Origin of the sequence: Burkholderia sp. AU4i (assembly GCF_000466765.1) — a bacterium.
In the GTDB taxonomy this organism is placed as follows: domain Bacteria; phylum Pseudomonadota; class Gammaproteobacteria; order Burkholderiales; family Burkholderiaceae; genus Burkholderia; species Burkholderia cepacia.
In genome coordinates this window covers 1-49,010 of the sequence record NZ_ASSI01000190.1, presented here as the reverse complement: position 1 = coordinate 49,010, position 49,010 = coordinate 1, and the positions used below count along the sequence as shown (strand labels likewise).

Sequence of the window (49,010 nt, the reverse complement as noted above, 5' to 3'; positions counted from 1 at the left end):
CTGCGAGGAACTTCGTGTTTCCCGGCAGCGCTGCGTTTTCAGCAGCAGAGAAGCGAGATTATGAACCGTGTTTCGCAGTTCGTCAACAACTTTTTACACTACATCGTTGCGACTGCGGGGTTCAACTTTCTTCACCAGCCGCGCGCCCGACACTGCAGCACACCACCAGCTTCGCTTCCCTCTCCCGCGCCGTGTTTCCGTTAGCGCGAAAGAGGCGTGATTCTAAGCACCCTCTTCGAACTGCGCAAGGGGTTTGACGCAACTTTTTTACAAAGGCTGCGATCCGGCCGATCTGCCATGCCTCGGCACGAGACCGCTTATGGTGCAAAGAACGGACTAGAATGTGAGGTTCTTCGCCTCTTTCTATATACGTCTTTAATATGCGCCAGCGAATCGCCAAACGCCTCCCCCCCGATGCCGACAAACTGGTCGGTCTGTCGCTTGCGCTCTTCGCGTCGGGCAGCCGCATCGAGGATCGCTTCTGGGAAGCGAAGCTCGACGCGCTGCTCGCCAAGATTGTCCGCAACGGCAACCAGACCACGCTCGACGCAGCGCTCGACCATCTTCAGCAGAATCATCCCGACGCCTATGGCGCGCTCGCCGACATGGCCGAGACGCACAGCGAGTCGATGGTGATCGAGCACGACGGCCAACCGTTCGACGCGCTGCTGGTCGCCGTCCCGGTTCTCGCGTGGACGCGCTACATGATTCCGTCCGGCCCGCTGAAGGGTGACGTTGCCGACGCGCTGCGAACGCACTTGCAGGCTCACGTCCTTGCGAACGGCACCCTCGTCGGCCTTGCACCGTTCCTTTACAGCATTGACCAGTTGCCGCGGCACCACGTCGAGACCTACCGGCTGGCCCAGCAGCTCGCTCATGCAGCGATCACCCAGCACACCCCCAAGCTCAGCTTCGGCGACCTGCCTGAAACTTCGCCGATCCTGGCCGACCCGCGCTTCCTGCTCGCCGTCGTCGCCGCGCCCGCCGGCGCGCCGCTGTTCCGATGGCAGGAAGAGGAAAACGGCAGCCGGATCGAGCGTGGCCAGTGCCTCGAGCAATGGACGGCCCAGGGCGGCCCGAACCTGTCGATCGCCCTGCCCGGCTGCGAGTTCGAATGCCTGCTTCCGGACGCGTACTATTCGGCTTGCCGGGATGCGGACGAGCGGGTGCGTCCGCACACGGTGCGAACCGCCATTCGTTATCTTTTCGACACACTTGGTGCGGCACCGCAAGAGCTTCGCGCGGTGGTCGCCGGCTTCGGAGAACGCCGTATCGACGAGTATCGTGTCGGCTTCACGCGGCGTGCCAGCAACGACGTAATCTACGGCGTCGTATGGCCGCTCTACGGTCGTGAAAACGGCGACGTGTCGATCGACAGCGCGACGCTCGAAGGCGAAGCGCCGATCGAAGGACCGCTCGAGGAAATCGTGAGCCTGCTGAAGGAATGCGGTGTAACCGACGTCCGGCGGCACGCAGGCCGCTTCGAACCCGAATACTGCGACGACTGCGGCGTACCGCTTTACGCAGACCCGCTCGGCGAAATCGTCCACGCGGAAATGCCGGAAGACGCATCACCCGCCCAACCGCACTTTCACTGACCCACACAGCAGTACCCTGACGGCCTGCCCGTCCGAAGCCGCTCACGGTTCCCGCCGGAGCGGCTTTTTTCTTGTCCGCCATCCCTCCGTCCGAAATTTCATACTTTTCCTAAGCCTTTCAGCCAAGCAGACATCGTGTAAGGTCTTTGTCATCATCAGACCCAAGGCATGCCAGACGGCAGATCAATGGCTCACATTACGGAGGTTGAATATGCGGTTCCTGATGCTCAATTCAGACGCCGAGCGGCGTGACGGACTGAAGGCCCTGTTGCGACAGATCGACCGTCACGCCAGCATCAACGATGCGCCCGACAGTTTTCAGGCGCGCAGGCTGCTGCGCAACCAGCGTTTCGACCTCGTCGCGATCGACTGGCTCGACGTCGGCCGACTCAGCGAGCTTCAGGCGCTCTGCAGCGCGTGCTCGCCGACACCCGTCGCCGTCCTGGTCGACGAAACATCGCCGGAAGCCATCCAGCGCTTCTTCAACTATGGTGTCGCCGGCGTGATCCCGCATTCCACGCGGCCGCACCTGATCGTGCGTGCGCTCGAGATCGTCCTGCTGGGCGGGCATTACATCCCGCCGATCGCGCTCCGTCTGCTGCCTTCCGCTGCTGCGGCGCGCTACGATGCCCATTTCCAGACACTCGCCGGGTCGCTTCCCCGCCGGCCGCCGAGCGGCCTCTTGTCGCCACGCCAAGCTCAGATCATGCGCTTCGTCCACATGGGCAGCACCAACAAGATGATCGCCCGTACGCTCGGCATCAGCGAAGGCACCGTCAAGATCCACCTCGCCAGCATCTTCCAGCAACTCGGTGCCGCCAATCGCGCCGCCGCGGTCGCGATCTACAACGGCTGGCTGTCGCCCCACCTCGAGGTGCTGCTGGCGAATCGCAACCGCACGCGCAAGCCGCCTATCGGCCAACAGGGCCCGGTTCCGCTGCGTACGCAACGGAAGGACCGCCCGTACCCGGTGCCTGCCTCGATCGACAGCACACAGGACCTGCCGATCGCCGCCGAACCGCCGGCGCGGTTTCGGCGCGAACGCTAGCCAGACAGTCTCGATATTGCGACGGTCGGCGTGTGTGGATTCCCACCTTTGATGCTCAACGAGTAATATGGACGAATGGGTTTTCTCTTCACACCGCTTCCGCTCTGGGTTGGCATCGGTGGCTGGATCGCCGCCGTGGCCCTGCTCGCGCTCGCGATCTGGAATCGCCCCTTCGTGCGCCTGCAGGACGCCACGCTCCAGCACGTGTGGCTCGCGCTCGTCACCGCCATTACGGTTCTCTGGGCCTCGAATGCGTGGCTCGAAGACGGCATCGTCATGCATCTGCTTGGCGCGACGCTGCTCGTCACACTGTTCGACTGGACACTCGCATTGATCGCGATGGGCGCCGTCACGGCGGTTGCCGCGATCATTTTCGACGCGCCCTGGCAGGGCATTGGCCTGACCTATCTGATCTACGGCGCGCTGCCGGTCGCCGTGTCGGCATTGCTGCAGCGCGCCGCACTCGCATGGTTGCCGCACAATCTCGCATCGTTCATCACCGGCCAGGGATTCCTGTCGCCGGCCATCGCAATCGTTGCAGTCGCTGCTGCCGCGGCCGGGGTCCAGCTCGCGCTGGCGGACGGCGTGCCTGTCGTGATTCCGGCCGGCTACCTGCTGAACACGGCGCTTCTCGCACTCGGCGAAGCGTGGTTCACCGGCATGGCAACGGCGCTCATCGCGGTCTATCGTCCCGCGTGGGTCACGACCTTCGACGTCCGGCGCTATCGCCTCGGCGGCCCGCGCGCCTGAATCGCCCTCCGGCGGCGACACCGCAATCACCCGCCGGCAGGGCCTCGCGCGGTGCGGCAGAATGCGACATCTACTGCCGCACAACTTTTTTACGCTAAGATTGAACTCCGGTTCTTCATCGGGCATCTATACGTGCCCGATGTCTCATTCGCTCCTCACCAATAACCAGATGGACAGCTCTCCTGCGTCGCTCCGGATTTTCCGGGCGCTCGGCAAGCTGGCAGCCTGTATTGCGGGCCTGTCGCTTGCGCTTCCGACACCGGCATTCGCCGACCTGCTCGACCAGCGCTCCGAACTGATCAACAAATTCGTCAACGAAATGCATGCCGATCCGCTCGCCGCCGATTGTGCGGCGCACGGCAGCTTCATCGCCAGCACGTCGTCGGCGTTCGACCGCGTCGACTTCGCACCGAACACATTCGACAGCGGCAACGCGACAATCACGCCATGGAACGACTCGTTCGACCAGGGCAAGCAGCGCGTGAAGGTCGACAATATCGTCACTGTCGACGGACTCGGCATCCACAGCGACGGCAGCGACCCGACGCCGCTGAAGTTCCGATGCGGCTATGTCGGTCAGCAAATGCTCGCGTTCAGCTGGAACGACCCGGTTCCGCCGCTGAAGCCGCGCGTCGAGCGCTCCACGTCCTCGACGAAGAAGTTCAAGGGCAAGTCGCACCGAGGCAAGGTCAAGGCGAAAGCATCGGGCCGCACCGGCAGCAAGAAGGCCGCCGCAACGAAAAAGTCGAGCGGACAGAAGAAGGTCGTGAAGAAGAGCGCGAAGAAGTCCTGATTCGACGAAGCAACCTCGACAGAAGCAAAAAAGCCGGAGCATCCTGAGATGCCCCGGCTTTTTTCATACGGCAACGCTGCGCTTACGCGAACGTGTCGACGTGCACCAGGATCGCGGCCAGCATCGCCGCGCCAAGCGCCGCGCTTCGCTCGCCGTTCCAGCCGACTCGCTCGTCGGGCAGGTTCGCGTTGTCCTTGAACGGCATCTCGAGCGTCAGCGACAGGCAGCCGAACTGGTGGCCGATGTACTTCGACGCGAGCTTGAGCGCGTCCTCCTTGTACTTGCTCGCCGCATAGCCATGCTCAGTCTGGAAGTCGGGGCTCGCAACCTTGAACGCTTCGATGAACGCAGTCTGCTCCTTGCCCTGCTGCTCGGTAAAGCTCGGCAGCATTTCCGACCCGGCAACGAACACGTACGGCAGATCCTCGTCGCCATGAATGTCGAAGAACATGTCGCAGCCGATCGCATGGATCGCATCGCGCACGGCCAGCACCTCGGGACTGCGCTCGGCATCGGGCGCCATCCACTCGCGGTTCAGGTTCGCGCCCGCCGCATTGGTGCGCAGGTTGCCATGCACGCTGCCGTCCGGATTCATGTTCGGGACGATGTGGAACGTCACGCGATCGTAGAGCTTGCGCGCGACCGGATCGCCGGCCCAGTCGCCCCATCCGGCCAGCCGCTTGACGAGACCTTCGACGAACCACTCGGCCATCGACTCGCCGGGATGCTGGCGCGCGATGATCCACACCTTCTTTTTCGGTGCGCCGTCGGTCTCCGGCGTACCGAGCGTCAGCAGCGACATCGGACGACCTTCGACCGTGCGACCGAGTTCGACGACGCTCGCCTGCGGCAACTGCTGGACCGCACCGAGAAATGCCGCATGACGCTCTTCCGAGTACGGTTCGAAATACGCGTAGTAGATGCTGTCGAATTCCGGCGTATGGTCGATGGTCATCGTCTTGCCGTCGAACGTCGTCGGCACGCGGAACCAGTCGACCCGGTCATAGCTCGCCACCGCGCTGTAATTGCGCCAGCCCGACGGATACGCGCATTCAGCCGCATTCTCGAACGTCATCACACAGCGCTCGCCGCGCGCGCCCGTCAAGCGGTAGTAAAACCATTGCGCGAATTCCGAGCGGTTGTCGCCACGCACGCGCAACCGAATCGCATCGGGGCTGTCGCACGACACGACGTCGATTGCGCCTGCGTCGAAATTGCTGGTGATCGAAAGGGCCATCTGTCTCTCCTTTGTCGACCGGAGTTGGCGCTTTGGCGCTTACACCGGTTCCATGTAAAGCTGGCGACCGGAACACGCGGTGTAGCGCTTGCCCGGCCTCATGCATGCGCCGGCCGTCTCGTGAACGGCCGGCAGGGTCACTCGCCGACTCGCCGGCGATATACGTAAGTCGAATCGTTCGACGCAGCCGCATCGAACGCATAGCCTTCCGTCGCGAATTCCTTCAGCGCCTTCGGGTCGGCAATCCGGTTCTCGACGATAAAACGCGCCATCAGGCCGCGCGCACGCTTCGCATGGAAGCTGATGATCTTGTAGCGGCCGCCCTTCCAGTCCTCGAACACCGGCGTGACGACGGGCGCGGCCAGCAGTTTCGGCTTGACCGACTTGAAGTATTCGGTCGATGCGCAGTTGACGAGCACGCGCGCCGCGCCGCTGCGCGTTTCGAGCTGCTCGTTCAGCGCCCGCGTGATACGGTCGCCCCAGAACGCGTACAGATCCTTGCCGCGCGCGTTCGCGAAACGCGTACCCATCTCGAGACGGTACGGCTGCAGCAGATCGAGGGGACGCAGCAGCCCGTAGAGCCCCGACAGCACGCGCACGTGCTGCTGCGCATAGTCGAGATCGGCGGACGACAGCGATTTGGCGTCGAATCCTTCATATACGTCGCCGTTGAATGCGAGCACGGCCTGCTTCGCGTTGGCCGGCGTAAAGGTCGGCGACCAGTCCGCGTAGCGCTGGAAATTCAGGCGTGCAAGCGGATCGGAGATATCCATCAGCGTCGCGATGTCCTGCGGCGAAAGCTTGCGCAGGCCGTCGATCAGCTCGGACGCGTCGTCGACGAATGCAGGCTTCGTGTAAGACTGGACGTGCGCGGGCGTATCGTAGTCGAGGGATTTGGCGGGAGAGAGAACGATTATCATAGAGGCTCGCTGGCACGCCGTGCCTTGCGGTCAGACGAAAACCACCGATTGTAACGAATGACCCGCTCTCCCGCCCCGCATGCCGCACATCGCGTCGTGCTCGACTCGAACGTCTGGATCGACATCCTCGTATTCGACGACCCCGCTACGCGCCCGATCCGCGCCGCGCTCGAACGCGGCACGCTTGCCGCCGTGATCGACGGCCGCTGCCTGACCGAACTCGAGTACGTGCTCGATTATCCGCAGTTCCAGGCGCGCGCCGTCGACAAGGCGGCCGCGCTCGCAACCGTCGCCCGCCTGGCGAGCCTCGTCGAGCCGCCGGCCGTCGACGCCGACGCGCCGCCGCTGCCGAAGTGCAAGGACCGCGACGACCAGAAGTTTCTTGAACTCGCCCGCGCCGCCCAGGCCGATTGGCTCGTGTCGAAAGACCGCGCGCTGCTGAAGCTCGCGAAGCGCACCGCGCGCGATTTCGGCTTCCGGATCGCGCAACCCGCCCCCTTTGCCGAGGCCTGCGCGCTCGACGCCACGCCGGCTTGACGCACGCAACACCACCCGATTTCGACCGTCTCGATGAACGCTCCTTCAGACATGCCAACGACTCCCGTTTTCCCTTCGCGCCTGCCGAACGTCGGCACGACGATCTTCACGGTCATGAGCGCGCTTGCAGCAGAAAAAGGCGCCGTGAACCTCGGCCAGGGCTTTCCGGATTTCGACTGCGATCCGCGCATCGTCGATGCAGTTGCCGCCGCGATGCGCAACGGGCACAACCAGTATCCGCCGATGGCCGGTGTCGCGCCGCTGCGCGAGGCAATCGCAGACAAGATCGCGCAGGTCTACGGCCGGCGTTACGATCCGGCGACCGAAATCACCGTCACGGCCGGCGCGACGCAGGCACTGCTCACCGCGATCCTGTGCACGGTGCATCCGGGTGATGAGGTGATCGTCGTCGAACCGACCTACGACAGCTACCTGCCGTCGATCGAACTCGCGGGCGGCACACCCGTGTTCGTCACGCTGGAGGCGCCCGACTACGCGATTCCGTTCGACCGCCTGGCGGCCGCCATCACGCCGAACACGCGCATGATCCTGATCAACACGCCGCATAACCCGACGGGTACCGTGTGGCGCGAGGCGGACATGCGCAAGCTCGAAGAGATCGTGCGTGGCACCAACGTGCTGATCCTGTCCGACGAGGTCTACGAGCACATGGTCTATGACGGCGCGCGCCATGAGAGCGTCGCGCGTTATCCGGAACTCGCCGCGCGCAGCTTCATCGTGTCGAGCTTCGGCAAGACCTATCACGTGACGGGCTGGAAGGTCGGTTATGTCGCAGCCCCTGCCGCGCTGACCGCAGAATTCCGCAAGGTCCACCAGTTCAACGTGTTCACGGTGAACACACCGATGCAGGTCGGGCTCGCCGACTACCTGCGCGACCCGGCACCGTACCTGACGCTTGCCGACTTCTACCAGAAGAAGCGCGACTTCTTCCGTGCCGGCCTCGAGCGCACGCGCTTCAAGCTGCTGCCCTGCACGGGTACGTACTTCCAGTGCGTCGATTATTCGGCGATCAGCGACCTGCCGGAAGCGGAATTCTCGAAGTGGCTCACGTCGGAGATCGGCGTGGCCGCCATTCCTGTGTCGGCGTTCTATCACGAGCCGCACGAATCGGGCGTCGTCCGCTTCTGCTTCGCGAAGCAGGAAAGCACGCTCGCATCCGCGCTCGAACGGCTCGCCCGCCTGTAAGTCCTGCACGGGCGGCCCGAGGCCACCCTGCAGGAACCGCGTTTACGAACGCGCGACGCTCGTCGCCTCGATATACGCTTTGCGCTCGGCTGCCACGCGCTGCGCGGCCGGACGCTCGCCGACGATCTTCGCGTGCGCCTTCCAGTCGATACCCGCGTCGAGCAGGAAATCGCGTCCGAAAATGGCCTTCGTCGCCATCCCGATGACCGGCAGATGGACCCATGCGGCGATGTCGGCGAGGCCGAACGACTCGCCGAGCGCATACGGCGAAAACTGCGTCATCTGTTTGAACGCATCGATCGCGCGCGGCAGGCGCTTCTCGACGTGCGCCTTCGTCCCGTCGCTGACCTTGCCGCCGAAAAAAGCTTCCGTATAGACTTCGCGCGCCATCCATTCGAGATACAGCTCGAGCGTCTCGACCAGTTCGCGCACCTTCGCAGCCGCGAACGGGCTCGCCGGGAAAATGCCTTTCTCGGGATAACGCGCCGCCAGGTATTCGATGATCACCTGCGACTCGAACAATGCGCCTTCTTCGGTCTTCAGGAACGGAATCTTGCCGAGCGGCGAATCGGCGAGCCGGGCCGGATCGCTGATCGGCAAACCGCACACCGACTCCTCGAACGGAATGTCGTGCTCGAGCAGGACGAACTTCACCTTGTTGTAATAGTTGGACAACGGAATACCGCACAGCTGTAGCATCGGAGTCTCCTTCGTTGCTGGAACGCGGCCGCAACGGTGCCGGCCGCAGCGAGATTCATCGCGCCGAAAAGCACGTTCGTGCTAGTCTAAAGCAAGTATTGCGTTCGTCACGACAACATTACATCCGCTGCGGCATCGGTCGCATCCGCGTGCGCGGCGCGCACGGCGCCGCAGCCCCGCCATCCGATGGAGACACGCTCGCATGAGTGCTGAACTGCTGGCCTCGCGCCCGCCCGAGAGCGACTCGACGCTCGTCCTCACGCTATCCAATCCCGGCGCACGCAATGCGCTGCATCCCGACATGTACGCAGCCGGCATCGAGGCGCTCGCCACCGCAGAGCGCGATCCCGGGATTCGCGCTGTCGTGCTGACCGGTGCCGATCGCTTCTTCTGCGCGGGCGGCAACCTGAACCGGCTGCTCGACAACCGTTCGAAGGATCCGTCCTACCAGGCCGACAGCATCGATCAGCTCGCCGCATGGGTAACGGCGATCCACGCTTCGACGAAGCCGGTGATCGCGGCGGTCGAAGGCGCGGCGGCCGGCGCGGGCTTTTCGCTCGCGCTCGCGTGCGACCTGATCGTCGCCGCGCACGATGCGAAATTCGTGATGTCATACGCGCGTGTCGGCCTGACACCCGACGGGGGCGGTTCGTGGTTCATCGCCCGCGCACTGCCGCGCGCGCTCGCGGCCGAAATCCTGTTCGAAGGCAAACCCGTCGCGGCCGAACGTCTGCACGCGCTCGGCGTCGTCAACCGGCTCGCCGTGCCGGGCGCGGCGTTGACCGACGCGCTGGCATGGGCCGATGCACTCGCCGGCATCTCGCCGAACGCGCTCACGCGCATCAAGTCGCTGCTCGACGACGCGACGACGCAACCGCTCGACGCGCACCTCGGCACCGAACGCGATCATTTCGTCGCGTCGCTGCATCATGCGGACGGGCTCGAGGGAATCACCGCATTTCTCGAGAAGCGCCCGCCCCGCTACAAGCGCTGAGCCGCCACGCCTGCGTTCCGCCTGCCTGACCGCATCCACCAGGAAACGCCGCGCGCGATGGCGGCGGCGAGCGCTCGCACGCCCGCGCACACGTATCGGCACGCGTGTTTGCGTCGCCAGCAGCGCGCATCGATCCATGCTCTAATGACCGCCTGTCGCGGCGCTGCCAGCGCCGTTTTCGCGCACGCAACAAAGGAGTTCACGATGATCGACGTCTATAGCTGGGCGACCCCGAACGGCCACAAGGTGCACATCATGCTCGAGGAAACGGGCCTCGCCTATCGTGTCCATCCGGTCGATATCGGCGCAGGCGACCAGTTCAAGCCGGAATTCCTGAAGATCAGCCCGAACAACAAGATCCCCGCGATCGTCGATCCGGACGGCCCCGACGGCAAGCCGATCTCGCTGTTCGAATCGGGCGCGATCCTGATCTACCTCGCAGAGAAGACCGGCAAGTTCCTGCCGACCGATCCGGCCGCACGCTATGCCACGCTCGAATGGCTGATGTTCCAGATGGGCGGCGTCGGGCCGATGCTCGGGCAGGCGCACCACTTCCGCCTGTATGCGCCGGAGAAGATCGAGTATGCGGTCAACCGCTACACGAACGAAGCGAAACGCCTGTACAACGTGATGGACAAGCGACTCGGCGAATCCGAGTATCTCGCGGGCGACACGTACACGATCGCGGACATTGCGACGTTCCCGTGGACGCGCTCATGGCAGAACCAGGGCATCGTGCTCGACGAATTGCCGAACGTGAAGCGCTGGTACGACACGATCGCCGCGCGACCGGCCGTGCAGCGCGGTGTCGAAGTGCTCGCGTCGATGCGCAAGGCGCTGCAGGACGACAAGGCACGCGAGGTGCTGTTCGGCGCAACGCAATACGCGAAGCACTGACACGCAAGTGACGGGCGGAGCGGCATCCACGCATGCCGCTCCCCGCTTCAGAAGTAATGCAGCGTGATGAATTCCGCCGCGCAAACCGGCTGCGGCGCATCGGGACGCTCGACCTGCATCGTCACCGACCACGTCACCTGCACGCCGTTCCGCGCGGCCTCGGCGGTTTCCTTTACCGCAAACAGCGCACGCACGCGCGCGCCGACCGGCACCGGCTTCAGGAACCGCACGCGGTTCAGTCCGTAGTTCACGCCCATCTTCTGCTCGAAACGCATCGCGTCGGTCATCAACGCCGGAATCAGCGACAGCGTCAGGAACCCGTGGGCGATCGGCCCGCCGAACGGCGACTCGCGTTGCGCGCGCTCGGGATCGACGTGAATCCATTGATGATCGCCGGTCGCGTCGGCAAACCCGTCGACGCGCTTCTGATCGATCACGATCCAGCCGCTCGCGAGCGGCTCCGCGCCGACGCGTGCCTGCAGCGCCTGCGCCGACGCGATCAGCGGCAAGGTCATTTCCGTCATGCCTGCACGCCTCCCGGATGGCGCAGCCCGAAGATCACTTTCGTGTGCACGGTAATCACCGTCTCGCCGGCCTCGTTCACGCCGACCCATTCCGTCGACACGATGCCGCGGTCGGGCTTGCTCTCGGACACACGCTTGTCGTGGACCTTCTGGTACATCGTGATCGTATCGCCCGCACGCACCGGCTTGAGCCAGCGGATCGAGTCGATGCCCGGCGAGCCCATGCTGGTCGAGTCCCGGCCGAGCTTCTTGACGAGCAGGCTCATGAACACCGAACACGTATGCCAGCCGCTCGCGACAAGCCCGCCGAAATGCGATGCCTTCCCGGCTTCTTCGTCGAGATGGAACGGCTGCGGATCGTAGCGTTGCGCGAACGTCTTGATGTCGTCGGGTTCGAACGTGTAACGGCCCACTTCGGTGGTGCTACCGACCACCAGGTCTTCGTAACTGATGCCCACTAGATGTCTCCTTGTCTGGCGCGCTCGCGCGTCGCCGTCATGCCGCGTCGGCCTGCGCGAAATCGGGCAGTGCCGCGATGCGCGCAAGATGGTGATCGGTGTCGCCGAGCGTCGTCTCGATGATCGTCAGCCGCTTGAACAGGTGCGCAGCGGCGACCTCGTTGGTCACGCCCATGCCGCCGTGCAGTTGAACGGCCTGCTGGCCGACGAAACGCGCGGCGGCGCCGACACGCGCTTTCGCGGCCGACACCGCCTTGCGCCGCGCGTCCGCATCGCCGCTCGCGTAGCGTACGGCTGCCAGATAGGTCAGCGAACGTGCCTGCTCGGCATGGATCAGCATGTCGACCATCCGGTGCTGCAGTGCCTGGAAACGCGCGATCGGCATGCCGAACTGTTCGCGCGTCTTCGTGTATTCGACCGTGGCGCGGTTCAGTTCGTCGAGCGCTCCGACCGCCTCCGCGCACAGCAGGAACGTCGCGTAATCGGCAACCCGCTCGAGGGCGGCGGCGTCGCGTGCACCGCCCGTCAGCAGTCGCGCCGGCGTTTCATTGAAACCGATCGTCGCGGCACGCTGGCCGTCGATCGTCCGGTAGTCGGCCACCTTCGCATTCGCGGCATCCCGTTCGACGACGAACAGGCCGATGCCACCGCCGTCGACGCGCGCAGGCACGATCCACGCATGCGCCTGCGCGCCGTGCTGAACGACCGACTTCGTGCCCGTCAGGCGGTACGTGCCGCCCTGCTCGCGCGCATGCGTATCGAGTTCGAACAGGTCGTAGCGCGCATGCGGCTCGTGGAAAGCAACCGCAACACGTTTCTGCCCCTGCGCGACCGCCTCCAGCAACGCGGCATCCTCACCGGCACCGGAGCCGGCGATGCGCAAGGCCTCGACGCCCACCGCCGTTGCCCAGTACGGCTCGATCACGAGCGCGCGGCCGAGTTCCTGCATCACGACCAGCATGTCGACCGGGCCGCCGCCGAAGCCGCCCTGTGCGTCCGGCACGGGCAGCGCGGTCAACCCCAGTTCGGCGAACGCGCTCCATTGCGTGTCCGACACGCCCGCGTCGCTGCGCACGATGGCCTGGCGCGCTTCGAAGCCGTATTGCTCGCCGAGATAACGGCGCAGCGCGTCGGCGAACTGCTGCTGCTCATCGGTAAAGCTGAAATCCATGGTTGTCTCCGTTCCCTGATCACAGCCCCAGAATCATCTGCGCGATGATGTTCTTCTGGATCTCGTTCGAACCGCCGTAGATCGACGTCTTCCGGTAGTTGAAGTAGTACGCGGCTAGCGGCGCCGCGTCGTCGTCGCCGGCGATGCTGTGCTCGCGCTGGCCGTCGAGGAACGGAACGTCGAACGGTGCGGCGAGCGGGCCGATCGCTTCGACCATCAACTCGGTGAGCGCCTGCTGCACTTCCGTGCCCTTGATCTTCAGCATGGACGCCTCGGGGCCCGGCCCCTTCCCGCTCGTCTCGCGGCTGACGACCCGCAGCACCGTCACCTCGAGCGCCATCAGCTCGACCTCGAGCGCCGCGACCTTGGCGGCGAACACGGGATCGGCAAGCAACGGCTTGCCGTTCTTGCGCTGGTGCGACGCCACGCGCTTCAGGAACGCGAGCTCGCGCTTCGACGCGCCGACGCGCGCGATGCCGGTGCGCTCATGGCCAAGCAGGTATTTCGCGTAGGTCCAGCCGCGATTCTCGTCGCCGACGAGATTCTCGACCGGCACCTTCACGTCCTCGAAGAACACCTCGTTGACCTCGTGGTCCTCGTCGAGCATGACGATCGGCCGCACCGTGATGCCGGGCGTCTTCATGTCGATCAGCAGGAACGAGATGCCCTCCTGCTTCTTCGCGGCCGGATCGGTGCGCACGAGGCAGAACATCATGTCGGCGTACTGGCCGAGCGTCGTCCAGGTCTTCTGACCATTGACGACATAGTGATCGCCCTGGCGCTCGGCGCGCGTGCGCAACGAGGCGAGGTCGGATCCCGAACCCGGCTCCGAATAGCCCTGGCACCACCAGTCCGAGCCGTCGAGAATCCGCGGCAGATAATGACGCTTCTGCGCTTCGCTGCCGTATTTCATCAACACCGGCGCGACCATCGATACGCCGAACGGCAGCACGGTCGGCGCACCGATCCGCGCGCACTCCTCATCCCAGATGTGCCGTTGCGTCGCGTTCCAGCCCGGCCCGCCGAATTCAACCGGCCAGGCGGGCGCGGACCAGCCGCGCTGGCCGAGAATCCGGTGCCAGCTCGCGAAATCCTCGCGGTCGAGTCGTTTGTGATCGAGTACTTTGGCGCGCAGTGCGTGAGGCAGGTTGGCCTCGAGCCAGGCGCGGACGTCGACGCGGAACGCGTCGTCGGCGGGGGAATAATCCAGATCCATGCGCAGTGTCTCCTGTCGACCGGAGTTTGCGCTTCAGCGCTTACTCAGGTCCCATGCAAGGCTGACCGCAACCGTCCAGCCCGGCAAGGACCCACTGCATACGTCATTGCAGCGGTTCTTTCAGCGCGGCAGGAATCGGCAGCGGCATCACGTCGATGCCTTCTTCGGCCAAGGATTGCGCATCTTCGGGCGTCGTGACGCCGCGAATGCTGCGTGCCGGCGCCTCGTTGTAATGGATGCGCCGCGCTTCCTCGGCGAAGCGCTCGCCCACATTCTCGGTTTTCTCCAGCACCTCGCGCAGTGCACGCATCACCTGCGCCTGCATTGCGCGCGGATCGGCCGGCCGTGCCTGCGTCGCACCCGACAGATTCAGGCGCGGCGCCGACGGCAGACGGTTGACCTCGGTCGTTCCGCACACCGGGCATTCGACCAGCTTGCGGGACAACTGCGCTTCGAATTCATCGGCGGAAGCGAACCAGCCTTCGAACCGATGACCGTGCGGGCACTGCAAATCGAGGACCTTCATGCTGAATCAGGGCGTGTGGCGAGTGTAGCGCAAAAAGCGGTTTTGTGAACGATCGTGCTAATTACCGATCGCGCGACGTGGAGGCGTCGCGTCACCGGATTGTAACGCGGCGCCCCACCCGCCGCTGACGCCGCACTCAGGGCGTCAGGACCGGCCCGAGCGGCCACGTACCGGACAGCACCTTGTCGAGCCACATCGTACCGATGATCGTCTTCACGTCGGAAATCTGGCCCGTGCGCACCCATTCCTGCAGATCGGCCTGCGTCGCGGTGAAGGTCTCGAGGAACTCGCCCTCATCGAGCTTGCGCTCGCCGGCCGTCAGCCCGCGCGCCAGGTACAGGTCGATGAATTCGGTCGAGTAGGAAATGATCGGATGAATGCGGGCCAGGAACACGTACTCGCGTGCCGTGTAACCCGTTTCCTCGCGCAGTTCGCGCACCGCGCAGGCGAGCGCGCCTTCGTTCGGGTCGAGCTTGCCGGCCGGGAATTCGGCCATCACCTTGCCGATCGGGTAGCGAAACTGGTTTTCCATCAGCACGCGGCCGTCGTCGAACAGCGGGATCACCATCACCGCGCCCGGATGCTGGACGTATTCGCGCGTGGCCTTCTTGCCATCCGGCAGGCGGACGATATCGCGCTTGAGCTTGAGGAACGCGCCGTCGAAAATCGCCTCGCTCTCGAGGCAGGTTTCGGTCAGTGCGGCGTCGTGATTGGGTAGTTCGGCCATCGGCGGCTCCGGGAATGAGCGCGACGGCCGAAGCCGTCAGCGTCGTTTGACGAGATACTGGAACGTGAAGCCGGGAAACGCGAACACGACGAAAAGACTGAACGTGATCGCGTAGAACTGCCAGCCCTGTTCGAAGCGGTTGCCGGCGCGCGACTCGAGCCAGAAGCCGAGCGCGCCGACGATGAAGTACAGCACGATCAGCTCGCCGATCCGCACCCACCCGCCCTTCTTCGTCGCGCCGAACGGCACGACGGCGAAGAGGCGTTGGTTCAGGAACGGCAGGTTGGCGCAGACGAACGCCAACAGCACGATAAACCAGCCGGCTGCCGACATTACAGCGGCAGCGTGTGGCGAATTGCCTGCAGGCAGGCCGTCAGCAGCGGGCTCGGGATCAGGCCGAGCACGACGACCGCCAGGCCGTTCAGCACGAGGATCGTGCGCTTGCAGAAATCGCCCGTGATCGGCGTTGCATCCTGCGGTGCATCGAAGTACATCAGCTTCACGATGCGCAGGTAGTAGAACGCGCCGAACAGCGACGTGATCACGGCCAGCACGGCCAGCCACGTGAGGCCCGCGTTGACGGTCGCCTCGAGCACGGCGAGCTTCGCATAGAAGCCGACGGTCGGCGGGATGCCTGCCAGCGAGAACATCATGACCATCATCACGAACGCGAACACCGGGCTGCGCTTGTTCAGGCCCTTGAAGTCGTCGATCGTGTCGGCTTCGAAATCGCGGCGGGCGAGCAGCATCACCACGCCGAACGAGCCGAGCGTCGTGATCAGGTAGACGATCGCGTAGAACATCGCCGAGCTGTATGCATTCGCCGGCGCCGACGCGTCGCCCTTCACGATGCCCGCGAGCAGGCCGAGCAGCACGAAGCCCATGTTCGAGATCGCCGAGTACGCGAGCATCCGCTTGATGTTGCGCTGGACGATACCGGTGATGTTGCCGACGATCAGCGACAGCGCGGCGAGGATCACGAGCGCGGTCTGCCAGTTCTGCGCGAGCGGCAGCAGGCCCATCACCAGGAAGCGCAGGCCCCACGCGAACGCGGCAACCTTCGGGCCGCCGCCGACGAACAGCGTCATCGCGGTCGGTGCGCCCTGGTAGACATCCGGGACCCACATGTGGAACGGCACGGCGCCGAGCTTGAACGCGATACCGGCGACGATGAAGACCACGCCGAACATCAGCACGGCTGCGTCGGTGTTGCCGCCGACCGCCTTGTACACCTCGCCCAGCTCGAGCGAGCCGGTCGCGCCGTACAGCATCGAGATGCCGTACAGCACGAAGCCCGACGCGAGCGCGCCCAGCACGTAGTACTTCATCGCGGCTTCGCTCGACTGCGCGGCGTCGCGGCGCAGTGCGATGACTGCGTACAGCGACAGCGACATCAGTTCGAGACCGAGGTACAGCGTCAGGAAGTTGTTGCCCGACACCATGACCAGCTGGCCGAGCAGCGAGAACATGCCGAGCAGGAACACGTCGCCGCGGAACATGTCGCGATCCTCGAGGTACTTGCGCGAATAAACGAGCGAGACCGCGAAACCGAACGACACGACGGCCTTCATCGTGCTCGCGAACGAGTCGACGACGACCATCTTCGAGAAGAAGTAGTACTGCTGCGGGTCGAGTGCCTGCACCGCGAACCACACGCCGGCGACGACCGACGAAACAACCGCGATCAGGTAAGTCAGGCGGCGGCCGGAAGCACCGGTAAAGGTGTCGTTCAGCCATGCGACGACGATGGCGGCCATCACCAGCGCGTCAGGCAACAGGACATTCATAGGAGCGTTCATGATCTTGATTTCCTCCGCTCGCGATTACTGCGCCAGCGGCAGCTTGGACTGCGCGACATGGGAGAGGAGGTTTTCCACGGAAACGTGCATCACGTCGGTGAAAGGCTTCGGATACAGGCCCATCAGCAGCGTGAACGCGGCGAGCACGGCCAGCATCAGGAATTCGCGACGGCCGATGTCCTTCAGCTTGGCAACGTGATCGTTCGCCACCGCGCCGAAGTACACGCGCTTGTACATCCACAGCGTGTAAGCAGCGCCGAGGATCAGCGTGAACGCCGCGCCGAATGCGATCCAGAAGTTGTACTGGACGGCCGCGAGAATCACCATGAACTCGCCGACGAAACCCGACGTGCCCGGCAGGCCGCAGTTGGCCATCGAGAACAGCATCGCGAACGCCGCGAACTTCGGCATCACGTTGACGACGCCACCGTAATCGGCGATCTGGCGCGAGTGCACGCGGTCGTACAGCACGCCGATGCAGAGGAACATCGCGCCCGACACGAAGCCGTGCGAGATCATCTGGATGATCGCGCCTTCGACGCCGAGCTGGTTGAAGATGAAGAAGCCGAGCGTGACGAAGCCCATGTGCGCGATCGACGAATACGCGACCAGCTTCTTCATGTCGGCCTGCACCATCGCGACGAGGCCGATGTAGATCACCGCGATCAGCGACAGCGTGATCACGACGGGGGCCAGGAAGTGGCTCGCGTCAGGCGTGATCGGCAGCGAGAAGCGCAGGAAACCGTACGCGCCGAGCTTCAGCATGATCGCGGCCAGCACGACCGAGCCGCCCGTCGGCGCTTCCACGTGCGCGTCCGGCAGCCACGTGTGCACCGGCCACATCGGCACCTTCACCGCGAACGCGAGGAAGAACGCGATGAACAGCAGGATCTGTGGCGTCATCGCGATCTTGGCGTTCTGCCACGTCGCGAGGTCGAACGAATGCGTTTCCGTATACAGGTAGATCAGCGCGACCAGCATCAGCAGCGAGCCGGCCAGCGTGTACAGGAAGAACTTGAATGCCGCATACACGCGGTTCGGGCCGCCCCACACGCCGATGATGATGTACATCGGGATCAGGGTCGCTTCGAAGAACACGTAGAACAGCAGGCCGTCGGCCGCCGAGAAGACGCCGATCATGATCCCGGACAGGATCAGGAACGCCGCGAGGTACTGCGCGACATTCTCGGTGATGACTTCCCATGCGGCGATCACGACGATCACCGTGATCAGCGCGGTCAGCACGACGAACCACATCGAGATGCCGTCGACGCCGAGGTGATACGCGATGTCGAAGCGCTCGATCCAGGTCGACTTCTCGACGAACTGCAGCGCAGCCGTGCTCGAATCGAAGCCCGTGATCAGCGGGATCGTGACCGCGAGGCCGAGCAGCGAACCGATCAGCGCGATCCAGCGGGCCGTCCCCGGATTTTTGTCATTACCCACCGCAAGCACAAGGAGGCCGAAAACGATCGGCAGCCAGATCGCGGTACTGAGAATCGGAAAAGCGTGCATTAAGTTGTCCCCCGCCTTATTTGCCGCCGAGCGTTACAAACAGGGTCAGGAGCCCCAGCATGCCGATGATCATGGCGAACGCGTAGTGATAGATGTAACCGGATTGGAGGAAGCGGATCACGCTGGCGAACCAGCCGATGAACCGGGCGCTGCCGTTGACGAGGCCGTCGATCACGACGACGTCACCTTCCTTCCACAGGCCGCGGCCGATCGCCACCGAACCACGGGCGAACACCACTTCGTTGATCTTGTCCATGTAGTACTTGTTGTCCAGCAGCGTGTAGATCGGGCCGAACGCGCGGCGGATCGACGCCGGCAGATCCGGACGCTTCAGGTACAGGAACCAGGCGACAACGACACCGGCGAGCGCGAGCCAGACCGGCAGACCCGACACCGAGTGCAGGCCCATGCCCACCCAGCCGTGGAACTCCTCGGCCATCTCGGCCAGCGCCGGGTGGTTCTCTCCGATGAAGATCACCTTGTCGAATGCAACGCCGTGCTGGAAGAAGTCGCCGAACAGCATCGGGCCGACCGCGATCGCACCGATGATCACCGACGGGATCGCCAGCAGGACCAGCGGCACCCACACGACCCACGGGGTCTCGTGCGGTTCGTGCGCGTGGTCGTCGTGACCATGGCCATGACCGTGGTCGTCGTGGCCGTGCGCGGCCGCCATGCCCATCGGCGATTCCGGATGCTTCGGCTTGCGGAAGCGCTCTTCACCGTGGAACACCAGGAAATACATGCGGAACGAGTACAGCGCCGTGACGAACACGCTCGCGACGACCGCGAAGTACGCGAAGCCCGAACCCGGCAGGTGCGAAAGCTTCACCGCGTCGATGATCGAGTCCTTCGAGTAGAAGCCCGAGAAGAACGGCGTACCGATCAGCGCGAGCGAACCGATGAGCGACGTGATCCACGTGATCGGCATGTACTTGCGCAGGCCGCCCATGTTGCGGATGTCCTGGTCGTGGTGCATGCCCATGATGACCGAGCCGGCGCCGAGGAACAGCAGCGCCTTGAAGAACGCGTGCGTCATCAGGTGGAACAACGCGACCGGGTACGCGGACACGCCGAGCGCGACCGTCATGTAGCCGAGCTGCGACAGCGTCGAATAGGCGACCACCCGCTTGATGTCGTTCTGGATGATGCCGAGGAAGCCCATGAACAGCGCCGTGATCGCGCCGATCACCGTGACGAACGACAGCGCGGTATCCGACAGTTCGAACAGCGGCGACATGCGCGACACCATGAAGATGCCGGCCGTCACCATCGTCGCCGCGTGAATCAGCGCCGAGATCGGGGTCGGGCCTTCCATCGAGTCCGGCAGCCACACGTGCAGCGGGAACTGTGCCGACTTACCCATCGCGCCGATGAACAGGCAGATACAGGCCACGGTCAGCAGGCCCCAGTCGGTGCCCGGGAAGTGCAGGCTCGCGAGTTCCGCGCGCTTCGCGAACACTTCGCCGTAGTTCATCGAGCCGGCGAATGCGAGCAGCAGGCCGATGCCGAGCAGGAAGCCGAAGTCGCCCACGCGGTTCACGAGGAACGCCTTCATGTTCGCGTAGATCGCGCTCTCACGCGTGAAGTAGAAGCCGATCAGCAGGTACGACACCAGACCCACCGCTTCCCAGCCGAAGAACAGCTGCAGGAAGTTGTTGCTCATCACGAGCATCAGCATCGAGAACGTGAACAGCGAGATGTACGAGAAGAAGCGCTGGTAGCCGTCTTCTTCCGCCATGTAGCCGATCGTGTACACGTGCACCATCAGCGAGACGAAGGTCACGACGACCATCATCATCGCGGTCAGCGAATCGACGAGGAAGCCGACTTCGAGCTTCAGCGAGCCGACGTTCATCCATTCGTAGACGGTCGCGTTGAAGCTTGCGCCGCCCATCACGTCGAAGAAGACTTTCGCCGACAGGAGGAACGCGATCATTACGCCGAGGATCGTGATCCGGTGTGCGCCCTTGCGCCCGACTGCGTTCCCGAACAGCCCCGCAATCAGCGAGCCGGCCAGCGGAGCGAGCGGAATCGCCAGCAGCAGGTTTTCATTGAGTGTCGTTGACATAACAGCGTTGCCTGAAATTAACCTTTGAGCTGATCGAGATCCTCGACATTGATCGTGTCGAGCTTACGGAACAGGGTCACCAGAATCGCGAGGCCGATCGCGGCTTCCGCTGCGGCGACCGTCAGCACGAAGAACACGAAGATCTGGCCGTGCACATCGCCGAGGTAGTGCGAAAACGCGACGAAGTTGGTATTCACCGCCAGCAGCATCAGTTCGATCGACATCAGGATGATGATGACGTTGCGGCGGTTCAGGAAGATCCCGACGATCGCGATCGCAAAGAGGATCGCGCCGAGCACGAGGTAATGAGCAAGAGTCAGCATGGTTTTCGTTTCCTCCGCTTAGCCGTTGGTGCCCGAACCGGCTTCGCTCTGCGCCGTTTCCGGCTGCGGCTTGTCCGCTTCCATCTTCACGAGGCGCACACGGTCGTTGCGGCGCACCTTGACCTGATCCGACACGCGCTGGCGCTTGCTGTCCTTGCCCTTGCGCTCGGTCAGCCCGATCGCGGCAATGATCGCGACCAGCAGCACGAGGCCGGCGATTTCAAACGCGAAGATGTAGTCGGTGTAGATCACCTTGCCGATCAGTCGCGTGTTCGACCAGTTGGCCATCTCGCCCGTCGCCATCGCATGCACCGTCTGCGTGTCGCCGTAGCCGCGCCACAGGATCAGCGCGGTTTCGATCACGATGATCGCGCCGACCACGGTCGCCATCGGGACGAAGCGCTTGAAGTCGCGGCGCAGGTAGTCGATGTTGATGTCCAGCATCATCACGACGAACAGGAACAGCACCATCACGGCGCCCACGTAGACCAGCACCAGCAGGATCGCGAGGAACTCCGCTTCCAGCAGCATCCAGATCGCGGCGGCGTTGAAGAACGCCAGCACAAGGAAAAGCGCAGACGCCACCGGGTTGCGCGAAGTGATCACCTTCAGCCCTGATACCACCAGGAGCAGCGCGAAGATGTAGAACAGTACGGTCGTGAATTCCATGATTACCGGTTCATCGTTAGGCCATAGTCAGGCGCGGCTTGCGGGACGCTCTCGCGTGCCGCACCCGTCGCGGCGGCTCGGCCCAGGCTTCGGGCCGGCACTGCAAACACAATCAACGATACGGCGCGTCGGCAGCCTTCGCCGCGGCGATGTCCTTCTCGTAGCGATCGCCCACCGCGAGCAGCATTTCCTTCGTGAAATACAGGTCGCCGCGCTTTTCGCCGTGGTACTCGAGAATCTGCGTCTCGACGATCGAATCGACCGGGCAGCTCTCTTCGCAGAAACCGCAGAAGATGCACTTCGTCAGGTCGATGTCGTAGCGCGTCGTGCGGCGCGTGTTGTCCGCGCGCGTTTCCGATTCGATCGTGATCGCCATTGCGGGGCACACGGCCTCGCAGAGCTTGCACGCGATGCAGCGCTCTTCGCCGTTTTCATAGCGGCGCAGCGCATGCAGCCCGCGGAAGCGCGGCGAAATCGGGGTCTTCTCTTCCGGGAACTGCACGGTGAACTTGCGCTTGAACGTGTAACGACCGGTCAGCGCGAGCCCCTTCAGCAGCTCGGTCAGGAAGAAAGTCTTAAAGAAGTGTTGGATAGCCGTCATGATTTCGTCCTTACTTCACCCAGATGTTCAGCGGCGACATCATCCAGCAGCCGACCACGACCACCCAGACCACCGTGACGGGCAGGAACACCTTCCAGCCCAGACGCATGATCTGGTCGTAACGGTAGCGCGGGAACGTCGCGCGGACCCAGATGAACACCGACAGCAGTGCGAAGACCTTCAGCACCAGCCAGAAGATGCCCGGGATGAACGACAGGAATTCGAACGGGGCGTCCCAGCCACCGAGGAACAGCGTCGCAGCCAGCGCCGAGATCACGATCATGTTGATGTACTCGGCGAGGAAGAACAGCGCGAACGCCATGCCCGAGTAATCGATCATGTGACCGGCAACGATTTCCGACTCCCCTTCCACCACGTCGAACGGGTGGCGGTTCGTTTCGGCGATGCCCGAAATGAAGTAGACGACGAACGCCGGCAGCAGCGGCAGCCAGTTCCACGACAGAAAGTTCACGCCGTGGCCGGCGAAGAAACCGTGCTGTTGCGAACCCACGATTTCCGACAGGTTCAGGCTGCCGGCCGTCATCAGCACCAGCACCAGCGCGAAGCCCATCGAGATTTCGTACGACACCATCTGTGCCGCGGCGCGCATCGCGCCGAGGAACGCGTACTTCGAGTTCGATGCCCAGCCCGCGAGAATCACCGCATACACGCCGATCGACGAAATCGCCATCGCGTACAGCAGGCCCGCGTTCACGTTCGCGAGGACCGCTTCGGCCTGGAACGGGATCACGGCCCACACGGCGAATGCCGGCACGACGGTCATCACCGGCGCGATCAGGTACAGCCAGCGGCTGGCGGCGCTCGGCTGAATGACTTCCTTCAGCAGCAGCTTCAGCACGTCGGCGATCGGCTGCAGCAGGCCGCCGGGGCCGACGCGGTTCGGGCCGAGACGCACGTGCATCCAGCCGATCAGCTTGCGTTCCCACAGAATCAGGTACGCGACGCACAGCAGGATGACGACGGAGACGACGAGGATGCGCACGACGGCCCACACCGTCGGCCATGCGAAGCCGAGAAGCTGGGACCCGCCCGCGTTGATCGTATCGAACAAGCTCATTTACGCCTTCTCCACCACCAGTTCACCGGACAGGCTGCCGAGCGCTGCGCCGGCAGGCGTTGCCGCCGACACGCGAACGACCGTCTCCGCAAGATTCGCGTCGCGCACGGCCGGCAACTGCACCGCACGCTCGCCCTGGCGCACGCGCACCGCGTCGCCTTCCTTCAAGCCCAGCTTGTCGAACAGCGCGGCCGGCAGGGCTGCGGCATTCGCCGCCTTCGCGGCGGCCGTCAGGTGCAGCGCACCTGCGCGGCGCACGAGCGCGTCGGCGTGATAGATCGGCACATCGGCCAGGCGCTCGAAACCACCGTTCGCGGCATTCGCCGCGGCGCGCACCGGCGCGACCGACGTCTGGTTCGACAGGCGGCCCGCGACGCCGGCATCGCCGAGCGCGGCAAGACGCACTTCTTCAGCGGTCTCGTATTCGAAGTTCGGCAGGCCGAGCAGGCTGCCGAGCACGCGCAGCACCTTCCAGCCCGGACGCGTATCGCCGAGCGGGCGCACGACGCCATTGAAGCTCTGCACCGTGCCTTCGGCGTTGACGAACGTACCGGCCGTTTCGGTGAACGGCGCAACCGGCAGCAGCACGTCGGCGTAGTCGAGACCGTGCTTGAACGGCGACATCACGACGACCATTTCCGCCTGGTTCAGCGCGGCCAGTGCCTGCGCCGGATCGGCGGTATCGAATTCCGGCTCGACGTTCAGCAGCACGTAGCCCTTGCGCGGCTGCGCGAACGCTTCACGTGCGTTCAGGCCGCCTTCGCCCGGCAGTGCGCCGACGACGTGCGCGCCGACCGTGTTCGCCGCTTCCGTCAGGAAACCGAACGTGGCGCCGGTGTTGTCGGCGATCCACTTGGCGACAGCGTGCAGCTTCGCGAATTCCGGATGGCGGACCGCGACGTTGCCGAGCAGCACCGCACGGCGTTCGCCGTTCGCGAGCGACTGGGCGACAGCTTGCGCGGCCGGCGATGCGGTGACGCCTGCGAGGGCGTCGGGCAGCGCGACGCCGCGCAGTTGCGCGACCGCGGCAGCGATGCCGGCCAGCTCGTCGAGCCATGCGGACGGCGCGGCAACGATGCGTTGCGCGGTCGGGATCAGTGCATCGTCACCGGTCGCGTGCAGGAAGTGCAGCTTCGCGCCGTTCTTCGCGGCCTGACGCAGGCGGGCGGCAAACAGCGGGTGGTCGCGGCGCAGGAACGAACCGACGACGAACGCGGCGTCCACGTTCGACAGGTCGGCGATCGGCATGCCGAGCCACGGTGCGCCCTGGACCGGCGCCGAGAAATCCTGCTGACGCAGACGGAAATCGACGTTCGGCGTCTTCAGTTCGCTGGCGAGCTGCTTCACGAGGAACAGCTCTTCGGCGGTGCTGTGCGCGCTCGCGAGCATCGCCAGCGCGTTCGCGCCGTGATCCGCGGCGATGCCCTTCAGGCCCTTCGCGACGTATTCGAGCGCGGTCTGCCAGTCGGTTTCGATCCACTGGCCGCCCTGCTTCAGCATCGGCTTCGTCAGGCGCTCTTCGCTGTTGAGGCCTTCATACGAGAAGCGGTCCTTGTCCGAGATCCAGCATTCGTTGATCGCTTCGTTCTCGAACGGCAGCACGCGCATCACGCGGTTGTTCTTCACCTGCACGACGAGGTTCGCGCCAACGGAATCGTGCGGGCTCACCGACTTGCGGCGCGACAGTTCCCACGTACGGGCGCTGTAGCGGAACGGCTTGCTGGTCAGCGCGCCGACCGGGCACAGGTCGATCATGTTGCCCGACATTTCGGAATCGACCGTCTTGCCGACGAACGTCGTGATTTCCGAGTGCTCGCCGCGGCCCAGCATGCCGAACTCCATCACGCCGGCGATTTCCTGGCCGAAGCGGACGCAGCGCGTGCAGTGGATGCAGCGCGACATCTCTTCCATCGAGATCAGCGGGCCCACGTTCTTGTGGAACACCACGCGCTTTTCTTCCGAGTAGCGCGACGACGACTTGCCGTAGCCGACCGCCAGATCCTGCAGCTGGCATTCGCCGCCCTGATCGCAGATCGGGCAGTCGAGCGGATGGTTGATGAGGAGGAATTCCATCACCGACTGCTGCGCCTTCACGGCCTTGTCGGATTGCGTGTGGACGATCATGCCGGCCGACACGGGAGTCGCGCAGGCAGGCACGGCCTTCGGCATCTTCTCGACTTCGACGAGACACATCCGGCAGTTGGCCGCAACCGACAGTTTCTTGTGATAGCAGAAGTGAGGAATGTACGTATCCGCCTTGTGCGCAGCCTGGATCACCATGCTGCCTTCGGGCACCTCGACCTTCTTGCCGTCTATTTCAAGTTCAACCATGATGGTGAATGGTCCTTAACCTATTTCCGCCCGTTCGCGCCTTCGCCCGACCGTGCGCTCAAATTCCGCAACCGGGTTCGCTTCAGGCTGCCGCCGCGTGCGCGTGGCCGCCGACCATGCAGTGCTTGTGCTCGACGTGGTACGCGAATTCGTCCCAGTAGTGCTTGAGCATCCCGCGTACCGGCATCGCCGCCGCATCGCCGAGTGCACAGATCGTGCGGCCCATGATGTTCTCGGCCACCGAGTTCAGCAGGTCCAGATCTTCCTGGCGCCCTTCGCCGTGCTCGATACGGTTCACGACGCGATACAGCCAGCCGGTGCCTTCGCGGCACGGCGTGCACTGGCCGCACGATTCCTCGTAGTAGAAGTACGACAGGCGCAGCAGCGATCGCACCATGCAGCGCGTCTCGTCCATCACGATCACCGCGCCGGAACCGAGCATCGAGCCCGCCTTCGCGATCGAATCGTAGTCGAGATCCGTCTGCATCATGATGTCGCCCGGGATCACCGGTGCCGACGACCCGCCCGGAATCACGGCCTTGATCTTCTTGCCGCCGCGCATCCCGCCGGCGAGCTCCATCAGCGTCGCGAACGGCGTGCCGAGCGGCACTTCGTAGTTGCCCGGACGCTCGACGTCGCCGGACACCGAGAAAATCTTCGTGCCGCCGTTGTTCGGCTTGCCGATCTCGAGGTAATTCTGCGGCCCGATGGACAGCAGGAACGGCACCGCGGCGAACGTCTCGGTGTTGTTGATCGTGGTCGGCTTGCCGTACACGCCGAAGCTCGCCGGGAACGGCGGCTTGAAGCGCGGCTGGCCCTTCTTGCCTTCGAGCGACTCGAGCAGCGCCGTTTCCTCGCCGCAGATGTACGCGCCGTAACCGTGGTGCGCGTGCAGCTGGAACGAGAATTCCGAGCCCATGATGTTGTCGCCGAGGAAACCCGCTGCACGCGCTTCATCGAGCGCGGCCTCGAAGCGTCGATACACTTCGAAGATTTCGCCGTGGATGTAGTTGTAGCCGACCGTGATGCCCATCGCGTATGCGCCGATGGCCATGCCTTCGATCAGCGCGTGCGGGTTCCAGCGCAGGATGTCGCGATCCTTGAACGTGCCCGGCTCGCCTTCGTCCGAGTTGCAGACGAGGTACTTCTGCCCCGGGAACTGACGCGGCATGAAGCTCCACTTCAGGCCGGTCGGAAAACCCGCACCGCCGCGGCCGCGCAGGCCCGACGCCTTGACGTCGGCGATCACCTGCTCGGGCGGAATCTTTTCTTCGAGAATGCGGCGCAGCTGCTTGTAGCCGCCGCGCGCGACGTAATCTTCGAGATGCCAGTTCTCGCCGTTCAGACCAGCGAGGATCAGCGGTTTGATGTGACGGTCGTGAAGGGACGTCATTTCGAGAGCTCCTCAAGCAGCTGGTCGATCTTCTCGCGGCTCATGAAGCTGCACATTCTGTGATTGTTCACCAGCAGCACCGGCGCATCGCCGCACGAGCCCATGCATTCGCCTTCCTTCAGCGTGAACTTGCCGTCGGGCGTGGTCTCGCCGAAGCCGATGCCCAGCTTCTGTTTCAGGTAGTCGGCAGTCGCTTCCGCGCCGCCGTGCGGGCCGAGCTGGCACGGCAGGTTCGTGCAGAGCGTGATCTTGTGCTTGCCGACCGGTTTGAGCTCGTACATCGTGTAGAACGTCGCGACTTCCTGCACGGCGACGGCCGGCATGCCGAGATAGTCCGCGACGAACTGCATCAGTTCGGGCGACAGCCAGCCGTGCTCTTCCTGAGCAACGGCCAACGCCGACATCACGGCGGACTGTTTCTGATCGGCGGGATACTTCGTCAACGCTCGATCGATTTCCTTCAGGCCTTCAGCTGAGATCATTTTCAGACACGACTCTTTCAATTCCTACCGAACGAACAACCTGCCGCACACTGGGGTGCATGGACGGCAGACCTGGCGCTCACTCTGTTGACAGCTTGCGAAGCCGCGCCGGTTCAGCGCATGCAGCATGTGACTTCGCGTGTGACTTACCGCTCGCCGCCCGCGACAAACGGGCGGCGCAACCATTAGCGATCGATTTCGCCGAACACGATGTCCTGCGTACCGATGATCGTGACGGCGTCGGCGATCATGTGACCGCGCGCCATTTCGTCGAGCGACGCCAGGTGCGCGAAACCCGGCGCGCGAATCTTGAGGCGATACGGCTTGTTGGCACCGTCCGACACGAGGTAGATGCCGAACTCGCCCTTCGGATGCTCGACCGCCGCGTACGCTTCGCCTTCCGGCACATGGAAACCTTCGGTGAAGAGCTTGAAGTGGTGAATCAAGTCTTCCATGTTGGTCTTCATGCCGACGCGCGACGGCGGTGCAACCTTGTGATTGTCGGTCATCACCGGGCCCGGATTCTTGCGGAGCCACTCAATACACTGTTTCGCGATGCGGATCGACTGGCGCATTTCTTCGACGCGAACCAGGTAGCGGTCGTAGCAATCGCCGTTCACGCCGACCGGCACGTCGAAATCCATGCGATCGTACACTTCGTACGGCTGCTTCTTGCGCAGGTCCCAGGCGATGCCCGAGCCGCGCAGCATCGGGCCCGTCAGGCCCATCTGCAGCGCACGCTCCGGGCTGACCACGCCGATCCCGACCAGACGCTGCTTCCAGATCCGGTTATCGGTGAGCAGCGTTTCGTATTCGTCGACGCACTTCGGGAAGCGCGTGAAGAAGTCGTCGATGAAATCGAGCACCGAGCCACTGCGCGCTTCGTTCATCTTCGCGAGCGCCTTCTCGTTGCGAATCTTCGACGCCTTGTATTGCGGCATTGCGTCAGGCAGGTCGCGGTAGACGCCGCCCGGACGGTAGTACGCCGCGTGCATCCGGGCACCGGACACCGCTTCGTACACGTCCATCAGGTCTTCGCGCTCGCGGAATGCGTACAGGAACACCGCCATCGCGCCAACGTCGAGTGCGTGCGCGCCGATCCACATCAGGTGGTTCAGCACGCGCGTGATCTCGTCGAACAGCACGCGGATGTACTGGGCGCGCTCAGGCACTTCGATGCCGAGCAGCTTTTCGATCGCGAGCACGTAGCCGTGCTCGTTGACCATCATCGACACGTAGTCGAGACGGTCCATGTACGGCACGGACTGGATGAAAGTCTTGGATTCCGCGAGCTTTTCCGTCGCGCGGTGCAGCAGGCCGATGTGCGGATCGGCACGCTGAATGACTTCGCCGTCGAGCTCGAGCACGAGGCGCAGCACGCCGTGCGCTGCCGGGTGCTGCGGGCCGAAGTTGAGCGTGTAGTTCTTGATTTCTGCCATGACGCCCCCTTAATGTTTCAGACCGCCATAGCGATCCTCGCGGATCACGCGCGGCGTGATTTCGCGCGGCTCGATCGTCACCGGCTGGTACACGACCCGCTTCTCTTCCGGGTCGTAACGCATTTCGACGTAGCCCGACACCGGGAAGTCCTTGCGGAACGGGTGGCCGATGAAGCCGTAGTCGGTGAGGATGCGGCGCAGGTCGGGGTGGCCTTCGAACACGATGCCGTACAGGTCGAACGCTTCGCGCTCGTACCAGTTCGCGGACGTCCAGATGTCGACCAGCGATGCCACGATCGGCAGGTCGTCGTCCGGCGCGAATGCGCGCAGGCGCAGACGCCAGTTGTTCGTGACCGACAGCAGGTGCGACACGGCCGCGAAACGCGGGCCGTCGTAGGCGCCGTCGCCGAAGGTCTGGTAGTCGACGCCGCACAGGTCGATCAGCTGCTCGAAACGGAGCTTCGGATCGTCGCGCAGCGTCTTTGCGACTTCGAGGTAATCGCTCGCCTTCACGACGAGCGTCAGTTCACCGATCGCTTCGGTGAGGCTCACCACGCGCGCGCCGAGCGCGGCTTCGAGGTTTGCCTTGAGGGTCTCGATTTTGCTTGCCATATTGAGGGGACGCTCGGGGCTTTATTGACGGGCGATGGTATTGGTGCGGCGGATCTTCGCCTGAAGCTGGATCACGCCGTAGACCAGCGCCTCGGCCGTGGGCGGACAGCCCGGCACGTAGACGTCGACCGGTACGATCCGGTCGCAGCCGCGAACCACCGAGTACGAGTAGTGGTAGTAGCCACCGCCGTTCGCGCACGATCCCATCGAGATCACCCAGCGCGGCTCGGCCATCTGGTCGTACACGCGGCGCAGCGCGGGCGCCATCTTGTTGCAGAGCGTGCCGGCGACGATCATCACGTCCGACTGGCGCGGGCTCGGGCGGAACACGACGCCGAACCGGTCCAAGTCGTAACGGGCCGCGCCCGCATGCATCATTTCGACGGCGCAACACGCGAGCCCGAACGTCATCGGCCACAGCGAGCCGGTACGCGTCCAGTTGATCAGCTTGTCAGCCGTCGTGGTGACAAACCCTTCCTTCAAGACCCCTTCGATACTCATTTGCTTTCCACTCCAGACGAGCGACCGAGCGTGGCCGCCCATGCAAACCGGCGATTAACCCATCACTCCCAGTCGAGGCCGCCTTTCTTCCAGATATAGGCAAAGCCCAGCAGGAATTCGAGCAGAAAAATCATCATTGCGATGAAACCCGGCCAGCCGATATCCCGGAGCGCGACGCCCCACGGAAACAGGAATGCGGTTTCGAGATCGAAGATGATGAATAGGATGGCGACGAGGTAGTACCGGACGTCGAATTTCATCCGGGCGTCTTCAAAGGCTTCGAAGCCGCACTCGTACGGTGCGTTCTTCTCGACGTCCGGCTTGTTGGGACCAAGGAGCTTGCCGATGCTGACCAGCGCTATACCTAAACCAGTGCCCACGAGGAGGAACAACAAGACGGGGTAATAGGCTGCGAGGTTCAAGGCAATCCTCTATCGGTTGGTTCTGAGCGTCCGGAGAATACCACTTCCGGCGGAAGGAATCATTTCGGAGTGCACGCGATCGCAAGACAACCGCAAGCACACCCCAGAAATGAAAAATGCCAGCCACTAGAAGCGGCTGGCATTGAGTAACTTTGGTGCCGACGGCGAGACTCGAACTCGCACAGCTTTCGCCACTACCCCCTCAAGATAGCGTGTCTACCAATTTCACCACGTCGGCACTGCATGCAACCGGGGTTGTAACTACTTGTTTCCCGCGAATCGCTTCAAGAATTAAATTCTAACCTGAGTCCCGGAATTGTTCAACGCACAATCGCAAAAATTTTAACTTTTTATTTCGGGACATCCTGGCCCGGCGCGCTCGCCGCCGAACCCGCAACGGCGGCGGATGCCGCGACTGCCGGCGCCGATGCTGCAGGTGCCGATGCCGGCGCGGTCGCTGCCGTGCCGAGCACACCGGCCGACGGCGTCGACTTGTACGAACCGAGATACGTCAGCGCCAGCGTCGCGACGAAGAAGATCGTTGCGAGAATGCCCGTCGTACGCGACAGGAAGTTCGCCGACCCCGTGGCACCGAACAGGCTGCCCGACGCGCCGCTGCCGAACGCAGCGCCCATGTCGGCACCCTTGCCGTGCTGCAGCAGCACGAGACCAATCACACCGAGTGCAGACAGCACCTGCACCACAATAATCAGCGTCTTGAATAACAGCATCACACCCACCCGATTGGATCGGGCGACCGGAACGACCGGCCGCCCTCATGGTTCAATTCGATCCCGGACCGCTTATCGCGCGGCCCGGCAGATCGCCAGGAAATCTTCCGCCTTCAGCGACGCGCCGCCGATCAGGCCACCGTCGATGTCCGGCTGCGCGAACAGCTCTTCCGCGTTGTCCGGCTTCACGCTGCCGCCGTACAGCACGGACACATCCGCCGCACCCTTTGCCGCGAGACGCCCACGCAGGAACGCATGCACGTCCTGTGCCTGCGCCGACGTCGCGCTCTTGCCCGTGCCGATCGCCCAGACCGGCTCGTACGCGACGACGATGCGCGCAGCCTCGTCGGCCGTCAGCACGGCCAGCACCGCGTCGAGCTGCGCACCGACCACCTGCTCGGTCGCACCCGACTCGCGCTCGTCGAGCGTCTCGCCGACGCACACGACCGGCGTGAGCCCCGCCGCGAGCGCGCGCTGCGTCTTCGCCGCGACCGTCTCGTTGCGCTCGCCGTGATACGCGCGACGCTCCGAATGACCGACGATCGCATAACGTGCGCCGAACTCCGCGACCATCGCGGCCGCCACTTCGCCGGTGAACGCGCCCTGCTCGTGCGCCGACACGTCCTGCGCACCCCAGGCGACACGGCCGCCGTCGAGCTGCGCCTGAACCTGCGCGAGATACGGGAACGGCACGCACACGCCGACCGACGTTTCGGCCGCGACCGCGCCCGCACCCTGCACCACTTCATTCAGCAACGCCTGGTTGCCGGCCAGCCGGCCGTGCATCTTCCAGTTGCCGATCACACGCTTAGTTCTCTGTTTCGACATCGTGTCTGTCTCGTCACCGCTTGGTCATTAACGTGCCATTTACGTGCCATTGACGCGCCGGAAACCGGCCGTCAGGTTTGATCTGGCGAAGCAAACCAGCGATTTTACTGCGCACGGCTTGAACCGGTCAAACCGCGTATGTCAAGCCCGGCCACACGGGCCGTCAGGCGTTCGCCCCCCAATCCAGGACGATCTTGCCGGTGTGCTCGCTGCTTTCCATCAGCGCATGCGCCTGCGCGGCATCCGCGGCCGGCAATACACGATAGATCACCGGCTTGATGCGGCCATCGGCAATCAGCGGCCACACACGCGCCTTCAGTTGCGCGGCGATCCGCGCCTTGAACTCGACCGGACGCGGGCGCAGCGTCGAGCCCGTGATCGTCAGCCGGCGGCGCAGGATCTCGCCGAGGTTGATGTCGGCCTTCGCGCCGCCGAGCAGCGCGATCAGCACGAGACGGCCGCCATCCGCGAGTGCGGACAGTTCGCGCGGCACGTACGAGCCCGCCACCATGTCGAGGATCACGTCGACGCCGCGATCGTGCGTCAGCGACTTCACGACCTCGACGAAGTCTTCCGTCTTGTAGTTGATCGCGCGTTCGGCGCCGAGCGCCTCGCACGCGCGGCACTTGTCGGCGGTACCGGCCGTCGCGAACACGCGAAAGCCGAGCGCATGCGCGATCTGGATCGCCGTCACGCCGATGCCGCTCGAGCCGCCCTGCACGAGCAGCGTCTCCTGCTCGCCGCCCTCGCCCGCGCCGAGCTGCGCACGGTCGAACACGTTGCTCCATACGGTGAAGAACGTTTCGGGCAGCGACGCGGCCTCGATATCCGTAAGCCCGTCGGGTACCGGCAGGCATTGCGGCAGCGGCGCGACCGCATACTCGGCATAACCGCCGCCCGCGAGCAGCGCACACACACGATCGCCCAGCTTCAGGCCGAACGGGTTCAGCGCCGCGTCGGACAAATCGCCGCCGACGATCTCACCCGCGACCTCGAGGCCCGGCAGATCCGACGCGCCCGGCGGCGGCGCATACGCGCCCTTGCGCTGAAACACGTCGGGCCGGTTCACGCCGGAAGCCGCCACCTTGATCAGCACTTCGCCGCGCTTCGGTTCGGGGCGCGGACGCTCCGCGAGCTTCAGCACGTCGGGGGCGCCGAATTCGGTGATTTCGATGGCTTTCATGGTGATGGTCGCTCCGGGATCAGGATCGGAATCGGATGGCGCGCCCGCGCTCGGCTCGGACGCGTAGCCGGCGCTGCTGCGCCGCACAACGATGCTACAGAAAAAACGGCCGGCACGCTTTCGCACTGCCGGCCGTTGGTCCGCCTGCCCGCTTACTGCTGCGGCGGCGTATCCGACTGCGCCGCTGCCGCTGCTTCATTCAGCAGCGCCTTCGCCGACAGGCGCACGCGACCCTTTTCGTCCGTCTGGATGACCTTGACCTTCACTTGCTGGCCTTCCTTCAGGTAGTCGTTGATGTCCTTCACACGCTCGTTGACGATTTCCGAGATGTGCAGCAGGCCATCCTTGCCCGGCAGCAGGTTCACGATCGCGCCGAAATCGAGCAGCTTCAGAACCGTGCCTTCGTACACCTGACCGACTTCGATCTCGGCCGTGATTTGCTCGATGCGCTTCTTCGCTTCGGCCATGCCGTCGCTGTTCGTGCTCGCGATCGTCACGACGCCGTCGTCCGAGATGTCGATGGTCGTGCCCGTTTCTTCCGTCAGCGCGCGGATCACCGAACCGCCCTTGCCGATCACGTCGCGGATCTTTTCCGGGTTGATCTTGATCGTGATCATGCGCGGCGCGAATTCCGACAGCTGCGTGTTCGCACCCGAAACCGCCGACGTCATCTTGCCGAGGATGTGCATGCGGCCTTCCTTCGCCTGCGCGAGCGCGACCTGCATGATTTCCTTCGTGATGCCCTGGATCTTGATGTCCATCTGCAGCGCCGTCACACCCTGCTCCGTGCCGGCTACCTTGAAGTCCATGTCGCCGAGGTGATCTTCGTCGCCAAGGATGTCGGTCAGCACCGCGAACTTGTTGCCTTCGAGGATCAGGCCCATCGCGATACCCGCGACGTGCGCCTTCATCGGCACGCCGGCGTCCATCAGCGCGAGGCAGCCGCCGCACACCGATGCCATCGACGACGAACCGTTCGATTCGGTGATTTCCGACACGACGCGGATCGAGTAGCCGAATTCGTCGGCGCTCGGCAGGCACTTGACCAGCGCGCGCTTCGCGAGGCGGCCGTGGCCGATTTCGCGGCGCTTCGGCGAGCCGACGCGGCCCGTTTCGCCGGTCGCGAACGGGGGCATGTTGTAGTGGAGCATGAAGCGCTCGCGGTATTCGCCTTCGAGCGCGTCGATGATCTGCTCGTCACCCTTCGTGCCGAGCGTCGCGACGACCAGCGCCTGCGTTTCGCCGCGCGTGAACAGCGCCGAGCCGTGGGTACGCGGCAGCACGCCGGTACGGATCTCGATCGGGCGCACGGTGCGCGTGTCGCGGCCGTCGATACGCGGCTCGCCGTTCAGGATCTGCGAACGGACGATCTTCGCTTCGATGTCGAACAGCACGTTGCCGACGGTGGCCTTGTCGGCCGCTGCCGTACCGGCTGCCAGTGCGTCTTCCTCGAGCTTCGCCGAGGTCGCTGCGTAAACTTCCTTCAGCTTCGTCGAACGCGCTTGCTTGTCGCGCAGCTGGTAAGCGGCGAGCAGGTCGTTCTGTGCCAGCTCGGTCACGCGGGCGATCAGCGCTTCGTTCTTCGGCGCCGGCTGCCAGTCCCACTCGGGCTTGCCGCCTTCGCGCACCAGTTCGTGGATCGCGTCGATCGCGACTTGCATCTGCTCGTGGCCGAACACCACGGCGCCCAGCATCACGTCTTCCGACAGCTGGTCGGCTTCCGATTCGACCATCAGCACCGCACGCTCCGTACCCGCGACGACGAGGTCGAGGCTCGATGCCTTGATCTGGTCACGCGTCGGGTTCAGCACGTATGCGTTGTCGATGTAGGCAACGCGCGCGGCACCGACCGGGCCGTTGAACGGCAGGCCCGACACGGCGAGCGCAGCCGATGCGCCGATCAGCGCGGGGATGTCCGCCGGGATTTCCGGGTTCACGGACAGCACGTGGATCACGACCTGGACTTCGTTGTAGAAGCCTTCCGGGAACAGCGGGCGCAGCGGACGGTCGATCAGGCGCGACGTCAGCGTCTCGTGCTCCGACGGACGGCCTTCGCGACGGAAGAAGCCACCCGGGATCTTGCCGGCCGAGTAGGTCTTCTCGAGGTAGTCGACGGTCAGCGGGAAGAAGTCCTGGCCCGGCTTCGCCGACTTCGCGCCGACGACGGTTGCCAGCACGACGGTATCTTCGACGTCGACGATCACGGCGCCGCTTGCCTGGCGAGCGACTTCACCGGTTTCGAGGCGCACCTTGTGCTGGCCCCACTGGAATTCCTTCACGACCTTGTTGAACATGGACATGGTTGCTCCTTTGAATTCATGCATTTCATTCGCCGCGCCGGCCATCCCGCGCGGCGGCGTCCCGACCGAATCACCCGGAGCAAGGTGTGTTTTTTATGCCATTCCAGCGCGGCACTCATGCAGCGACGCGCTGGAATGACACAAATCCTGCCCCGGTATCAGTCGTTGCGGCGGCCCCGCACAGTCGTGCCGGACAGCCTGCGATGCGTGTGACGCTACGCACCGCGCAAAAACAAAATGCCTGTATCAGCGGACTGACACAGGCATCTTGCTGGCGGCAATCGCCTCGATTACTTACGCAGACCCAGCTTCTCGATCAGTGCGCGGTAACGGTCGGCATCCTTGCCCTTGAGGTAGTCGAGCAGCTTGCGGCGGCGGCTCACCATGCGCAGCAGGCCGCGGCGGCTGTGGTGGTCCTTCGCGTGGGTCTTGAAGTGACCCGTCAGTTCGACGATACGTGCGGTCAGCAGTGCGACCTGGACTTCGGGCGACCCCGTGTCGTTCGTACCGCGGGCGAACTGAGCAACGACTTCCGACTTCTTGATATCTGCAACAGACATGAGATTTCCTTGGTTTCTACTTTCTAACTGAACAGGCGGACACGGAAGAATGGCCGTGCCGTGACTTACAACCGGCGGGCATTGTAGCACAACTCCTCGCCGTTCTTACCGCCCCCTGTCACGGGCGTGTCATCGAGCAGGTTGAAGGCATCTCCGTGCGCTGCGCCGGCACCGCGAGCACCGTCCGGAAGCCATAACCCGACCCCTCGTTGTCGAAGCGCACGCCCGGCGTGCCGGCCTTGCCCATCTCCATCACGTAAAGGGGCTGGATCAACTGATGGTCCTGCGCGCGCATCCGCGACGCGTGGAAGCCGTCGTCGAACGACAGCCCCTCGAGCGCACGCGCGACCGCGACGGGGTCGGCCGACCCCGCACGGTTCATCGCGGCGGCCAGCATCTCGATCATCAGGCTCATGCGCCGCACCGGATAGTCGTCCTGGGCGGCCGGAAAACGGTTCCGGAACGCCCGGTAGAACGCATCGGATTTCGCGCCGCCTGCGTTCGGGTGCCAGTCCGCCACGGCGACGACCCGCCCGACACCGGCGTCGCCGAGTGCTGCCGGCGCACCGAGGCTGTTGCCGTAGAACGTGTAGAACTTCGCATTCAGCCCCTGCTCCCGCGCAGCCTTCACGAGCAGCGTGAGGTCGTTGCCCCAGTTGCCGGTCACGACGGCGTCGGCGCCGCTTGCGCGGATCTTCGCGATGTACGGCGAGAAATCCTTGATCCGGCCGATCGGGTGGAACTCGTCGCCGGCGATCGTCACGTCCGGGCGCCGCGCGCCCAGCGCCTGCCGTGCGAGCGTGCTGACGTCGTGGCCGAAACTGTAGTCCTGGTTCAGCAGGTAGACCTTGCGCAGCACTCGGTCGCGTGCCATCACGTCCGCGAGTGCGGCCATCCGCATGCCGGCGTGCGCATCGAAGCGGAAATGCCAGAAACTGCAGCGCGCGCCGGTCAGCGCCGGATCGTCGGCCGAATAGTTGAGGAACAGCATCCGGTTGTCCGGATCTCGCGCGTTCAGCTTGTCGAGCGCCGCGACGAGCGCGGCCGCGACGGCCGAGCTGTTGCCCTGCGTGACGAAGCCGATGTGGCGATCCGCGGCCACGCGCAGCTGCACGAGCGCCTCCTCGGGGCTGCCCTTGCTGTCGAGCACGACGAGTTCGAGCGGGTGCGCGCCGTCGCGCAGCTTCACGCCGCCCGCCGCGTTCACCTGCTCGACGCCGAAGCGCAGGTTGCGTTCGACCGCCGCGCCCGCGTTCGCGAACGGGCCCGACATCCCTTCGATCAGCGCGATCCGCACCGGCTCGCCGCCGGCAAATGCGGACGACACCAGCATCCACCCCGCGCTCAACGCGAGCGCGCACCGCTTCCACCCCTGCATCGGCCACCTGCCCTTCAATCAACCCGGGAAGCGCGGATCATAGGCTGGCGCCCCCGCCGCCCGCAAGCGTGGCTATGCAGGCGATCCGCACCGATTTTTTCCGCGCGATGCGCGATCGGTTGCCGTCCGTGATAAAACGGGACTTGTTTCCGTGTTCAGGAGAATCCCCATGCGCATTCGCATTTCCGCGCGCCTGCCGGTGCTGCTCGCCAGCGCCGCCGCGCTGCTGACCGGTTGCGCGCAACCGTGGCAGCAATACCAGGCCGGCCAGGACGAGTCGGCGATCGTCGCACGCATGGGCCCGCCGCGCGAGATCTACGACCTGCCCGGCGGCGGCAAGCGCCTGATGTGGCCGACCCAGCCGATGGGCGAGATCACCGTCGCGGCCGACGTCGACGCGACCCACAAGATCGTCAACGTGCGCCAGGTCCTGCAGCCGAGCGAGTTCTATCGTGCGGAGATCGGCAAGTGGACGAAGACCGACGTCCTCGTCAACTTCGGACGCCCCGTCGAGACGTCCTACTTCCCGCTGATGAAGCGCGAGGTATGGACGTACCGGTATCTCGAGGACAACGTCTGGTACATGATGTACAGCTTCTACTTCGACCCGCAGGGCATCCTGTGCATCACGCAGAAAACACCCGACCCGTTGCACGACCCCGACCGCCGCAACCTGTTCTGACCGATTACGCATTTACGCGCAATTTTCTCGATGGTCATTCACGAATCATTGCGTGAATGGCCATTTCCTTTTTTCCGCCGGCTTATTAATTCGGCAAATGCGACGGAAATCTTTTCCGATCGATGACTTGCCAATGGCAATTCGCTGACATCCCCGTCATGCGGGCCTTTGCCTGAAAACAGGCACGCGCAGTGCATATCATGCAGTGGATTGGTGCATGCAATGCACTACGCCAAATCAATTTGAAACAATTTGTTTCAACACCCCCGAAGCGCTAGGGCATACCCCTAATATCAGTCGAAACTCAACCTTTCAATTTAGAAAGCATGCCATTTCGTCATTTTTGCCGATATTCGATTGCCTTTATCTCAAAGGAGTCCTCATGAATCGCCCCAAGAGCATGCTGGTTGCCAACATCGCCTGGGCCCGCGAAACGCGTGAACACACGCCCGGTTTCTTCGACGCGCTCGCGCGCGGCCAGAACCCGCGCGTGCTGTGGATCGGCTGCGCCGACAGCCGCGTGCCGGCCGAAACCATCACGCACTGCGCGCCCGGCGAACTGTTCGTCCATCGCAACATCGCGAACCTGTTCCATCCCGACGACGACAATTCCGCCAGCGTGCTCGAGTACGCGGTGCGCGTGCTGCAGGTCGACCATGTGATCGTGTGCGGGCACTACGGATGCGGCGGCGTACGCGCATCGCTGCTCCCGCCGCCGTCCGACCTGCCGCACGTCGCGCGCCGCATCGCGCCGCTGTGCGCGCTCGCGCGACGCCATCGTGACACGCTGGACGGGCTCGACGACACGGCCGCCGCCGACCGCCTCGCCGAGCTCAACGTGCTCGAGCAGGTGCGGCTGCTGCGCGCGTCCCCGATCGTGCGGGGCCGTGAACGGCCGCCGCTCGTGCACGGCTGGATCTTTTCGCTCGCGGACGGCCGCCTGAAGGAACTCGATTCCGGCTACACCACCCCGCCCGTCGACGTCGAACCCGCGCAGGCCGCGACGGCCTGCGCGCTCGGCTGACCTGCCCCCAAAGCCAATGAAATCATCCCGACCATGAAACTGAACCAGCGCCTGTCCACCCTGCCGCGCGACATCGTCGCCGGCGTCGTCGTGTTCCTCGTCGCGCTGCCGCTGTGTCTCGGCATCGCCAACGCATCCGGCGTCGAACCGTTTGCCGGGCTCGTATCCGGCATCGTCGGCGGCATCGTCGTCGCGCTGCTGAGCGGTTCGTCGCTGTCCGTCAGCGGGCCGGCCGCCGGCCTCGTCGTGATCGTCGTCGAAGGTATCGCACAACTCGGCAGCTTCTCCGCGTTCCTGCTCGCGGTGCTGCTGTCCGGCGTCCTGCAGTTCGGGTTCGGCATGCTGCGTGCCGGCCGGTTCGCCGCCTACGTACCTTCACCCGTCATCAAGGGCATGCTCGCCGCGATCGGCCTGCTGCTGATCGTGAAGCAGATTCCGTTCGCGTTCGGTATCGGCGGTTCGGCCGCGCAATCGTTTGCGAACTGGCCCGGCCTGCCGGTCGCGTGGGCCGCCACGGCCATCGCGCTTGCGTCGCTCGCGCTGCTGATCGCGTGGGACACGTCCGCGCTGCGCCGCTTCGCGCTGGTGCGCTCGGTGCCGGCTCCGCTTGCGGTCGTCGTGCTGGGTATCGGCGCCACGCTCGTGCTGAGCATCGTCGCACCGTCGGTCGCGCCGGGCGCCGCCCATCGCGTGACGCTGCCCGAACTCGGCTCGTTCGCGGCCTTTGCGGCGTCGCTCAAGCATGCGGAACTCGGCCCGAACTTCGCGCAGCTCGTCAATCCGGACGTGTGGCGCGTCGCGATCACGCTCGCGGTCGTCGCGAGCCTCGAGACGCTGCTGAGCCTCGAAGCCGTCGAGCAGATCGACCCGAAGCGCCGGCCGACGCAGCCCGATCGCGAACTCAAGGCCCAGGGCGTCGGCAATCTCGTCGCGGGCGCGGTCGGCGGGCTGCCGATCACGTCGGTGATCGTGCGCAGTTCGGTGAACGTCAACGCGGGCGCGCAAAGCCGGATGTCGGCGATCGTGCACGGGGTGCTGCTGCTCGCGAGTGTGTTCGCGCTCACCGGCCTGATCAACCTGATTCCGCTCGCGAGCCTGGCCGCGATCCTGATCCATACCGGCTTCAAGCTGGCGAAACCGGCGCTGTTCCGCTCGGTGATGAAACAGGGGCCGGCCGCCTTCGTGCCGTTCGCCGCGACGATCGCCGGCGTGCTCGCGGTCGACCTGCTGTTCGGCATCGCGCTCGGCCTCGCGTGCAGCGTGCTGGCCGTCGCCGTCGCGAACCTGAAGAGCCCCGTGACGCTCGCGCAGCACGACGACCACTTCCTGCTGTCGTTCCGCAAGGACGTGTCGTTCCTCGGCAAGGTGCAGGTCAAGCATCATCTGCGGCACATCCCCGACCGGGCCGCGGTGATCATCGACGCGACACGCGCCGATTACATCGATCACGACGTGCTCGAACTGCTCGACGCGTTCGTCGCCGATGCGCCGCGACGTGGCATCGCCGTCGAGTTCCGGCGCCGCAGCCCGGTGCCGCGCACGGCCGCGCGTCGCTGGCTGTTCCGTGCGCCGGCCGCCGAATGAGCGGCGCATGAAAAACGCCCCGGCGGCGCAGGGCCGCACGGGGCGTTTCGGTGATGCGCGACGCGCAGCGCTTACGAGCGCTGCGGATTGAGCTTGTCGTCCTTCGAATGCAGCTTGTTCAGCGCGGAGATGTACGCCTTCGCGGATGCGGCGACGATGTCCGGATCGGTGCCGACGCCGTTGACGATCCGCCCGCTCTTCGACAGCCGGACAGTCACTTCACCCTGCGCCTGCGTACCGGTCGTGATCGCGTTCACCGAGTACAGCAGCAGCTCGGAACCGCTGCCGACTTCGCTCTCGATCGCATTGAACGTCGCGTCGACCGGGCCGTTGCCGCGCGCTTCGCCGGTCACTTCCTTGCCTTCGACCCCGAACACGACCTTCGCGTGCGGCTGCTCGCCCGTTTCCGAGTGCTGCGACAGCGACACGAACTTGAAGTGCTCCTGCTCGTGTGCGAGCGCCGATTCCTCGGACACGATCGCGATGATGTCCTCGTCGAAGATCTCGGCCTTGCGATCGGCCAGATCCTTGAAACGCATGAACGCCGCGTTCAGTTCGCTTTCGCTGTCGAGCGACACGCCGAGCTCCTGCAGGCGCTGCTTGAACGCGTTACGGCCCGACAGCTTGCCGAGCACGATCTTGTTCGCGGTCCAGCCCACGTCTTCCGCGCGCATGATCTCGTAGGTGTCGCGCGCCTTCAGCACGCCGTCCTGGTGGATGCCCGACGCGTGCGCGAACGCATTCGCGCCGACTACCGCCTTGTTCGGCTGCACGACGAAACCGGTGATCTGCGACACGAGCTTCGACGTCGGCACGATCTGCGTCGTGTCGATGCCGACGTCGAGGCCGAAGTAGTCCTTGCGGGTCTTCACGGCCATCACGATTTCCTCGAGCGACGTGTTGCCCGCGCGCTCGCCGAGACCGTTGATCGTGCACTCGATCTGGCGCGCGCCGCCGATCTTCACGCCGGCGAGCGAGTTCGCCACCGCCATCCCGAGGTCGTTGTGGCAATGCACGGAGAAGATCGCCTTGTCCGAGTTCGGAATGCGTTCGCGCAGCGTCTTCACGAGGTTGCCGTAGAGCTCGGGCACGCCGTAGCCGACCGTGTCGGCGATGTTGATGGTCGTCGCCCCTTCGGCGATCACGGCTTCCAGCACGCGGCACAGGAAGTCGAGGTCCGAGCGGCTGCCGTCTTCCGGCGAGAATTCGACGTTGTCGGTGAACTTGCGTGCGAACCGCACTGCGAGACGCGCCTGCTCGAACACCTGGTCCGGCGTCATGCGCAGCTTCTTCTCCATGTGCAGCGGCGACGTCGCGATGAACGTGTGGATCCGCGAGCTGTTGGCCGGCTTCAGCGCGTCGGCCGCACGCTGGATGTCCTTGTCGTTGGCCCGCGCCAGCGAGCAGATCGTGCTGTCCTTCACGAGACCGGCGATCGTGTGGATCGCGTCGAAATCGCCGTTCGAGCTGGCGGCGAAGCCGGCCTCGATCACGTCGACCTTCATCCGCTCGAGGTGCTTCGCGATGCGGATTTTCTCTTCCTTCGTCATCGACGCGCCGGGCGATTGCTCGCCGTCACGTAACGTCGTATCGAAAATGATCAGCTTGTCTGTCATGGGGAGGCTCCAGGGGGCTTTATACGGAAGTCAAACGTAATGAGATCGCGCCACCGCTGGCGACGCTCAACAACAGACGAGGCTTGACGGAGGGCGAGAACGGTCAGCGCGGCAGGCGCGCCGAGGCTAGCGCGCGTAGCGGCGCACCGGCTAGAAGGAGGGGGAGGCGGGGAAATGCAGTCATGCCGAAGACTATAGCGACATTCCGTTGGGTGCGCAATCGGACGGCACCCGGGAACCGACGCGGCCCGACTGGAAAAAGGGGCCAATGAAAACGGCGGCCCCGAGGCCGCCGTTTCCGGGCAAAAAACGCGCGTCAGTGATCGCGCTGCGACGAGCGCGCGGGGTTTGCCCGCCCGCGCACGGCCATGTAGGCCCAGAACACGTAGCCGGACAGCCCGTACAGCACGAACAGGCAGAACAGCATCAGCGGCGGGTCGGACGACACGAGCACGAACGCGACGACGACCAGCAGGATCGCCGCGAACGGCACGCGGTGCCGCACGTCGAGCGCCTTGCCGCTGTAGAACGGCGCGTTCGACACCATCGTCACGCCCGCATAGATCGTCAGCACGAACGCGACCCACGGCAGCCAGCCGAGCTTCATCGGCACGCGGTTGTCGGTCGCGAGCCACACGAAGCCCGCGATCAGCGCGGCGGCGGCCGGGCTCGGCAGCCCCTGGAAGAAACGCTTGTCGACGACGCCGATGTTCGTGTTGAAGCGCGCGAGGCGCAGCGCGGCGCCCGAGCAGTAGACGAACGCGGCGAGCCAGCCCCAGCGGCCGAGATCCTTCAGCACCCACTCGTACATCACGAGCGCGGGCGCGACACCGAACGACACCATGTCCGACAGGCTGTCGAACTGCTCGCCGAACGCGCTCTGCGTATGCGTCATGCGCGCGACGCGCCCGTCCATCCCGTCGAGCACCATCGCGACGAAAATCGCGATTGCGGCGATCTCGAAGCGCACGTTCATCGCCTGCACGACCGCGAAGAAGCCGCAGAACAGCGCGGCGGTCGTGAACGCGTTCGGCAGCAGGTAGATGCCGCGCGTCTTCAGGAACCGCTGGCGCGCGGCGCGGCGGCTCTCGATAGGCACCGGATCGGCGGCCATCCCCTTGTTGCGGCGGAACGGGCGTGGCGTCTGGCCGGCGCCGTTGCGCGGCCGACGCGGTTTGAATGCGGCCATCGTGCGCCTCGCCGCTTACTGCTCGAGCTCGGCGAGGATCGTCGACGACGCGTAGACCTTCTCGCCGATCGACACCTTCGCGCGGCTGCCGAGCGGCAGGTACACGTCGACGCGCGAACCGAAGCGGATGAAACCGTAGCGCTGGCCGCGCGACAACGGCTCGCCGGCGCGCACGTAGCAGAGAATCCGGCGTGCGACGAGGCCGGCGATCTGCACGGCGGTCACGGTCTTGCCGCTCGCCGTCTGGATCACGACCGCGTTACGCTCGTTCTCGGTGGACGCCTTGTCGATCGCCGCGTTCAGGAACGCACCCGGGAAGTACTCGACCTTGGAGATCGCGCCATCGACCGGCGAACGCTGCGAATGGACGTTGAAGACATTCATGAACACGCTGATCTTCAGCGCTTCGCGGTTCGCGTACGGGTCCTGCGCGGTCTCGACCGCGACGATGCGGCCGTCCGCCGGGCACAGCACCGCGTTCGGCTGCGCCGGGATCGGGCGCTGCGGATCACGGAAGAACTGGACGACGAAAGCGAGCAGCAGCCAGAACGGCCACGCGAAGCCGAAGCCCCCGACGGCGTGGATCAACAGCGCGATGACGGCAGCAATCGCGATGAACGGCCAGCCTTCGCGCGCGATGATCGGATGAGGATAGTTCATGGATTCGTTCTGTGTTCGGTGAATTGCAAAGCCCGTAGCATAACAAAAGCCGCCCGGGGCACTGCTGCCTTCGGGCGGCTTTTTGGTACCGGCCCTTTATTCGAGGGGCCGGAACAGCACGCGGTGCTTAGTTCTTCGTCTGGTCGACGAGCTTGTTCTTCGCGATCCACGGCATCATCGCGCGCAGCTTCGCACCGACCTGCTCGATCTGGTGCTCGGCCGTCAGGCGGCGGCGCGACTGCAGCGTCGGTGCGCCTGCCTTGTTCTCGAGGATGAAGCTCTTCGCGTACTCGCCGGTCTGGATGTCGGTCAGGCACTGCTTCATCGCCTTCTTCGTCTCTTCCGTGACGATGCGCGGGCCCGTCACGTACTCGCCGTACTCGGCGTTGTTCGAGATCGAGTAGTTCATGTTCGCGATGCCGCCTTCGTAGATCAGGTCGACGATCAGCTTCAGTTCGTGCAGGCACTCGAAGTACGCCATTTCCGGCGCGTAACCTGCCTCGACCAGCGTTTCGAAACCAGCCTTGATCAGCTCGACGGTACCGCCGCACAGCACGGCCTGCTCGCCGAACAGGTCGGTTTCGGTTTCTTCACGGAAGTTCGTCTCGATGATGCCGGCACGGCCGCCGCCGTTCGCCGCAGCGTACGACAGCGCGATGTCGCGTGCCGCGCCCGACTTGTTCTGCGCAACCGCGATCAGGTGCGGCACGCCGCCACCTTGCGAGTACGTGCCGCGCACGGTGTGGCCCGGTGCCTTCGGCGCGATCATGATCACGTCGAGGTCGGCGCGCGGGATCACCGCGCCGTAGTGGACGTTGAAGCCGTGCGCGAATGCCAGCGCCGAGCCCTGCTTGATGTTCTCGTGCACTTCCTTCGCGTACACGTCGGCGATCTGCTCGTCCGGCAGCAGCATCATCACGACGTCGGCGCCCTTCACCGCTTCCGCGACTTCCTTGACCGACAGGCCTGCGTTCTCGGCCTTGCTCCACGACGCGCCGCCCTTGCGCAGGCCGACCGTCACGTTGACACCGCTGTCCTTCAGGTTCAGCGCGTGTGCATGGCCTTGCGAGCCGTAGCCGATGATCGTGACTTGCTTGCCCTTGATGAGGGAGAGGTCGGCGTCTTTGTCGTAGAAAACGTTCATGATGGTTCCTTCGCTAATTCAAAAATTCAACAATTCGTTCGGATGGAGTACTGCGGGCCGGGACATGACGGCGCACCCGGCGTGCCACTTTGGCAATGTCGGCATCACACCTTCAGGATGCGCTCGCCGCGTCCGATGCCGGAGCTGCCGGTGCGCACGGTCTCGAGGATCGCGCCCGCGTCCAGCCCCTGGATGAATGCGTCGAGCTTGTCGCTCGCGCCCGTCAATTCGATCGTGTAGGTCTTTTCGGTCACGTCGATGATGCGGCCGCGGAAAATGTCCGCCATCCGCTTCATTTCTTCGCGCTCCTTGCCCACTGCACGTACCTTGATCAGCATCAGCTCGCGTTCGATGTGTGCACCGTCGGTCAGGTCCACCACTTTCACCACCTCGATCAGGCGGTTCAGATGCTTCGTGATCTGTTCGATCACGTCGTCGGAGCCAATGGAAACGATGGTGAGCCGCGACAGCGATTGGTCTTCGGTCGGCGCCACCGTCAAGGTTTCGATGTTGTAGCCGCGTGCGGAAAACAGACCGACCACGCGCGACAGCGCACCCGGTTCGTTCTCCAGCAGGACGGAAATGATGTGTCTCATGTTCGCTTCTTCCAGAATGTGTCCGTGTCGATTCACTCGCGCCGCGCGCCGCCGCGTGCCGCACCGCCTTTCGTGAAGGCGGCCGCTTCGGCCCAGGCGCGCGTCGCGCCGTTACAGGTCTTCCGATCCGAGCAGCATCTCGGTGATGCCCTTGCCGGCCTGTACCATCGGCCAGACGTTTTCGGTCGGATCGGTCTGGAAGTCGAGAAACACGGTGCGGTCCTTCAGGCGCAGCGCTTCCTTCAGCGCCGGCTCCACATCCGAGGTCTTTTCGATCCGCAAGCCGACATGGCCGTACGCTTCGGCGAGCTTCACGAAGTCAGGCAGCGCATCCATGTACGAATGCGAATAGCGCTTGCTGTATTCGATCTGCTGCCACTGGCGAACCATGCCGAGATAGCGGTTGTTCAGCGAAATGATCTTCACGGGCGTGTCGTACTGCAGGCAGGTCGACAGCTCCTGGATGCACATCTGGATCGAGCCTTCGCCCGTGATGCACAGCACGTCGTCGTCCGGGTGCGCCATCTTGACGCCCATCGCTGCCGGCAGGCCGAAGCCCATCGTGCCGAGGCCGCCGGAGTTGATCCAGCGACGCGGCTTGTTGAAACGGTAGAACTGCGCCGCCCACATCTGGTGCTGGCCGACGTCCGAGCACACGAACGCATTGCCGTCCGTCAGCTCCCACGCCTTCTCGACCACGTACTGCGGCTTGATGATCTCGCTTTCGCGGTCGTACTTCAGGCAGTCCTTCGAGCGCCAGCCCTCGATGTCCTTCCACCATTGCGCGAGGGCTTCGGTGTCGGGGCCATGCTCGGCCGTCTGCAGCTGCTCGATCAGCTCCTTCAGCACCTCCTTCACGTCGCCGACGATCGGGATGTCGACCTTCACGCGCTTCGAGATCGACGACGGGTCGATGTCGATGTGGATGATCTTGCGCGGACGCGACGCGAAGTGCGCCGGATCGCCGATCACGCGGTCGTCGAAGCGGGCACCGATCGCGATCAGCACGTCGCAGTGCTGCATCGCCATGTTCGCTTCGTAGGTGCCGTGCATGCCGAGCATGCCGAGGAATTTCTTGTCCGACGCGCGATAGCCGCCGAGGCCCATCAGCGTGTTCGTGACCGGGTAGCCGAGCAGGTCCGCGAACTGGTTCAGTTCACGCGACGCGTCGGCGAGGATGATGCCGCCGCCCGTATAGATGTACGGACGCTTCGCCGTCAGCAGCAGCGACACGGCCTTGCGGATCTGGCCCGAATGGCCCTTCGTGACCGGGTTGTACGAACGCAGCGACACGCTCTTGACGGGCTCGTACTGGCACGGCGTCTTCGAGATGTCCTTCGGGATGTCGATCAGCACGGGGCCCGGACGGCCGGTGCGGGCGATGTAGAACGCCTTCTTGACGGTTTCCGCGAGGTCGCGCACGTCCTTCACGAGGAAGTTGTGCTTCACGCACGGACGCGTGATGCCGACGGTGTCGCACTCCTGGAACGCATCCTGGCCGATCGCTGCCGTGGGCACCTGGCCGCTGATCACGACCATCGGGATCGAATCCATGTACGCCGTTGCGATGCCGGTCACCGCGTTGGTGACACCGGGGCCCGACGTCACGAGGCAGACGCCGACATTGCCGGTGGAACGCGCATACGCATCGGCTGCGTGCACGGCCGCCTGTTCGTGGCGCACCAGCACGTGCTGAATCTTGTCCTGCTTGTAAAGCTCGTCGTAGATGTAGAGTACCGAGCCGCCGGGGTAGCCCCAGATGAATTCGACGTTTTCATCGGCCAGTGCCTTCATGAGCACGGTACCGCCGATGGAGTCGCTATCGGGAGGGGAAAGGGGTTCCGACGTGGAGAATTCCGCGCTGGGCATGTTCATTTTGACCTTTCGAATTTTCGGCAAAAAATTGATCGGGTGCTCTCTGCCGGGCTTGTGGCTCGGGTTCAAGCGGCGCGTCCAGTTTGAAGGGCAGGCTTCTTGGGCCAGCCTCAAATGAGACCATCACTTCATGTTGCGAATCGCTGACGATAGCGGGTCGCGAATGGGTCGTCAAGCAAAATATCCCGCAGCGCATCATGGGCGCCGTCCGGCACCCCGCCGCCGCGGCTCGCGCGCAACGTGCGGCGCCCGCCCCGGTGCCAAGCGGCACGAAAATTTGATAGCATCCGCGGGTTTTACGAAATTTTTCGACCTTTTTCACCACGCAGCGGCCCGCAGCGCATACCTTCACGGAATGGCATCAGACAAGGAACTCGCCGACTTTCTGGCGGGCGTCGAAAGGCGCGCGTTCAAGCAGGCCGCGTACGCCGTGCGTGACGACGATGCGTCGCTCGACATCGTGCAGGACGCAATGATCAAGCTTGCGGAGAAGTACGGTGACCGGCCGGCGGCCGAGCTGCCGCTGCTTTTTCAGCGGATCCTGCAGAACGCGATTCACGACTGGTTCCGTCGGCAGAAGGTCCGCAACACGTGGGTCACGCTCTTCTCGTCGCTGAACAACACCGACGACGACGACTTCGACCCGCTCGAAACCCTCGAATCCGCGGACGACAACGCGGGCGTCGAAAGCAGCGAGCACCGCCTCGAACGAGAGCAGGTTCTGGCCCTGATCGACGAAGAAATCCAGAAACTTCCGGCGCGTCAACGGGAAGCGTTCCTGATGCGTTATTGGGAAGATATGGATGTCGCCGAGACTGCCGCCGCAATGGGGTGCTCCGAGGGCAGCGTCAAGACGCACTGCTCGCGAGCCACCCACACCCTGGCGCAAGCGCTCAAGGCCAAAGGAATCACGCTATGAGCTCCGCTCCCGCAAATCGAGAACACGAATTCGCGCTGAAGGTGCGCCGCGCGCTGGACGAGCGCGCGGCCGACCTGCCTGCCGCGACCACCGACCGACTGGCCGCCGCCCGCCGGGCTGCGCTCGCGCGCAAGAAGCCCGAAGCCGCGACCGTGCCGGTGTTCGTGCCGGCCTTCGCCGGCGCGGCCGGTGCGTACGGCACGG

49 protein-coding genes and 1 tRNA gene are annotated in these 49,010 nt (G+C 64.4%); 13 read left to right on the top strand and 37 right to left on the bottom strand.

Annotation, left to right across the window (positions count from 1 at the left end):
* Positions 1 to 380 precede the first annotated feature (380 nt).
* The 4 genes from L810_RS34665 (at position 381) to L810_RS34650 (ending at position 4,189) form a co-directional block, all read left to right on the top strand.
* The gene (locus L810_RS34665) at positions 381 to 1,598 is read left to right on the top strand and encodes a DUF2863 family protein (protein ID WP_021162835.1); all 1,218 of its coding nucleotides are present in this window, start codon (positions 381 to 383) and stop codon (positions 1,596 to 1,598) included.
* A 211-nt stretch (positions 1,599 to 1,809) separates the two neighbouring features.
* The gene (locus L810_RS34660; protein WP_021162834.1) at positions 1,810 to 2,646 is read left to right on the top strand and encodes a response regulator transcription factor; all 837 of its coding nucleotides are present in this window, start codon (positions 1,810 to 1,812) and stop codon (positions 2,644 to 2,646) included.
* Between the two features lie 75 nt (positions 2,647 to 2,721).
* Positions 2,722 to 3,396: an energy-coupling factor ABC transporter permease gene (locus L810_RS34655; RefSeq protein ID WP_021162833.1), complete on the top strand. Its 675-nt coding sequence runs from the start codon at positions 2,722 to 2,724 to the stop codon at positions 3,394 to 3,396.
* Positions 3,397 to 3,535: 139 nt separating this feature from the next.
* Complete coding sequence (locus tag L810_RS34650) at positions 3,536 to 4,189, top strand: BspC domain-containing protein (RefSeq protein WP_042977384.1); 654 nt, start codon at positions 3,536 to 3,538, stop codon at positions 4,187 to 4,189.
* A gap of 82 nt (positions 4,190 to 4,271) precedes the next feature.
* Here L810_RS34650 and L810_RS34645 read toward each other — a convergent pair whose 3' ends face one another.
* Together L810_RS34645 and yaaA are read right to left on the bottom strand one after the other, a co-directional pair.
* Positions 4,272 to 5,426: a M14 family metallopeptidase gene (locus L810_RS34645; RefSeq protein ID WP_021162831.1), complete on the bottom strand. Its 1,155-nt coding sequence runs from the start codon at positions 5,424 to 5,426 to the stop codon at positions 4,272 to 4,274.
* Between the two features lie 137 nt (positions 5,427 to 5,563).
* On the bottom strand, positions 5,564 to 6,346 hold the full coding sequence (yaaA, locus tag L810_RS34640) for a peroxide stress protein YaaA (protein ID WP_021162829.1): 783 nt from the start codon (positions 6,344 to 6,346) through the stop codon (positions 5,564 to 5,566).
* A 57-nt stretch (positions 6,347 to 6,403) separates the two neighbouring features.
* On the opposite strand from yaaA, the gene L810_RS34635 reads away from it, so the two are divergent.
* Positions 6,404 to 6,883, top strand: a complete 480-nt coding sequence (locus L810_RS34635) for a putative toxin-antitoxin system toxin component, PIN family (protein WP_021162828.1) — start codon at positions 6,404 to 6,406, stop codon at positions 6,881 to 6,883.
* 33 nt (positions 6,884 to 6,916) lie between these two features.
* Complete coding sequence (locus tag L810_RS34630; RefSeq protein WP_042977381.1) at positions 6,917 to 8,089, top strand: pyridoxal phosphate-dependent aminotransferase; 1,173 nt, start codon at positions 6,917 to 6,919, stop codon at positions 8,087 to 8,089.
* A gap of 42 nt (positions 8,090 to 8,131) precedes the next feature.
* Here the strand turns inward: L810_RS34630 and L810_RS34625 are convergent, their stop codons facing one another.
* Positions 8,132 to 8,788: a glutathione S-transferase family protein gene (locus L810_RS34625; RefSeq protein ID WP_021162826.1), complete on the bottom strand. Its 657-nt coding sequence runs from the start codon at positions 8,786 to 8,788 to the stop codon at positions 8,132 to 8,134.
* Positions 8,789 to 8,990: 202 nt separating this feature from the next.
* Between L810_RS34625 and L810_RS34620 the strand changes: the two genes are divergently transcribed.
* Both L810_RS34620 and L810_RS34615 read left to right on the top strand, forming a co-directional pair.
* Positions 8,991 to 9,782 carry an oxepin-CoA hydrolase, alternative type gene (locus tag L810_RS34620; protein ID WP_021162825.1) on the top strand — a complete coding sequence of 264 codons (792 nt, stop codon included), beginning with the start codon at positions 8,991 to 8,993 and terminating at the stop codon, positions 9,780 to 9,782.
* 204 nt (positions 9,783 to 9,986) lie between these two features.
* The gene (locus tag L810_RS34615) at positions 9,987 to 10,679 is read left to right on the top strand and encodes a glutathione binding-like protein (RefSeq protein WP_042977391.1); all 693 of its coding nucleotides are present in this window, start codon (positions 9,987 to 9,989) and stop codon (positions 10,677 to 10,679) included.
* 47 nt (positions 10,680 to 10,726) lie between these two features.
* On the opposite strand, the gene L810_RS34610 is transcribed toward L810_RS34615, so the two are convergent.
* The 28 genes from L810_RS34610 to L810_RS34475 all read right to left on the bottom strand — a co-directional run bounded on the left by L810_RS34610 (position 10,727) and on the right by L810_RS34475 (position 37,517).
* Positions 10,727 to 11,203 carry a MaoC family dehydratase gene (locus tag L810_RS34610; protein ID WP_021162823.1) on the bottom strand — a complete coding sequence of 159 codons (477 nt, stop codon included), beginning with the start codon at positions 11,201 to 11,203 and terminating at the stop codon, positions 10,727 to 10,729.
* A complete protein-coding gene (locus L810_RS34605; RefSeq protein ID WP_042977379.1) occupies positions 11,200 to 11,661 on the bottom strand; it encodes a MaoC family dehydratase in 462 nt (153 codons plus the stop codon). Before L810_RS34605 ends, L810_RS34610 begins: the two co-directional genes overlap by 4 nt.
* A 37-nt stretch (positions 11,662 to 11,698) precedes the next feature.
* Positions 11,699 to 12,832, bottom strand: a complete 1,134-nt coding sequence (locus L810_RS34600; RefSeq protein WP_042977377.1) for an acyl-CoA dehydrogenase family protein — start codon at positions 12,830 to 12,832, stop codon at positions 11,699 to 11,701.
* Between the two features lie 19 nt (positions 12,833 to 12,851).
* Positions 12,852 to 14,048, bottom strand: coding sequence for an acyl-CoA dehydrogenase family protein (locus tag L810_RS34595; RefSeq protein ID WP_021162822.1), 1,197 nt, complete (start codon positions 14,046 to 14,048; stop codon positions 12,852 to 12,854).
* Between the two features lie 103 nt (positions 14,049 to 14,151).
* Complete coding sequence (locus L810_RS34590; RefSeq protein WP_021162821.1) at positions 14,152 to 14,574, bottom strand: DUF1178 family protein; 423 nt, start codon at positions 14,572 to 14,574, stop codon at positions 14,152 to 14,154.
* 136 nt (positions 14,575 to 14,710) lie between these two features.
* Positions 14,711 to 15,301 (bottom strand): NUDIX domain-containing protein, encoded by a 591-nt coding sequence (locus tag L810_RS34585; protein ID WP_021162820.1) that lies wholly within the window; start codon positions 15,299 to 15,301, stop codon positions 14,711 to 14,713.
* A 36-nt stretch (positions 15,302 to 15,337) separates the two neighbouring features.
* Complete coding sequence (locus L810_RS34580; protein WP_021162819.1) at positions 15,338 to 15,634, bottom strand: DUF2818 family protein; 297 nt, start codon at positions 15,632 to 15,634, stop codon at positions 15,338 to 15,340.
* Positions 15,634 to 17,088, bottom strand: a complete 1,455-nt coding sequence (gene nuoN, locus L810_RS34575) for an NADH-quinone oxidoreductase subunit NuoN (protein WP_027786870.1) — start codon at positions 17,086 to 17,088, stop codon at positions 15,634 to 15,636. Before nuoN ends, L810_RS34580 begins: the two co-directional genes overlap by 1 nt.
* A 36-nt stretch (positions 17,089 to 17,124) precedes the next feature.
* Positions 17,125 to 18,615, bottom strand: a complete 1,491-nt coding sequence (locus L810_RS34570) for an NADH-quinone oxidoreductase subunit M (protein ID WP_021162817.1) — start codon at positions 18,613 to 18,615, stop codon at positions 17,125 to 17,127.
* 16 nt (positions 18,616 to 18,631) lie between these two features.
* Positions 18,632 to 20,686, bottom strand: a complete 2,055-nt coding sequence (gene nuoL, locus L810_RS34565) for an NADH-quinone oxidoreductase subunit L (RefSeq protein WP_021162816.1) — start codon at positions 20,684 to 20,686, stop codon at positions 18,632 to 18,634.
* Between the two features lie 17 nt (positions 20,687 to 20,703).
* Entirely contained in the window at positions 20,704 to 21,009 is a 306-nt protein-coding gene (gene nuoK, locus L810_RS34560; protein WP_006478272.1) for an NADH-quinone oxidoreductase subunit NuoK, read from the bottom strand.
* A gap of 18 nt (positions 21,010 to 21,027) precedes the next feature.
* The gene (locus L810_RS34555) at positions 21,028 to 21,678 is read right to left on the bottom strand and encodes an NADH-quinone oxidoreductase subunit J (RefSeq protein ID WP_021162815.1); all 651 of its coding nucleotides are present in this window, start codon (positions 21,676 to 21,678) and stop codon (positions 21,028 to 21,030) included.
* A gap of 112 nt (positions 21,679 to 21,790) precedes the next feature.
* Entirely contained in the window at positions 21,791 to 22,279 is a 489-nt protein-coding gene (nuoI, locus tag L810_RS34550; protein WP_009691265.1) for an NADH-quinone oxidoreductase subunit NuoI, read from the bottom strand.
* A gap of 10 nt (positions 22,280 to 22,289) precedes the next feature.
* Positions 22,290 to 23,357, bottom strand: coding sequence for an NADH-quinone oxidoreductase subunit NuoH (nuoH, locus tag L810_RS34545; RefSeq protein WP_021162814.1), 1,068 nt, complete (start codon positions 23,355 to 23,357; stop codon positions 22,290 to 22,292).
* Positions 23,358 to 25,688, bottom strand: coding sequence for an NADH-quinone oxidoreductase subunit NuoG (gene nuoG / locus L810_RS34540; RefSeq protein WP_021162813.1), 2,331 nt, complete (start codon positions 25,686 to 25,688; stop codon positions 23,358 to 23,360). It abuts the gene before it with no gap.
* An 82-nt stretch (positions 25,689 to 25,770) separates the two neighbouring features.
* Positions 25,771 to 27,081 carry an NADH-quinone oxidoreductase subunit NuoF gene (gene nuoF / locus L810_RS34535; RefSeq protein ID WP_006478267.1) on the bottom strand — a complete coding sequence of 437 codons (1,311 nt, stop codon included), beginning with the start codon at positions 27,079 to 27,081 and terminating at the stop codon, positions 25,771 to 25,773.
* On the bottom strand, positions 27,078 to 27,563 hold the full coding sequence (gene nuoE / locus L810_RS34530) for an NADH-quinone oxidoreductase subunit NuoE (RefSeq protein ID WP_006478266.1): 486 nt from the start codon (positions 27,561 to 27,563) through the stop codon (positions 27,078 to 27,080). The genes nuoF and nuoE overlap by 4 nt, the downstream gene beginning before the upstream one ends.
* Before the next feature lie 185 nt (positions 27,564 to 27,748).
* Positions 27,749 to 29,002 carry an NADH-quinone oxidoreductase subunit D gene (locus L810_RS34525; protein WP_006478265.1) on the bottom strand — a complete coding sequence of 418 codons (1,254 nt, stop codon included), beginning with the start codon at positions 29,000 to 29,002 and terminating at the stop codon, positions 27,749 to 27,751.
* Between the two features lie 9 nt (positions 29,003 to 29,011).
* Positions 29,012 to 29,614 carry an NADH-quinone oxidoreductase subunit C gene (locus L810_RS34520; RefSeq protein ID WP_006478264.1) on the bottom strand — a complete coding sequence of 201 codons (603 nt, stop codon included), beginning with the start codon at positions 29,612 to 29,614 and terminating at the stop codon, positions 29,012 to 29,014.
* Positions 29,615 to 29,635: 21 nt separating this feature from the next.
* Entirely contained in the window at positions 29,636 to 30,115 is a 480-nt protein-coding gene (locus tag L810_RS34515) for a NuoB/complex I 20 kDa subunit family protein (RefSeq protein WP_006398799.1), read from the bottom strand.
* 62 nt (positions 30,116 to 30,177) lie between these two features.
* Complete coding sequence (locus L810_RS34510; RefSeq protein ID WP_006398798.1) at positions 30,178 to 30,537, bottom strand: NADH-quinone oxidoreductase subunit A; 360 nt, start codon at positions 30,535 to 30,537, stop codon at positions 30,178 to 30,180.
* A gap of 153 nt (positions 30,538 to 30,690) precedes the next feature.
* Positions 30,691 to 30,775: transfer RNA gene (locus L810_RS34505), tRNA-Leu, on the bottom strand.
* Positions 30,776 to 30,887: 112 nt separating this feature from the next.
* Positions 30,888 to 31,268, bottom strand: a complete 381-nt coding sequence (gene secG / locus L810_RS34500; protein ID WP_042977371.1) for a preprotein translocase subunit SecG — start codon at positions 31,266 to 31,268, stop codon at positions 30,888 to 30,890.
* Positions 31,269 to 31,340: 72 nt separating this feature from the next.
* The gene (tpiA, locus tag L810_RS34495; RefSeq protein ID WP_021162811.1) at positions 31,341 to 32,096 is read right to left on the bottom strand and encodes a triose-phosphate isomerase; all 756 of its coding nucleotides are present in this window, start codon (positions 32,094 to 32,096) and stop codon (positions 31,341 to 31,343) included.
* 163 nt (positions 32,097 to 32,259) lie between these two features.
* Positions 32,260 to 33,279: an NAD(P)H-quinone oxidoreductase gene (locus L810_RS34490; RefSeq protein WP_042977389.1), complete on the bottom strand. Its 1,020-nt coding sequence runs from the start codon at positions 33,277 to 33,279 to the stop codon at positions 32,260 to 32,262.
* A gap of 152 nt (positions 33,280 to 33,431) precedes the next feature.
* Positions 33,432 to 35,579, bottom strand: a complete 2,148-nt coding sequence (gene pnp / locus L810_RS34485; RefSeq protein WP_042977387.1) for a polyribonucleotide nucleotidyltransferase — start codon at positions 35,577 to 35,579, stop codon at positions 33,432 to 33,434.
* 290 nt (positions 35,580 to 35,869) lie between these two features.
* Entirely contained in the window at positions 35,870 to 36,139 is a 270-nt protein-coding gene (gene rpsO, locus L810_RS34480; protein WP_006398792.1) for a 30S ribosomal protein S15, read from the bottom strand.
* Positions 36,140 to 36,257: 118 nt separating this feature from the next.
* Positions 36,258 to 37,517 (bottom strand): branched-chain amino acid ABC transporter substrate-binding protein, encoded by a 1,260-nt coding sequence (locus L810_RS34475; protein ID WP_042977368.1) that lies wholly within the window; start codon positions 37,515 to 37,517, stop codon positions 36,258 to 36,260.
* A gap of 169 nt (positions 37,518 to 37,686) precedes the next feature.
* On the opposite strand from L810_RS34475, the gene L810_RS34470 reads away from it, so the two are divergent.
* The 3 genes from L810_RS34470 to L810_RS34460 all read left to right on the top strand — a co-directional run bounded on the left by L810_RS34470 (position 37,687) and on the right by L810_RS34460 (position 40,807).
* Positions 37,687 to 38,199 carry a hypothetical protein gene (locus L810_RS34470; RefSeq protein WP_021162806.1) on the top strand — a complete coding sequence of 171 codons (513 nt, stop codon included), beginning with the start codon at positions 37,687 to 37,689 and terminating at the stop codon, positions 38,197 to 38,199.
* Between the two features lie 382 nt (positions 38,200 to 38,581).
* Positions 38,582 to 39,223 carry a carbonic anhydrase gene (locus L810_RS34465; RefSeq protein ID WP_021162805.1) on the top strand — a complete coding sequence of 214 codons (642 nt, stop codon included), beginning with the start codon at positions 38,582 to 38,584 and terminating at the stop codon, positions 39,221 to 39,223.
* A gap of 33 nt (positions 39,224 to 39,256) precedes the next feature.
* Positions 39,257 to 40,807, top strand: a complete 1,551-nt coding sequence (locus tag L810_RS34460) for a SulP family inorganic anion transporter (protein ID WP_021162804.1) — start codon at positions 39,257 to 39,259, stop codon at positions 40,805 to 40,807.
* Positions 40,808 to 40,878: 71 nt separating this feature from the next.
* On the opposite strand, the gene L810_RS34455 is transcribed toward L810_RS34460, so the two are convergent.
* The 6 genes from L810_RS34455 to L810_RS34430 all read right to left on the bottom strand — a co-directional run bounded on the left by L810_RS34455 (position 40,879) and on the right by L810_RS34430 (position 47,887).
* The gene (locus L810_RS34455) at positions 40,879 to 42,423 is read right to left on the bottom strand and encodes a 2-isopropylmalate synthase (RefSeq protein WP_021162803.1); all 1,545 of its coding nucleotides are present in this window, start codon (positions 42,421 to 42,423) and stop codon (positions 40,879 to 40,881) included.
* Positions 42,424 to 42,739: 316 nt separating this feature from the next.
* Positions 42,740 to 43,612, bottom strand: a complete 873-nt coding sequence (gene pssA, locus L810_RS34450; RefSeq protein WP_021162801.1) for a CDP-diacylglycerol--serine O-phosphatidyltransferase — start codon at positions 43,610 to 43,612, stop codon at positions 42,740 to 42,742.
* A gap of 15 nt (positions 43,613 to 43,627) precedes the next feature.
* A complete protein-coding gene (locus tag L810_RS34445; RefSeq protein WP_027784995.1) occupies positions 43,628 to 44,272 on the bottom strand; it encodes a phosphatidylserine decarboxylase in 645 nt (214 codons plus the stop codon).
* 127 nt (positions 44,273 to 44,399) lie between these two features.
* The gene (ilvC, locus tag L810_RS34440; RefSeq protein WP_021162800.1) at positions 44,400 to 45,416 is read right to left on the bottom strand and encodes a ketol-acid reductoisomerase; all 1,017 of its coding nucleotides are present in this window, start codon (positions 45,414 to 45,416) and stop codon (positions 44,400 to 44,402) included.
* A 104-nt stretch (positions 45,417 to 45,520) separates the two neighbouring features.
* Positions 45,521 to 46,012 (bottom strand): acetolactate synthase small subunit, encoded by a 492-nt coding sequence (gene ilvN / locus L810_RS34435; RefSeq protein ID WP_011352712.1) that lies wholly within the window; start codon positions 46,010 to 46,012, stop codon positions 45,521 to 45,523.
* Between the two features lie 111 nt (positions 46,013 to 46,123).
* Positions 46,124 to 47,887: an acetolactate synthase 3 catalytic subunit gene (locus L810_RS34430; RefSeq protein WP_042977362.1), complete on the bottom strand. Its 1,764-nt coding sequence runs from the start codon at positions 47,885 to 47,887 to the stop codon at positions 46,124 to 46,126.
* A gap of 355 nt (positions 47,888 to 48,242) precedes the next feature.
* Here L810_RS34430 and L810_RS34425 point away from each other — a divergent pair, with 355 nt between their 5' ends.
* Both L810_RS34425 and L810_RS34420 read left to right on the top strand, forming a co-directional pair.
* Positions 48,243 to 48,806 (top strand): RNA polymerase sigma factor, encoded by a 564-nt coding sequence (locus L810_RS34425; RefSeq protein ID WP_021162797.1) that lies wholly within the window; start codon positions 48,243 to 48,245, stop codon positions 48,804 to 48,806.
* Positions 48,803 to 49,010: DUF3619 family protein (locus L810_RS34420; RefSeq protein WP_042977359.1), on the top strand; the 208-nt coding region annotated here is incomplete at its 3' end. The genes L810_RS34425 and L810_RS34420, both read left to right, overlap by 4 nt.

Bases quoted from the DNA above. Each gene is read 5' to 3' on its own strand.
- L810_RS34665 (WP_021162835.1), top strand. From the start codon at position 381: ATGCGCCAGCGAATCGCCAAACGCCTCCCCCCCGATGCCGACAAACTG.
- L810_RS34660 (WP_021162834.1), top strand. From the start codon at position 1,810: ATGCGGTTCCTGATGCTCAATTCAGACGCCGAGCGGCGTGACGGACTG.
- L810_RS34655 (WP_021162833.1), top strand. From the start codon at position 2,722: ATGGGTTTTCTCTTCACACCGCTTCCGCTCTGGGTTGGCATCGGTGGC.
- L810_RS34650 (WP_042977384.1), top strand. From the start codon at position 3,536: ATGTCTCATTCGCTCCTCACCAATAACCAGATGGACAGCTCTCCTGCG.
- L810_RS34645 (WP_021162831.1), bottom strand. From the start codon at position 5,426: ATGGCCCTTTCGATCACCAGCAATTTCGACGCAGGCGCAATCGACGTC.
- yaaA (WP_021162829.1), bottom strand. From the start codon at position 6,346: ATGATAATCGTTCTCTCTCCCGCCAAATCCCTCGACTACGATACGCCC.
- L810_RS34635 (WP_021162828.1), top strand. From the start codon at position 6,404: ATGACCCGCTCTCCCGCCCCGCATGCCGCACATCGCGTCGTGCTCGAC.
- L810_RS34630 (WP_042977381.1), top strand. From the start codon at position 6,917: ATGAACGCTCCTTCAGACATGCCAACGACTCCCGTTTTCCCTTCGCGC.
- L810_RS34625 (WP_021162826.1), bottom strand. From the start codon at position 8,788: ATGCTACAGCTGTGCGGTATTCCGTTGTCCAACTATTACAACAAGGTG.
- L810_RS34620 (WP_021162825.1), top strand. From the start codon at position 8,991: ATGAGTGCTGAACTGCTGGCCTCGCGCCCGCCCGAGAGCGACTCGACG.
- L810_RS34615 (WP_042977391.1), top strand. From the start codon at position 9,987: ATGATCGACGTCTATAGCTGGGCGACCCCGAACGGCCACAAGGTGCAC.
- L810_RS34610 (WP_021162823.1), bottom strand. From the start codon at position 11,203: ATGACGGAAATGACCTTGCCGCTGATCGCGTCGGCGCAGGCGCTGCAG.
- L810_RS34600 (WP_042977377.1), bottom strand. From the start codon at position 12,832: ATGGATTTCAGCTTTACCGATGAGCAGCAGCAGTTCGCCGACGCGCTG.
- L810_RS34595 (WP_021162822.1), bottom strand. From the start codon at position 14,048: ATGGATCTGGATTATTCCCCCGCCGACGACGCGTTCCGCGTCGACGTC.
- L810_RS34590 (WP_021162821.1), bottom strand. From the start codon at position 14,574: ATGAAGGTCCTCGATTTGCAGTGCCCGCACGGTCATCGGTTCGAAGGC.
- L810_RS34585 (WP_021162820.1), bottom strand. From the start codon at position 15,301: ATGGCCGAACTACCCAATCACGACGCCGCACTGACCGAAACCTGCCTC.
- L810_RS34580 (WP_021162819.1), bottom strand. From the start codon at position 15,634: ATGTCGGCAGCCGGCTGGTTTATCGTGCTGTTGGCGTTCGTCTGCGCC.
- nuoN (WP_027786870.1), bottom strand. From the start codon at position 17,088: ATGAATGTCCTGTTGCCTGACGCGCTGGTGATGGCCGCCATCGTCGTC.
- L810_RS34570 (WP_021162817.1), bottom strand. From the start codon at position 18,615: ATGCACGCTTTTCCGATTCTCAGTACCGCGATCTGGCTGCCGATCGTT.
- nuoL (WP_021162816.1), bottom strand. From the start codon at position 20,686: ATGTCAACGACACTCAATGAAAACCTGCTGCTGGCGATTCCGCTCGCT.
- nuoK (WP_006478272.1), bottom strand. From the start codon at position 21,009: ATGCTGACTCTTGCTCATTACCTCGTGCTCGGCGCGATCCTCTTTGCG.
- L810_RS34555 (WP_021162815.1), bottom strand. From the start codon at position 21,678: ATGGAATTCACGACCGTACTGTTCTACATCTTCGCGCTGCTCCTGGTG.
- nuoI (WP_009691265.1), bottom strand. From the start codon at position 22,279: ATGACGGCTATCCAACACTTCTTTAAGACTTTCTTCCTGACCGAGCTG.
- nuoH (WP_021162814.1), bottom strand. From the start codon at position 23,357: ATGAGCTTGTTCGATACGATCAACGCGGGCGGGTCCCAGCTTCTCGGC.
- nuoG (WP_021162813.1), bottom strand. From the start codon at position 25,688: ATGGTTGAACTTGAAATAGACGGCAAGAAGGTCGAGGTGCCCGAAGGC.
- nuoF (WP_006478267.1), bottom strand. From the start codon at position 27,081: ATGACGTCCCTTCACGACCGTCACATCAAACCGCTGATCCTCGCTGGT.
- nuoE (WP_006478266.1), bottom strand. From the start codon at position 27,563: ATGATCTCAGCTGAAGGCCTGAAGGAAATCGATCGAGCGTTGACGAAG.
- L810_RS34525 (WP_006478265.1), bottom strand. From the start codon at position 29,002: ATGGCAGAAATCAAGAACTACACGCTCAACTTCGGCCCGCAGCACCCG.
- L810_RS34520 (WP_006478264.1), bottom strand. From the start codon at position 29,614: ATGGCAAGCAAAATCGAGACCCTCAAGGCAAACCTCGAAGCCGCGCTC.
- L810_RS34515 (WP_006398799.1), bottom strand. From the start codon at position 30,115: ATGAGTATCGAAGGGGTCTTGAAGGAAGGGTTTGTCACCACGACGGCT.
- secG (WP_042977371.1), bottom strand. From the start codon at position 31,268: ATGCTGTTATTCAAGACGCTGATTATTGTGGTGCAGGTGCTGTCTGCA.
- tpiA (WP_021162811.1), bottom strand. From the start codon at position 32,096: ATGTCGAAACAGAGAACTAAGCGTGTGATCGGCAACTGGAAGATGCAC.
- L810_RS34490 (WP_042977389.1), bottom strand. From the start codon at position 33,279: ATGAAAGCCATCGAAATCACCGAATTCGGCGCCCCCGACGTGCTGAAG.
- pnp (WP_042977387.1), bottom strand. From the start codon at position 35,579: ATGTCCATGTTCAACAAGGTCGTGAAGGAATTCCAGTGGGGCCAGCAC.
- rpsO (WP_006398792.1), bottom strand. From the start codon at position 36,139: ATGTCTGTTGCAGATATCAAGAAGTCGGAAGTCGTTGCTCAGTTCGCC.
- L810_RS34475 (WP_042977368.1), bottom strand. From the start codon at position 37,517: ATGCAGGGGTGGAAGCGGTGCGCGCTCGCGTTGAGCGCGGGGTGGATG.
- L810_RS34470 (WP_021162806.1), top strand. From the start codon at position 37,687: ATGCGCATTCGCATTTCCGCGCGCCTGCCGGTGCTGCTCGCCAGCGCC.
- L810_RS34465 (WP_021162805.1), top strand. From the start codon at position 38,582: ATGAATCGCCCCAAGAGCATGCTGGTTGCCAACATCGCCTGGGCCCGC.
- L810_RS34460 (WP_021162804.1), top strand. From the start codon at position 39,257: ATGAAACTGAACCAGCGCCTGTCCACCCTGCCGCGCGACATCGTCGCC.
- L810_RS34455 (WP_021162803.1), bottom strand. From the start codon at position 42,423: ATGACAGACAAGCTGATCATTTTCGATACGACGTTACGTGACGGCGAG.
- pssA (WP_021162801.1), bottom strand. From the start codon at position 43,612: ATGGCCGCATTCAAACCGCGTCGGCCGCGCAACGGCGCCGGCCAGACG.
- L810_RS34445 (WP_027784995.1), bottom strand. From the start codon at position 44,272: ATGAACTATCCTCATCCGATCATCGCGCGCGAAGGCTGGCCGTTCATC.
- ilvC (WP_021162800.1), bottom strand. From the start codon at position 45,416: ATGAACGTTTTCTACGACAAAGACGCCGACCTCTCCCTCATCAAGGGC.
- ilvN (WP_011352712.1), bottom strand. From the start codon at position 46,012: ATGAGACACATCATTTCCGTCCTGCTGGAGAACGAACCGGGTGCGCTG.
- L810_RS34430 (WP_042977362.1), bottom strand. From the start codon at position 47,887: ATGAACATGCCCAGCGCGGAATTCTCCACGTCGGAACCCCTTTCCCCT.
- L810_RS34425 (WP_021162797.1), top strand. From the start codon at position 48,243: ATGGCATCAGACAAGGAACTCGCCGACTTTCTGGCGGGCGTCGAAAGG.